The sequence below is a fragment of the Sinobaca sp. TMA16-18 genome, assembly GCF_059510535.1.
Genome location: NZ_JCAKFM010000003.1, coordinates 1 through 57,671 on the forward strand (window position 1 = coordinate 1; position 57,671 = coordinate 57,671).

General features: G+C 44.2%; 53 protein-coding genes and 1 riboswitch (1 of these 54 running past the window's edge). Of the genes, 17 read left to right on the forward strand and 36 right to left on the reverse strand.

The genetic code is table 11. The annotated features are described in order from the left end of the window. Positions 1 to 215: hypothetical protein (locus AC5W14_RS06240; protein ID WP_496193946.1), on the forward strand; the 215-nt coding region annotated here is incomplete at its 5' end. Here the strand turns inward: AC5W14_RS06240 and AC5W14_RS06245 are convergent. From AC5W14_RS06245 to AC5W14_RS06265, 5 genes are all read right to left on the reverse strand, one after another. Further along, positions 166 to 1,428: an L-lactate MFS transporter gene (locus AC5W14_RS06245; RefSeq protein WP_496058482.1), complete on the reverse strand. Its 1,263-nt coding sequence runs from the start codon at positions 1,426 to 1,428 to the stop codon at positions 166 to 168. The genes AC5W14_RS06240 and AC5W14_RS06245 overlap by 50 nt on opposite strands. A gap of 260 nt (positions 1,429 to 1,688) precedes the next feature. Next, positions 1,689 to 3,254 carry a BCCT family transporter gene (locus AC5W14_RS06250; protein WP_496058483.1) on the reverse strand — a complete coding sequence of 522 codons (1,566 nt, stop codon included), beginning with the start codon at positions 3,252 to 3,254 and terminating at the stop codon, positions 1,689 to 1,691. 415 nt (positions 3,255 to 3,669) lie between these two features. Beyond that, positions 3,670 to 4,332 carry a FusB/FusC family EF-G-binding protein gene (locus AC5W14_RS06255; RefSeq protein ID WP_496058484.1) on the reverse strand — a complete coding sequence of 221 codons (663 nt, stop codon included), beginning with the start codon at positions 4,330 to 4,332 and terminating at the stop codon, positions 3,670 to 3,672. Between the two features lie 91 nt (positions 4,333 to 4,423). After that, positions 4,424 to 5,272, reverse strand: a complete 849-nt coding sequence (locus AC5W14_RS06260) for a carbonic anhydrase (RefSeq protein ID WP_496193947.1) — start codon at positions 5,270 to 5,272, stop codon at positions 4,424 to 4,426. A gap of 200 nt (positions 5,273 to 5,472) precedes the next feature. Then, positions 5,473 to 6,966, reverse strand: a complete 1,494-nt coding sequence (locus AC5W14_RS06265; protein WP_496058486.1) for a BCCT family transporter — start codon at positions 6,964 to 6,966, stop codon at positions 5,473 to 5,475. A 285-nt stretch (positions 6,967 to 7,251) separates the two neighbouring features. Here AC5W14_RS06265 and yxiS point away from each other — a divergent pair, with 285 nt between their 5' ends. Continuing rightward, the gene (yxiS, locus tag AC5W14_RS06270; protein ID WP_496193948.1) at positions 7,252 to 7,563 is read left to right on the forward strand and encodes a protein YxiS; all 312 of its coding nucleotides are present in this window, start codon (positions 7,252 to 7,254) and stop codon (positions 7,561 to 7,563) included. After that, on the forward strand, positions 7,560 to 8,039 hold the full coding sequence (locus AC5W14_RS06275; RefSeq protein WP_496058488.1) for a VOC family protein: 480 nt from the start codon (positions 7,560 to 7,562) through the stop codon (positions 8,037 to 8,039). The genes yxiS and AC5W14_RS06275 overlap by 4 nt, the downstream gene beginning before the upstream one ends. Positions 8,040 to 8,077: 38 nt before the next feature. Here AC5W14_RS06275 and AC5W14_RS06280 read toward each other — a convergent pair whose 3' ends face one another. The 6 genes from AC5W14_RS06280 to AC5W14_RS06305 form a co-directional block, all read right to left on the reverse strand. After that, on the reverse strand, positions 8,078 to 8,386 hold the full coding sequence (locus AC5W14_RS06280; protein ID WP_496058489.1) for an ArsR/SmtB family transcription factor: 309 nt from the start codon (positions 8,384 to 8,386) through the stop codon (positions 8,078 to 8,080). A gap of 15 nt (positions 8,387 to 8,401) precedes the next feature. Further along, positions 8,402 to 9,322, reverse strand: a complete 921-nt coding sequence (locus tag AC5W14_RS06285) for a cation diffusion facilitator family transporter (RefSeq protein ID WP_496193949.1) — start codon at positions 9,320 to 9,322, stop codon at positions 8,402 to 8,404. 82 nt (positions 9,323 to 9,404) lie between these two features. Beyond that, positions 9,405 to 10,280, reverse strand: a complete 876-nt coding sequence (locus AC5W14_RS06290; protein ID WP_496058491.1) for a CvfB family protein — start codon at positions 10,278 to 10,280, stop codon at positions 9,405 to 9,407. 1 nt (position 10,281) lies between these two features. Continuing rightward, entirely contained in the window at positions 10,282 to 11,160 is an 879-nt protein-coding gene (locus AC5W14_RS06295) for a 5'-3' exonuclease (RefSeq protein WP_496058492.1), read from the reverse strand. Positions 11,161 to 11,193: 33 nt separating this feature from the next. Next, positions 11,194 to 12,177 (reverse strand): acyltransferase family protein, encoded by a 984-nt coding sequence (locus AC5W14_RS06300; RefSeq protein ID WP_496058493.1) that lies wholly within the window; start codon positions 12,175 to 12,177, stop codon positions 11,194 to 11,196. Positions 12,178 to 12,255: 78 nt separating this feature from the next. Next, positions 12,256 to 13,188: a CorA family divalent cation transporter gene (locus tag AC5W14_RS06305; RefSeq protein ID WP_496058494.1), complete on the reverse strand. Its 933-nt coding sequence runs from the start codon at positions 13,186 to 13,188 to the stop codon at positions 12,256 to 12,258. Between the two features lie 146 nt (positions 13,189 to 13,334). Between AC5W14_RS06305 and AC5W14_RS06310 the strand changes: the two genes are divergently transcribed. Then, positions 13,335 to 14,042 (forward strand): metallophosphoesterase family protein, encoded by a 708-nt coding sequence (locus AC5W14_RS06310; RefSeq protein WP_496193950.1) that lies wholly within the window; start codon positions 13,335 to 13,337, stop codon positions 14,040 to 14,042. Here the strand turns inward: AC5W14_RS06310 and AC5W14_RS06315 are convergent. Next, positions 14,035 to 14,850 carry a uroporphyrinogen-III synthase gene (locus AC5W14_RS06315; protein ID WP_496193951.1) on the reverse strand — a complete coding sequence of 272 codons (816 nt, stop codon included), beginning with the start codon at positions 14,848 to 14,850 and terminating at the stop codon, positions 14,035 to 14,037. The genes AC5W14_RS06310 and AC5W14_RS06315 overlap by 8 nt on opposite strands. A 289-nt stretch (positions 14,851 to 15,139) precedes the next feature. Between AC5W14_RS06315 and AC5W14_RS06320 the strand changes: the two genes are divergently transcribed. Then, complete coding sequence (locus AC5W14_RS06320) at positions 15,140 to 16,753, forward strand: ABC-F family ATP-binding cassette domain-containing protein (protein WP_496058497.1); 1,614 nt, start codon at positions 15,140 to 15,142, stop codon at positions 16,751 to 16,753. A 69-nt stretch (positions 16,754 to 16,822) separates the two neighbouring features. Here the strand turns inward: AC5W14_RS06320 and AC5W14_RS06325 are convergent, their stop codons facing one another. Further along, positions 16,823 to 17,626: a S1C family serine protease gene (locus tag AC5W14_RS06325; protein ID WP_496058498.1), complete on the reverse strand. Its 804-nt coding sequence runs from the start codon at positions 17,624 to 17,626 to the stop codon at positions 16,823 to 16,825. Positions 17,627 to 17,760: 134 nt separating this feature from the next. Between AC5W14_RS06325 and AC5W14_RS06330 the strand changes: the two genes are divergently transcribed. Both AC5W14_RS06330 and AC5W14_RS06335 read left to right on the forward strand, forming a co-directional pair. Then, positions 17,761 to 18,537, forward strand: coding sequence for an alpha/beta hydrolase (locus AC5W14_RS06330; RefSeq protein WP_496193952.1), 777 nt, complete (start codon positions 17,761 to 17,763; stop codon positions 18,535 to 18,537). Between the two features lie 48 nt (positions 18,538 to 18,585). Further along, positions 18,586 to 19,257 (forward strand): haloacid dehalogenase type II, encoded by a 672-nt coding sequence (locus tag AC5W14_RS06335; protein ID WP_496058500.1) that lies wholly within the window; start codon positions 18,586 to 18,588, stop codon positions 19,255 to 19,257. Between the two features lie 79 nt (positions 19,258 to 19,336). On the opposite strand, the gene AC5W14_RS06340 is transcribed toward AC5W14_RS06335, so the two are convergent. The 6 genes from AC5W14_RS06340 to AC5W14_RS06365 form a co-directional block, all read right to left on the reverse strand. Continuing rightward, positions 19,337 to 19,552 carry a DUF6501 family protein gene (locus tag AC5W14_RS06340; RefSeq protein ID WP_496058501.1) on the reverse strand — a complete coding sequence of 72 codons (216 nt, stop codon included), beginning with the start codon at positions 19,550 to 19,552 and terminating at the stop codon, positions 19,337 to 19,339. Between the two features lie 82 nt (positions 19,553 to 19,634). After that, positions 19,635 to 20,840 (reverse strand): NupC/NupG family nucleoside CNT transporter, encoded by a 1,206-nt coding sequence (locus AC5W14_RS06345; protein WP_496058502.1) that lies wholly within the window; start codon positions 20,838 to 20,840, stop codon positions 19,635 to 19,637. 237 nt (positions 20,841 to 21,077) lie between these two features. After that, positions 21,078 to 21,566: a hypothetical protein gene (locus AC5W14_RS06350; RefSeq protein WP_496058503.1), complete on the reverse strand. Its 489-nt coding sequence runs from the start codon at positions 21,564 to 21,566 to the stop codon at positions 21,078 to 21,080. 81 nt (positions 21,567 to 21,647) lie between these two features. Beyond that, positions 21,648 to 22,100 carry a hypothetical protein gene (locus AC5W14_RS06355; RefSeq protein WP_496058504.1) on the reverse strand — a complete coding sequence of 151 codons (453 nt, stop codon included), beginning with the start codon at positions 22,098 to 22,100 and terminating at the stop codon, positions 21,648 to 21,650. A gap of 17 nt (positions 22,101 to 22,117) precedes the next feature. Then, the gene (locus tag AC5W14_RS06360) at positions 22,118 to 23,167 is read right to left on the reverse strand and encodes a C45 family autoproteolytic acyltransferase/hydrolase (RefSeq protein WP_496058505.1); all 1,050 of its coding nucleotides are present in this window, start codon (positions 23,165 to 23,167) and stop codon (positions 22,118 to 22,120) included. A 19-nt stretch (positions 23,168 to 23,186) separates the two neighbouring features. Then, entirely contained in the window at positions 23,187 to 24,818 is a 1,632-nt protein-coding gene (locus tag AC5W14_RS06365) for an ABC1 kinase family protein (protein WP_496193953.1), read from the reverse strand. 128 nt (positions 24,819 to 24,946) lie between these two features. On the opposite strand from AC5W14_RS06365, the gene AC5W14_RS06370 reads away from it, so the two are divergent. Next, entirely contained in the window at positions 24,947 to 25,273 is a 327-nt protein-coding gene (locus tag AC5W14_RS06370; protein WP_496193954.1) for a hypothetical protein, read from the forward strand. A gap of 53 nt (positions 25,274 to 25,326) precedes the next feature. Here AC5W14_RS06370 and AC5W14_RS06375 read toward each other — a convergent pair whose 3' ends face one another. Continuing rightward, positions 25,327 to 25,761 carry a hypothetical protein gene (locus AC5W14_RS06375; RefSeq protein ID WP_496193955.1) on the reverse strand — a complete coding sequence of 145 codons (435 nt, stop codon included), beginning with the start codon at positions 25,759 to 25,761 and terminating at the stop codon, positions 25,327 to 25,329. Positions 25,762 to 26,200: 439 nt separating this feature from the next. On the opposite strand from AC5W14_RS06375, the gene AC5W14_RS06380 reads away from it, so the two are divergent. The 5 genes from AC5W14_RS06380 to AC5W14_RS06400 all read left to right on the forward strand — a co-directional run bounded on the left by AC5W14_RS06380 (position 26,201) and on the right by AC5W14_RS06400 (position 31,076). Further along, positions 26,201 to 27,856: a gamma-glutamyltransferase family protein gene (locus AC5W14_RS06380; RefSeq protein ID WP_496193956.1), complete on the forward strand. Its 1,656-nt coding sequence runs from the start codon at positions 26,201 to 26,203 to the stop codon at positions 27,854 to 27,856. A 20-nt stretch (positions 27,857 to 27,876) separates the two neighbouring features. Further along, positions 27,877 to 28,056 (forward strand): hypothetical protein, encoded by a 180-nt coding sequence (locus AC5W14_RS06385; protein ID WP_496193957.1) that lies wholly within the window; start codon positions 27,877 to 27,879, stop codon positions 28,054 to 28,056. A gap of 192 nt (positions 28,057 to 28,248) precedes the next feature. Beyond that, positions 28,249 to 29,448 carry a poly-gamma-glutamate synthase PgsB gene (gene pgsB / locus AC5W14_RS06390; protein ID WP_496058510.1) on the forward strand — a complete coding sequence of 400 codons (1,200 nt, stop codon included), beginning with the start codon at positions 28,249 to 28,251 and terminating at the stop codon, positions 29,446 to 29,448. Then, positions 29,449 to 29,898: a poly-gamma-glutamate biosynthesis protein PgsC gene (pgsC, locus tag AC5W14_RS06395; protein WP_120194319.1), complete on the forward strand. Its 450-nt coding sequence runs from the start codon at positions 29,449 to 29,451 to the stop codon at positions 29,896 to 29,898. Positions 29,899 to 29,909: 11 nt separating this feature from the next. Further along, a complete protein-coding gene (locus AC5W14_RS06400; protein WP_496058511.1) occupies positions 29,910 to 31,076 on the forward strand; it encodes a CapA family protein in 1,167 nt (388 codons plus the stop codon). Positions 31,077 to 31,126: 50 nt separating this feature from the next. Here AC5W14_RS06400 and AC5W14_RS06405 read toward each other — a convergent pair whose 3' ends face one another. The 5 genes from AC5W14_RS06405 to AC5W14_RS06425 all read right to left on the reverse strand — a co-directional run bounded on the left by AC5W14_RS06405 (position 31,127) and on the right by AC5W14_RS06425 (position 43,735). Further along, entirely contained in the window at positions 31,127 to 31,876 is a 750-nt protein-coding gene (locus AC5W14_RS06405; protein ID WP_496058512.1) for an SDR family oxidoreductase, read from the reverse strand. 357 nt (positions 31,877 to 32,233) lie between these two features. Continuing rightward, positions 32,234 to 35,932: a helicase-exonuclease AddAB subunit AddA gene (gene addA, locus AC5W14_RS06410; RefSeq protein WP_496193958.1), complete on the reverse strand. Its 3,699-nt coding sequence runs from the start codon at positions 35,930 to 35,932 to the stop codon at positions 32,234 to 32,236. After that, the gene (addB, locus tag AC5W14_RS06415; RefSeq protein ID WP_496193959.1) at positions 35,910 to 39,422 is read right to left on the reverse strand and encodes a helicase-exonuclease AddAB subunit AddB; all 3,513 of its coding nucleotides are present in this window, start codon (positions 39,420 to 39,422) and stop codon (positions 35,910 to 35,912) included. The genes addA and addB overlap by 23 nt, the downstream gene beginning before the upstream one ends. A 169-nt stretch (positions 39,423 to 39,591) precedes the next feature. Continuing rightward, positions 39,592 to 40,881, reverse strand: a complete 1,290-nt coding sequence (gene odhB / locus AC5W14_RS06420) for a 2-oxoglutarate dehydrogenase complex dihydrolipoyllysine-residue succinyltransferase (RefSeq protein WP_496058515.1) — start codon at positions 40,879 to 40,881, stop codon at positions 39,592 to 39,594. A 16-nt stretch (positions 40,882 to 40,897) separates the two neighbouring features. Further along, the gene (locus tag AC5W14_RS06425) at positions 40,898 to 43,735 is read right to left on the reverse strand and encodes a 2-oxoglutarate dehydrogenase E1 component (RefSeq protein WP_496193960.1); all 2,838 of its coding nucleotides are present in this window, start codon (positions 43,733 to 43,735) and stop codon (positions 40,898 to 40,900) included. A gap of 491 nt (positions 43,736 to 44,226) precedes the next feature. On the opposite strand from AC5W14_RS06425, the gene AC5W14_RS06430 reads away from it, so the two are divergent. After that, positions 44,227 to 45,024: an HAD family hydrolase gene (locus AC5W14_RS06430; protein WP_496193961.1), complete on the forward strand. Its 798-nt coding sequence runs from the start codon at positions 44,227 to 44,229 to the stop codon at positions 45,022 to 45,024. 34 nt (positions 45,025 to 45,058) lie between these two features. On the opposite strand, the gene AC5W14_RS06435 is transcribed toward AC5W14_RS06430, so the two are convergent. Next, on the reverse strand, positions 45,059 to 45,343 hold the full coding sequence (locus AC5W14_RS06435) for a hypothetical protein (RefSeq protein ID WP_496058518.1): 285 nt from the start codon (positions 45,341 to 45,343) through the stop codon (positions 45,059 to 45,061). 275 nt (positions 45,344 to 45,618) lie between these two features. Here AC5W14_RS06435 and AC5W14_RS06440 point away from each other — a divergent pair, with 275 nt between their 5' ends. Next, positions 45,619 to 46,968 (forward strand): YjiH family protein, encoded by a 1,350-nt coding sequence (locus AC5W14_RS06440; RefSeq protein ID WP_496193962.1) that lies wholly within the window; start codon positions 45,619 to 45,621, stop codon positions 46,966 to 46,968. 44 nt (positions 46,969 to 47,012) lie between these two features. On the opposite strand, the gene AC5W14_RS06445 is transcribed toward AC5W14_RS06440, so the two are convergent. The 5 genes from AC5W14_RS06445 to AC5W14_RS06465 all read right to left on the reverse strand — a co-directional run bounded on the left by AC5W14_RS06445 (position 47,013) and on the right by AC5W14_RS06465 (position 50,032). Continuing rightward, the gene (locus tag AC5W14_RS06445) at positions 47,013 to 47,324 is read right to left on the reverse strand and encodes a hypothetical protein (RefSeq protein ID WP_496058520.1); all 312 of its coding nucleotides are present in this window, start codon (positions 47,322 to 47,324) and stop codon (positions 47,013 to 47,015) included. A gap of 161 nt (positions 47,325 to 47,485) precedes the next feature. After that, entirely contained in the window at positions 47,486 to 48,178 is a 693-nt protein-coding gene (locus AC5W14_RS06450) for a hypothetical protein (RefSeq protein ID WP_496058521.1), read from the reverse strand. 228 nt (positions 48,179 to 48,406) lie between these two features. Continuing rightward, complete coding sequence (gene nfsA, locus AC5W14_RS06455) at positions 48,407 to 49,156, reverse strand: oxygen-insensitive NADPH nitroreductase (RefSeq protein WP_496058522.1); 750 nt, start codon at positions 49,154 to 49,156, stop codon at positions 48,407 to 48,409. 157 nt (positions 49,157 to 49,313) lie between these two features. After that, complete coding sequence (locus AC5W14_RS06460; protein ID WP_120193571.1) at positions 49,314 to 49,661, reverse strand: type II toxin-antitoxin system PemK/MazF family toxin; 348 nt, start codon at positions 49,659 to 49,661, stop codon at positions 49,314 to 49,316. A 107-nt stretch (positions 49,662 to 49,768) separates the two neighbouring features. After that, positions 49,769 to 50,032, reverse strand: coding sequence for a hypothetical protein (locus AC5W14_RS06465; protein WP_496058523.1), 264 nt, complete (start codon positions 50,030 to 50,032; stop codon positions 49,769 to 49,771). A 245-nt stretch (positions 50,033 to 50,277) separates the two neighbouring features. Beyond that, positions 50,278 to 50,460: riboswitch (Lysine riboswitch) on the forward strand. Positions 50,461 to 50,619: 159 nt separating this feature from the next. On the opposite strand from AC5W14_RS06465, the gene dapA reads away from it, so the two are divergent. Beyond that, positions 50,620 to 51,507, forward strand: coding sequence for a 4-hydroxy-tetrahydrodipicolinate synthase (gene dapA / locus AC5W14_RS06470; RefSeq protein WP_496194114.1), 888 nt, complete (start codon positions 50,620 to 50,622; stop codon positions 51,505 to 51,507). Between the two features lie 74 nt (positions 51,508 to 51,581). Beyond that, positions 51,582 to 51,815, forward strand: a complete 234-nt coding sequence (yidD, locus tag AC5W14_RS06475) for a membrane protein insertion efficiency factor YidD (protein ID WP_496058524.1) — start codon at positions 51,582 to 51,584, stop codon at positions 51,813 to 51,815. On the opposite strand, the gene AC5W14_RS06480 is transcribed toward yidD, so the two are convergent. The 5 genes from AC5W14_RS06480 to AC5W14_RS06500 form a co-directional block, all read right to left on the reverse strand. Further along, a complete protein-coding gene (locus AC5W14_RS06480) occupies positions 51,812 to 52,732 on the reverse strand; it encodes a DMT family transporter (RefSeq protein ID WP_496058525.1) in 921 nt (306 codons plus the stop codon). The two genes, yidD and AC5W14_RS06480, sit on opposite strands and share 4 nt — an antisense overlap. Positions 52,733 to 52,745: 13 nt before the next feature. Then, positions 52,746 to 54,131 carry a hypothetical protein gene (locus tag AC5W14_RS06485; RefSeq protein WP_496058526.1) on the reverse strand — a complete coding sequence of 462 codons (1,386 nt, stop codon included), beginning with the start codon at positions 54,129 to 54,131 and terminating at the stop codon, positions 52,746 to 52,748. 153 nt (positions 54,132 to 54,284) lie between these two features. Next, positions 54,285 to 55,481 carry a M24 family metallopeptidase gene (locus AC5W14_RS06490; RefSeq protein ID WP_496058527.1) on the reverse strand — a complete coding sequence of 399 codons (1,197 nt, stop codon included), beginning with the start codon at positions 55,479 to 55,481 and terminating at the stop codon, positions 54,285 to 54,287. A 27-nt stretch (positions 55,482 to 55,508) separates the two neighbouring features. Further along, positions 55,509 to 56,951, reverse strand: a complete 1,443-nt coding sequence (locus tag AC5W14_RS06495) for an aldehyde dehydrogenase family protein (protein WP_496058528.1) — start codon at positions 56,949 to 56,951, stop codon at positions 55,509 to 55,511. A 35-nt stretch (positions 56,952 to 56,986) separates the two neighbouring features. After that, positions 56,987 to 57,671, reverse strand: partial view of a homoserine dehydrogenase gene (locus tag AC5W14_RS06500; protein WP_496058529.1) — the 3' portion only. The gene runs 347 nt beyond the window's last position; only the last 685 of its 1,032 coding nucleotides appear in the window; the start codon falls outside the window, past its right edge; it ends in the stop codon at positions 56,987 to 56,989.

The following is a 57,671-nucleotide window of genomic DNA, read 5'->3' on the forward strand; positions in this document are numbered from 1 at the left end:
CTCTACCTCGCCAAACGGGCGGCTTAGAGGACGATTTTCTTCGGGGAAATCGAAAAAAAACGTGGATCGAACGATCCACGAAAAAAAACAACCTTGTTTCTTTCATTTCTCAACAACCTGAAAAAAATCCCGGCATGCATAGCTGCCGGGATTTTTTTGTTTTTGTTAAGCAATTTCCTCCTGCTGCTGGCTATCCCGTCTCGCCACTCTTTTAATGTCCTTTTTAATAAAAAGGGCCATTACAAGAGCTACAGCCATCAGTGCGGCAAAGAGGTAAAATACGGGAATGTAACTTCCGGACTGTTCTCTGATTTGGTTTACAATCTGCGGTCCGAGTAAACCTCCCATAGACCAGGTCGTCAGAAGGTATCCATGAATCTGCCCAAGCTGCTTTGTTCCAAATAAGTCGCCGATAAAGGCAGGAAGATTTGAAAACCCTCCACCGTAACAGCTGACTACCAGGAAAATAAAGGCCTGGAATATTAATACGTTGGTTATATTAGGAAACAATATAAAGGCAGTAACCTGGAGGACGAAGAAAATCAAAAATACGTTCGGCCTTCCAAGATAATCCGAAGCCGCCGCCCAGACAAGCCTGCCCCCGCCGTTAAATACCCCCATAATACCAACCATGGTTGCAGCCGCTGCTGCGGATAATCCGACCACTTCCTGTGACATAGGGGATGCCACGGATATAATCATAATTCCTGCCGTTGTATTAACGAGCATCATCGTCCACAGCATCCAAAACCGTCTCGTTCTTACAGCTTCTTTAGCATTTAACTGCTGCAGATCACGCTTGACTACTTTTTTGCCGGAAGCAATATCTTTTTTCATTTTTGCCGGCATCCAGTCTTTCGGAGGCGGTGCAATGTAGGAGGCTCCCGCAAGCATTAATACGAAGTAGCTGAAACCAAGAATATAAAACGTCATTTGAACGCCGACTGTATTCATCAGGCTTGCTGCAACTGGTGCGGTAATGAGTGCCCCGGCACCAAAACCCATAACAGCCATCCCGGTAGCCATTCCGCGGCGGTCGGGAAACCATTTAATTAATGTAGATACAGGAGCAATATACCCGATACCCATTCCAAGACCACTGGCCAGTCCATACGTAAGAATGAACATTACCGGCTGATCAAGCGCAACGGAAAGCCCGGCACCTGCCTGTCCTAATCCGAATAGTACAGCAGCCAGTATAGCGGAGCGCCTGGGGCCGTTTTTTTCTACAAAAGGCCCGAAAAAAGCGGCAGCAATACCTGCGAGTACCATCATTAATGTAAAGGCGAGTGTAATTTCAGTTGTAGACCATCCCATTGTGTCTCTAATAGGGTTTGTGTAGACGCTGTATGCGTAAGCAGCGCCTATGGAAAGGTGAATTGCAATTGCTGATAAAGCGATTAACCATCTGTTTTTATTGGTCTGCATTCTTTTGACTTCCCTTCGTGTTGTATAATAGATGCAAAAACAACATATGTTTATAGTACAATTAACCGCTTACATAAATCAAACGAATATGAAAAATAAAATTATTATGAATATTCATACTTTTACTGCATGCCGGTTGTTAAAACCAGCATGTCCCTTTTTCAGGTATATTGCTGTGATTGGAAAAAAGGTCTTTTCTTTGCGCTTTTTTTATAGAGATAAAAAAAGCATCTCTCCCGGCCGGGAGAGATGCTTTTTGATTACCAGTTTTTCATTTCCTGGCGGAGTTTTTCCTGTTTTTCTTCTTCTTCCCTGAGTCGTGTTTCTTTATAGTCCAGCCTGATCGACTTCAACAAGGCAAGACTTGCGACCAGAAGCACAATCGAGAACGGCAGTGCCCCTATGAGCGAGGCCGTCTGCAGCCCTTCCAGACCAGCGCTGATGATCAGAATTGTTGCAACAGATGCAATCAGTGTACCCCAGACTACTTTTAAAACGATAGAGGGGTTCGTGTCTCCCTTGGAAGTCATCATGCCAAGAACAAATGTAGCAGAGTCGGCAGATGTAACAAGGAAGGTAAACAATAGACCAATCGACAGAACGGATAAAATACTGCCGAGAGGCAGATTTTCCAGCATGGCGAATAACGCATTGGTTACGTCATTTTCAACCGCCGTCGTGATATCTGTTCCCTGGAATAAATCCATGTTAATCGCTGTTCCGCCGAAAATACCGATCCATAAAATACCGATAGCCGGCGGGGCCACCATAACGCCGAATACGAATTCGCGCACGGTGCGTCCTTTGGATACCCGGGCCACGAACATACCGACAAAAGGAGACCAGGCAATAACCCAGGCCCAGTAATAAACCGGCCATTCCTGCACCCAGGTTCCTTCGTTGTAATGGTCAAGCCGCAGGCTCGCCTGGAAGAAATTCTGAATATAGTCTCCGACACCGGTCGTAATCGTGTTTAATATAAAGCCGGTCGGTCCAATCAATAAAACTGAAACCATTAAAATTAGAGCTAATCCTAAATTCACATTACTTAAGTATTTAATTCCACGGTCGAGACCGGAAACCGTCGATACCATGAAAAAGGCAAACATTGCTATGACGATCCATATCTGTGTTGCATTTCCTGCAGGAATACCAAATACATTATTAAGTCCCCCGCTGATCTGCAGCACACTCAATCCAAGTGTCGTAGCCACTCCCAGTACTGTAGCAATAACAGCAATAATGTCCACCGTGTTACGCAGTGGTTTTTTTCCTGTTTCACCAATAACGGAGTTCATCGTATCACTAATTAAGCTTCTTTCTTTTTGACGGTATAGAAAATAGGATATAGACAAACCAACAAAAGTAAAAGCAGCCCACTGGTGAATCCCGTTATTAAAAAAGGCATTCCACATAGCTTCTCTTGCGGCATCCGCCGTACGCGGTTCTGCATCGGTGCCAGGAGGCACTGTACCGAAGTGAGTCATTGGTTCTGCTACACCCCAGAATACAATACTTACACCGAATCCACAGCTGAACAGCATGGCAATCCATGTAAACATAGAATACTTGGGCCTGACATCGTCCCCGCCCAGCCTGATTTTTCCATACTTACTAAATGCCAAATAGAAATTAAATATAATTAAAAATAATACAAATACAAGATAAAACCATCCGAACGTATTGGATATGAAATTATATGTAACTGTAGCCTGAGATGCAAGCTGGCCTGGCGCTAAAAATCCCCAGATGGCAAAAGCCAGTACAATAATAAACGAGATCCAGAACACGCTGTTAAAACGCCACTTTTGTTCTTTCTTGTCCATTTCTTTTTCCCCCTTTACTATAGTTGGAACCAGCCCATGCCTATAAACGAAGGGAAGTATTTCTACTGGGATATGTATCATTTATAGCCACAATGCTGATTATCTTTCCTTCCCCTCTTTTCCCTGCTTTAAAACGTTATTAAATCAAGGCATCCCAGGGTCATCCATGAAAAAGCGCTTATTTTGAAAGACGCCTTTTCGGCGGTTCGACACGCTTTTTGGCCGGAGTATTGGATCATATTCAGCGAATGTGCAATTGTTTCAGATGAACATCATATCATACATTACGAAGCAGGTTAAATACCCAAACCACGATTAAGTACCGCTCATGGTTGATTATACATAAAAAATAAACATTTGCCTGCTTATTTTTGCAAAAAGAGGATATTGTTTCTTTTTAGTAAGTGGAAAACAGTCAAAATTTATTCAGCGTTTCGACAAAGTCGTTTATATGCTGAAGGGAGCTGATTGTCTCATTACAAGTATCGCTGTCCTGGCAGATGTAGTTCCCTCTGCTTGTATACGTTTCCCGGCTGCTTTTGACAACAGCCATAAACAGCCCTATTCTCGTATGCCCATGACAGATTGCGCATAGTCCTTTACGAGGCATTGGTTTAAACGAGCCGCTCCATCCGGTCGTACCGTGACGATGGGGAAACACAATATATTTACGCTCTGAGCGGACATCATTCCAGCCTAAGTAGGTCATCCGCTTCGCATCAGCTTTTACCAGTTCGGGCATTTTTAATTTTTTTGCTTTCGGAAAAAGGGCACGGATTTCGTTGTCTGTTATATCCGGAAACGGAATAACAAATTCCCTTCCTTCTGCAAGGTACAGCTCGGCCTGCAGGGATTCCCTCATAGCTGCCGCTCTTAAAATAAACTGCTTTTGTTCGTCAGTGAGCGGCGGCAGCATTTCCAGAACTTTTTCAACAGCACTTATCCGGGTTGCATCCAGCACCCCCTGATCCTGAGTGGCTCCATGTGCCTGCACAATAATTTTCACTTGACGCTTTAGAAAATTGTACTGGTCATTGCGCAGAAAAGGCTGTATACCTGTTTTGTTTGATTCAGCCATTCAGATCACTCCTTTGTATCCAAAAGTCTATAAACATTCAGGAAGATCAGCGTTTCTGCTTTTCTCCCGCTCCTCCCTATCATACGATACTTTATTCGTTACTTGAAGAGAGTTCTACTTCTCTATCATTTAAAGGCTGGACAGGACGGTGATTTTCTCCGAAGATGTTCTGAAATTGTTCAATTTGTTCGGAAGACATCGTGATAGGTTCCTCATAAATCATCCATTTTACCTGCTCCGAGCAGGGTGGTGTGGTCAGTGAACCATTGTAATGAAATGAATCAGCATCTTCAGGAAGCAGAGCCTGTATGTCGATTAAATTTTCCACAGGTATACTACTCTCTGTTTCTTCTTCAGGAAGCTTGTTCCAGACAGGCAGCAGTGTTTCGTTCTCGGCCCCTTCTTGTATCATAATACCAGCCACAGCAAGCTCTCCTTCTTCGTTTTCATGTACCAGATGCAGTTCCATCTCATAATATTCCCCGTTAAACTGATGTTCGCTTGGCGTATGAAAATGAAACTGCACGAGCTTATAGTCATCTTCTTCAATAGACAACACGTTCTCCGGCTTGGCTGCATGCACCATAAGAGTATGCCCGTCATTTGAAAGACTGAATTCTCCCGGTTGATAGGTCAACTCTACATTTTCCCGGGCAGAGGATTCAGTAACCTCAGAAAATTCCAGGTCAACTGGCGATTGTTCTGTGCCATCTGCGCACGTTTGATAGGAAGGATCAAGACTTCCCCAGTTTTCCGGTCCTGTATCTTCTTCATACGTCCATTCCTCTTCGTACTGTTCGTTCTGTTCTTCCTGTTCTTCTTGTTCATGCTGTTCTTCCGTCTCTTCCTGTTCTTCCGGCTCCTGCTCTGTCGTTTGTTCCTGGCATCCGCTCAGGCTCACTCCGATAAGGAGGCCTGCAAGCATTAATTGTTTGGTCATTGTTCCCCTCTTTTCCTAGTAATGGTGTGGATTCCTGATGTTTTCTATCTTATTCTAATAGATAGTAAAAAAGGCAGAATAACCCTATTTTATTGTAATTAGTGGAAACTGTGGACACAATATGCCAAATATAACAAAATGCATAAAAAGAGCCCCTCCTATTATAATAGGAAGAGCTTTGTTGATTTTGATTGCTGCTGTTACCTTCTTTTCGGAAGAGAAGGATCTTTGCGTACTGTTTTATAAAAGGAGATTCCCATTAGTAATATGACTACCGAGAAAGGGAGTGCAGCGATAATGAGTATATTCTGCAGTCCCTGTGTCCCTCCGAAATAGACTATTACAGCTGCTACTGCAGACATCGTAAGACCCCACATAATCTTTACTGCGTTCGGCGGATTAATGGAACCTCCCACCGTAAGCATTCCGAGTACGAACGTCGCCGAGTCGGCAGACGTAATAAAGAAAACGGCAATAACGACAATAGTGATAATCGACATTAAGAACCCAAGCGGATATTCCTGTAACACCGCAAAAGTTGCCGTTTCCAGTGAATAATCTGATATTGCAGCAATTCCGAGCTGCTCAATATTTATAGCTGAAACGCCGAATACTGCAAAAAAGATAAAGCAGACAACAGCTGGAACGAATAGAACGCCAAGCATGAATTCTTTAATGGTACGTCCCCGGGATATACGGGCAATAAAGATGCCGACAAACGGTGACCAGGAGATCCACCATGCCCAGTAGAAAATAGTCCAGGCATTAATCCAGGAGCGGTTGTCTTCATTTAAAGGTTCTAAATGAAAGCTCATGTCAAAGAAGTTGGAAATATACCCGCCCATTGTACTCGTAAACATGTTGAAAATATATAAGGTCGGCCCAACGATTAATAGAATCAAAAGAAGGATAAAAGCGAGAATCATATTAAAATTACTTAAATATTTGATTCCTTTGCTGACACCGGACCAGGCCGAAATGATAAATAATACCGTAGCCACCGCCAGAATAACCATCTGCATTGCAAAACTATTTGGTGTGCCAAACAAGAAAGATATTCCTTCGTTCATCTGTGCGGAGCCAAAACCAAGTGTGGAAGCGACACCTACGACCGTAGCGAATACAGCCAGTGTATCGATAAGCGTACCAGGCAGACCCCTCATTGCTTTTTCACCAAAAAGCGGTTCCAGCGTAGCACTTACGAGGCCGGGATATCCTTTGTGGAACTTAAAATAGGCAAGGACCAACGCTACGACTCCATAGACCGCCCAGGCGTGAATACCCCAGTGGAAAAAAGAATATTGAAGCGCTTCTTCAATCGCCTGGTCAGACCCGGGCTCAGCACCCGGCGTGCTGATAAAAGCATGGGAAATCGGCTCGGATGTTGTCCAGAACACCAGACCCATTCCCATGCCGGCGGAAAACAGCATCGCAAACCAGCTGAGAAGGCCAAATTCCGGTTTTTCATTGTCCTTTCCTAATCGTATGCGTCCAATTCTTGAAAAGATAAGATACACGCAGAAAACCAGCATAAACACGACGATGATAAGATAATACCAGCCAAATGCTGTCGAAAATGTCGTGGTCATGGTTGTGGTAACAGCCTCCAGCTGTTCCGGAGCAATACTTCCCCAAACTACCATAATGAGGCAGATTGAGATCGCAAGCCAAAATACTAACGTTGCATTCTTCACTTCTTCACCTCATATGTTCGAATTTTTTCTTATGTACAGCCTGTTTCTCATACCCTTTCTAATCAGATTCAAACAAAACACACAGCTTTGCTTCTCCAGTAGATTATTCTACCATACATTAGTATCGGAATTAATAAAGAATGGCGGTTGTCCAGTTTTCTTCTCTCTTAATACTCATTTTTATATGCGGTTTAAATCCTGTTTCAGCCGACAAAAATCTATTGTTATTTTAACGGTGGTTTTTTTGCGTTATAATGAATAGAATAAAAAAAGGAGTGCCTGAATATGAGTGAACTAGAATACAATGAAGTAGAAAAACGGGTGATTGAACAGTATCAGCAGGATGAGCGGATGATGATTCTTGTCTTTGCCCAATGGTGTGTTAATCAAGATCTTGATCCTGCTGAATTATATAAAAAAGCCTATCCTCTTCAATCTGAGAACGCTGCTCTGCGGGACGGTATCGCATTAACTGTATCCAAGGAAGAATCGGAGCCTATTGCTGATTCTACGCTGCTTAACGTTCTCAGCCTTTTTGGAAATGAAGACCTGTCGATAGTAGTATCAGAGTATATGCATAAAGGAAAATCCGAATGACTATTGTTACCCACGTCGGATTAACCGTTCCCGATCTTTCGGCTGCCGTCTCATGGTACTGCGATATTTTAGGCTTTCAGCTGCTGGCCGGGCCCTTTCATACCACTTTCTCTGAAGACGACAACAGCTCCAATTCCATGACTAAAGATCTGCTCGGTGAAGATATTACCGAAATGGAAAACGCCCACCTGCTGGCCGATAACCAGATTGGACTTGAGCTTTTTTCCTTTCCCAACGCTCCCAAAACGGAGCGTCCCCCTTTATGGCAGCCAGGCTTCTTTCATTTATGTATGACAGCCCAAGATGTACAGGCGATGGCAGATCACATTTCCTCCCATGGTGGAAAACAGCGCAGCAAAGTCTGGAATACATGGCCGGGTAAACCATATTATCTAGTGTACTGCGAAGATCCTTTTGGAAACATTATTGAAATCTACTCACACACGACCGAGCAGATGTATGCCAATAAGGAATAAAACATCCTCCCTCTTGTTATTAGAGGGAGGATGTTATTTTACGTATGTTCACTATGGCTTAGTGCCTGATTCAGCAGCTCAATTACGTGGCTGTCATCGCAGCTGTAGTAAAGCTGATTACCGCTGCGTCTGTATTTCACGAGCTTCATCTGCCGTAGCGTCCGGAGCTGGTGGGAAACGGCCGATTGATTCATCTGCAGAATATCGGCAATATGGTTCACCGGACATTCTTCTTCAGCCAGAAGATGCAGGATTTTTATCCGGGTCGGATCGGCGAGCGCTTTAAATAAATGATACGTATCCTGGGCATGCTGTTCTGACAGGCGCTGATGGGCTTCCTTTTTCATGTACGACACTCCTTTCTATACGTGGGAATGCTCAAGATGGCTTAAATCCTCATATTCTATTTGTATCGTGCTGTGCTTAATACCGAGATTCTCGTAAATCCAGCGGTTTGCTTCTACAAGCACTTCCTGGCCTTTTGCATGGTACTGTTCTTCCACCACAAGGTGACAGGTAAAGCTGTACAGGCCGGATGTAATGGTCCAGACGTGCAGGTCATGTACAGCTGCCACCCCGGAAAGGTTTTCAAGTTCTGCTTTAACTTTCCCACAGTCTACGTGGGCCGGGGCCCCTTCCACAAGAATATGAATGCTTTCTTTGCAGAGGTTCCAGCCGGCGATGCCGATTAGTACAGCGATGCCTGCACTTAAAATCAGGTCCATCGCATACCAGTTAAAAAAGTAAATACTCAGTCCTGCAATAATAGCCCCTACTGATCCAAGGGTGTCCCCGATAACATGAAAGAAAGCTCCTTTCATATTCAGATTTTCTTTTATTTCTCCCCCGGATAGGATATACAAACAAAGTATGTTAGCCAATAATCCTACGACGGCAATTATTATCATCGGCCCTCCCAGAATCCCCTCGTTTGTGCCGACACGCTGGACCGCCTCTGATACGATAAACAAGGAAATAACGAGCAGGGCCGCTCCGTTAAATAAAGCCGCCAGGATTTCATAGCGGTGGTTTCCAAACGTTTTTTTATTCGTTACCGTTTTGCCTGCTGCAATCATCGCCGCCAGACTGATAAACAAATTAAAAAAGTCGCTGAACATATGCCCCGCATCGGCCAGAAGGGCCAGGCTTCCTGTCCATAACCCGCCTATTAATTCTACGACCATCCAGCTTCCAATAACAATCAACGCGAGTATGAGTCGTTTCTTATTTACATTATTTCCGTGAGAATGGCTGTGGGAATGTCCATAATGCTGTGCTCCCATATTCAAAACCACCTTATCTATATGTCTATATACTCATATTTTATCATCCTTATCATATTTGTAAACAAAAAGAAAACCCCGCTTACTCAGCGGAGTTTTCTTTTTCGGTATTGAACCGGATCGATTGTCCAGGGGTCTGAACAATTAACTTCTTCTTTAAAAGCCGTCCTACTGCTCGTTTAAACGCGGCTTTACTGATGCCGAACGCGTCGTAGATATCGTCCGGCCCGCTCTTGTCTGTAAAAGGCATTTCGCCGCCGTTTCTTGTCAGGTAGATAAGAATAGCTTCTGCATCACGGTCCATCCCTTCTACTTTCATAGGACGCAGGCTGACGTTAATCGTGCCGTCTTCTTTCAGGCCGATCACCCGGCACTCTGCTTTTTCACCAAGCCGGAGTTCACGTTCGCTTTCGCTGTGATGAAGAAAAGCACGGTACCTTTCTTCGGTCCATAAAAATGATCCTACTTTGGACGCCCGGTATACGTGCCCTTTTACAGATTGGTTTTGAATATCCTCCGGTGCTTCTTCAGAAGAATCCATAATCACATCTTCATCCGCCGGGACCGCAAACAAACGTCCTCTTGGATCCTGGTGAAGTTTTACAAACAGCTTATCCCCTCGCTTGGGCCATACTTCCTGCATCAGCGGAAGGTTATCTTTGGATACAAGCATGTCTTTTTTGAGGCCGATATGAACAAACACTCCTAATTTGGGAATAATGTCAGCGACTGTACCCCATCCATAAGAAGAAACGGTAACCTGCGGAAGGTAGCTTGTCGCTAAATAACTGCCTTCTTTGTTTTGATAAAGAAACACTTCCGCCTCTTCTCCTACTTCTGTGTCTTCTTCTGCATCCACGTATGGCATAAAGATTTGGTGTTTTCCTCTTTCCAGTACAAACCCCTGGTTTTCTTCTCCAATTACATCACAGAATTGTACAGATCCTAATTCTCTCATTTTATCTACTTCCCATCATTAATTGTTCTATTGAAATATTTATTCCAAGTCGTGCCAGTGTTTCTTCAGCTGTTGTTCCGTCAGCCTGCCATTGGGCGTTTTCCAGTGGAAGTGATACCGGTGCATTGCAGCGTATTGCTGCCAGCGCTCTCGACAGGTGCATCATATCCAGTTCTGCTTCAATTTTTTTCCGCTGTCCTGCCGGAAGGTGCTCCAGGTTTTCCAGTACTCCTTCTATCGTTTCATACTCCTGAATTAATTTTAATGCCGTTTTTTCCCCAATACCTTTTACGCCGGGGTAATTATCGCTCGTATCGCCCATCAATGCTTTAATATCGACCAGCTGATGGGGATGACAGCCTTTTAGTTCCTTTACCGTCTTTTCATCATATACCTGATAATTCCCCTGACCTTTTTTCATAATAACGACACGGACTTTCTCGTTGGCCAGCTGAAGCATATCCTGGTCGCCGGTAAGAATATAAACTTCTGCGTCCTCTGCGTAAGAAACCGCAAGCGTACCCAGGCAGTCATCCGCTTCGTAGTTTACGGCATCTATACTTGGAATCCCAAATCCGTCCGTTATTTCCCGTGCCATTGCAAATTGGGGAACCATCTGTTCTTCCGGTGCAGACCGGTTTCCTTTGTAGGCTGGAAATAGTTCTGTCCGAAACGTCCGGCTTCCAAGGTCCCAGCAGCATACGATATGGGTTGGATTAAAGGACTCTACTGCTTTTATCATATGCTTGGTAAATCCATGAACCCCGTTTGTCGGAATTCCTTCTTTATTATACATGTAATTGCCATGGACAGCTGTAGCAAAATACCCTCTAAAAAGAAGAGCCATTCCGTCTACGAGAAGTACTTTTTTCTCTTTCATTTCTATTGCTGCTCCTTTCTACTTTACAAAGTGTTACGACCATAAACGCTTAGGTTCTATGACCGGCCAGAATATTTTCTTAACCGTATTGGTTGATAAAATAAATGTATAGACTGCGGCAGCGGCAATATAGAGCATAACCTCTAAGTTACCGTTAAATATAGTATAAAAATCCGTTGTGCGCAGGTAGCGTAGAAGAAAGCCGTGCAGTAAATACACATACATTGTATTCAATGCCAACGCTGAATAGGCGGTCGGATGGGATGGAACGAGCGCCAGAAAACAAAGGCTCATAAAAATAGTGACGGCATATAACCCAAGCCGCACAGCCATGCCTGCCGCAGCGCCAGTCCCAAGGGACTCATAGGATTCACTTCCATAAAACCATTCAAACATAATACTGTCTGCAAAAGGATATAAAAGAACGGCAGCTCCTGCAAACACGATAATACCTATTTTTGGCTTAATGATTGCTCTAACCTGGTTCATCCAGCTTTTCTTCATAAAATAACCGAGTAAAAAGAAGGGGAAAAACACAAGCGTTCTGGAAATACTCAGCACCGGCTCGATGTCCCAGACGCCGGCAAGCATGCCAAGCAGCACGGCTGGAATCAGCAGATAAATACTGTATTTAAAAAACACCATTAATAAGTAAAAAGTAAACAGGCTTAATAAAAACCAAAGACTCCAGAGCGGCTCAAGCAGAGGATACACAAGCTCCCTGTCTTCAATAAAATAGTAGAATACCGCATAAATACCCTGAAAAATCATATAAGGCAGCAGAATCGTCTGAACAGGTTTCCAAAACTGCCTGCGGTCAATTGCCTTTTTTGCAAAATATCCGGCAATTAAAAAGAACAGCGGCATATGAAAAGAGTAGATAATCAAGTAGAGTGTACGAACCCCTGTATGTTCCCCAATATATGGAACTACAGCATGCCCCATGACTACTAATACAATAAGAAGAAATTTAGCGTTATCAAAAAAATAATCCCTTGCTCCTGTTTTTTCGGCCACGTTCTTCACCTCGACAGTATTTTGCGTTTCGGATCATAAGCTGTCGTTTCTCTGGTACTTTTCGTTACCTTGTTCACTCTATTTTTTTTTGAATGTTTTTAACGGTTTGGTTTTATTACCGAGCCACCCTTTCCGGCGCAGCCAGAAGTAAATAACAAGCGTGAAAATCAGAATGATCAGCCAGGCAAATCCGTAGCCAAAAGGCATCGAAAGTTCCGGCATCGTCTCAAAATTCATGCCCCATAACGCCCCCAGCACAATAACCGGTGTCGTCATTACAGTAAAAATCGTCAATGCATTGATAATTTCGTTGGCACGGTAGGAAAATAAGTTCATGTTTAAATCCAGAAGAGTGCCGATCTGATTATCATAATGATTCAACAGAGTCATTACCCGTTCCAGGCGTATGTTTGTCCGTTTATAAATCGTCGTATTTATTAACTCATCGAGCAGAGCTTCTTTTAAAGCTACCACGGTTTCTTCAATCGGGATCGCTACAAGCTTTAGAAACAGCAGCTCTTCCCGTCTTTCAAAAATATCTGCAAGAATGGCCTTACTGCTAACAGCGTGGGCTTTCTCCTCCAAATGACTGATTTTTTCCTCGTAATCATCAATACCATTTAACAAATCCCCAAGCATCTCCTGAATAATACATAGAAATGCTTCAAATCCGTTGGAAGCCGCGGGCATAGAATCCATTAAAGAAGCTTTCTGCTTTTCATCCAGAAATGTTTTCCAAGTACCGGACGTAAATAGATCTTTTTTTCGAATGGAAAAATAAAACAACTGGTCTGCATTGACCGCTGACACGTCGTGAAGCATACCATTTATAACGGGTTCACGCGATGTTTTATCATAAATAATTTCTATGTTATTTGCTGCTAGCTGCTGTGCTTTCTTCCACCACATTTCAATAGAAGATGACTGGTCTCCGGTATTCATTGTATCGGGGTCTATTTCCACCCATGACCACTGCCTGTTCTCCAATATAACGGTATACCTTTCGCTCATGTCGTTTCATACTCTCCCTTCTCTCCACTCGTACCGCCTGCTTTCTTTTTATTATAACAGGCAGACAAACCTTTCTCCTTCTTCTATCGTATGATTGTTTAAAATGAAGAAAGAACGGAAACGTGAAAGAAAAAGGGTGTGATGCAATGAGACTGGTGTATATTTCTGATATTCATGGACAGTATTCGGCCTTAGCCGCATTATTAGAAAAAGTAAAGCCGGCATCTGATGATGTACTCATCTTTTTAGGAGATTATGTGGATCGCGGCCCTGATTCCAGAAAAGTTATTGACCTTTTGCTTCAGATAAAAAACGATCCCGGTATTCACGCTTATTTTCTGATGGGAAACCACGAAAGTATGATGATAGAAGCGCTCCAGCATCCAGACGATCAGACCGCCGTCAGCATCTGGCTGCAGAACGGCGGCAGGGAAACGCTGTTAAGTTACATGAATAAAGACCACTCCCTCCCGTATGAGGAAGCGGCCTCACTTTTTAAAAATGAATACCCCGGCCACTACAATTTTATTCAGCATTTATCAATACATCACGAAACCGAAGATCATATTGCTGTTCATGCCGGTGTAAACCCGGGACATGCTAGTTGGAAAGAAACATCCATTCACGATTTCCTGTGGATTAGAGACGCTTTCCATTACGCAGACATTCTTAATACGAACGGCAAAAAAGTGATCTTCGGCCATACGCCTACACTGCGTTTTCAAGAACATGCCGGTGTATGGTTTCAATCCGACAAAATAGGAATCGATGGAGGAGCCGGGTTTAAAAAGCAGCTGAATGCGCTCATTTATGAAGACGGTGCTTATCAGACTGTGCATGAGAAAATTACTTAGCGCTTTCCATATGCTTGGACAAAGCGATAATCATAGCCCCCATCCGCTCATTCTCCGGTGCCACTATGTTCTCAACACCTTCTTCATGAAGCGCTTCTGTAGTTACCTTTCCTACAGATACCGAGGTGGTCTGCTCTGTTAAAATAGAACGGATCTCATCCGCACACTGATTTTTTTCCGCGAATCGAAACAAGGAATGCACCTGTATCGCCGTAGTAAAACAAAGTGCCTGGTAGGTACCGCTTTTTAATTCATTGCACAACAGCTGGACCGTATCACGGTCCGGCTCTACGTGCTGGTATGGGAGCACTTCGAGAATACGTTCCACGCCTTTGTTCTGCAGAAATTGAAAAAGGACGGGCGAGCTTACACCGTGAAGTTGTACCATTACTTTTTTACCTGCCATATCTGTCTCGTCCAGCCCGCGCATCAGCCCTTTGGTTGTTCCATCATCATCACGTACAACAGGCGTTATACCAAGCTCCTTCATGGCGTTGTATGTTTTGTACCCTCTTACTGCGACCTCAGCCGCTTTCAGCAAATTCACGAACATTTCTTTTTTTCCCATCTGCCCGGCTGTGTCCATCATTGACTTCACACCGATACCTGTCGTGAATATGTACCAGTCGGGAGCTGCTGCGAGAACTTCTTCAATGGAAGGTTTTAATGCATCCCCTGCAGGAAAAACCGTTCCCTGCAGCGATCTTACAGTTCCTGTACCACCCTGCCGTTCAATAATTTCAATCATCTCATCCGTTTTTCTGGATGCTGCAACCGCTACGTGTTTATTTGTCAGACCTTTCGCCATCTTGTTATTCTCCTTTTCTACTTTCCAATCTTCTTCTTAATAATAGATTGTACATGATTTTTATTATCCCAGCCAACTGATATTTCATTCATATTATAGTTTGTGAAATTATATTTTCGGACGGGTTAATCTTGTTATTTTGCCTTCTCTCCCTATTTCCCCTATAATAAACTAGTTAAAGAGGTCTTTTCCTTATTTACGGAAATGCATCGAAGTTTCTGTGAATAAGTGTTATCATAGTAAAGATAAAAACTGTAAAGATAAAAACTAAATGTAAGGATGTATGTAAATGATTACTTGCCAAAATATTGGCCTGCGTTATGGTGACAAGAAACTATTTGAAGATGTAAACATTAAATTCACGTCCGGCAACTGTTATGGCCTGATTGGGGCAAATGGCGCCGGAAAGTCGACATTCCTGAAAATTCTTTCCGGAGAAATTGAATCCCAGTCTGGTCACGTTCATATGGAAAAAGGCCAGCGCCTTGCCGTATTGAAACAGGATCACTTTGCTTACGAGGACCATCAGGTGATGGACGTTGTTATTATGGGCCACGAACGCCTCTATTCTGTCATGAAAGAAAAAGATGCGATCTATATGAAACCGGACTTCTCCGACGAAGACGGTATGAAAGCAGCTGAACTCGAAGGCGAATTTGCAGAAATGAACGGTTATGAAGCAGAAACAGAAGCGAGCCAGCTTCTGCGCGGATTGGGTCTGCCGGATTCATTCCACTTTAAGAACATGAGTGAGCTTACAGGTTCAGAGAAAGTGAAAGTTCTGCTTGCTCAAGTACTATTTGGTTCCCCGGACGTCCTTCTAATGGATGAGCCGACCAACCACCTCGATGTTCATGCTAAACAGTGGCTGGAAGAATTTCTGATTCAATTCGAAAATACAGTACTGGTCGTTTCCCACGACCGTCATTTTCTGAATAAAGTCTGTACCCACATTGCCGACCTCGATTTTGGGAAAATTGAGCTTTACGTCGGAAATTACGACTTCTGGTATGAGTCCAGTCAGCTTGCCCAGCGCATGGCGAAAGATTCCAACCGCAAGAAAGAAGAACAGGTAAAAGAATTAAAAGACTTTATCGCCCGATTTAGTGCAAACGCATCGAAATCAAAACAGGCCACGTCCCGTAAGAAAACGCTGGAGAAAATTAGTATAGAAGATATTAAGCCTTCTTCCAGACGCTATCCTTACGTGCACTTTAAACCGGAACGTGAACTTGGAAATGACCTCCTGGTCGTTGAGAACTTGACTAAGTCCATTGACGGCGTGAAAGTCATCGACAACTTAAGCTTTCGTTTAAACAGCAAAGACAAAGTAGCGTTTATTGGCAGCAAAGAAATTGCAAAAACAACGCTGTTTAAAATTCTTGCCGGTGAAATGGAGCCGGACAGCGGAACGTTTAAGTGGGGACTAACCACGTCTACTTCTTATTTCCCGATTGACAACTCCGACTACTTTGAAGGGGTCGACTTAAACCTCGTGGACTGGCTGCGCCAGTATTCGCCAAATGAGCAGACGGAAACCTTTATCCGCGGCTTCCTTGGCCGTATGCTTTTCTCAGGCGAAGAAGTATTTAAAACAGCAGATGTCCTTTCCGGTGGCGAAAAAGTCCGCTGCATGCTCTCTAAGATGATGCTTGCAGAATCAAACGTGCTGATCATGGATGAGCCGACCAACCACCTGGACTTGGAATCCATCACGTCTTTAAACAACGCATTAATTGATTTTGACGGTTCTCTATTGTTTACTTCCCATGACCACGAATTTATCCAGACGATTGCCAACCGTATTATTGAATTTACGGACAACGGCTTCATCGACAAAGAAATGAGTTACGACGAGTATATTGTAGAACAGAACAGTCAGAAAAAAACAGCTTCCAAATAATAGACAAAAAAGCGTTCCTTCATAGTCGAAGGAACGCTTTTTTTAGATTGTAAGGTAATCCTTCTAGTTTTATAACCCATTGTCTTCTAAAAATCCGGTAATCGTTTCTGCCTCCACCGCAATCCCAACTGGTTCATCGGACGCTGTTCCCCTCGCAAAAACAATGCCTTCCACTTCCCCGGCTTCGTTTAAAACCGGACTTCCACTGCTGCCATTAAACACCGATGCCGAGATAATCATCCGCTCTCCTTCGGTGTTTCCCGGTTCAACAATCTCTCCGCTGCTTGCAACCCACGTAAGCCGAAGCGGATTACCGATAACATAAATCGATTCTCCTGATTCAGCCGAAGCTTCCTTTACAGCAAGTCCTGGAATCGCTGGCTCTTCCACCTGCAGAAGAGCCAGATCGTTTTCTTCATCAGCCGCCACTAACGAAGCTTCCTGCCACTCCCCGTCTTCGGTGTATATTCCTATCTGTTCTACTCCTTCAATCACGTGCTGATTGGTTAAAAGGTAGCCTTCTTGCTCGAGAGCAAAGCCCGTACCTCTTTTTTCCTCGCCATCCGCCTGTCCCTGAACCGTTACAATCGAATCTCTCCAGCTTTCTACCTCCTCATCCTGGAAAATTGCATTGGATTCATGCAGCAGCCGCAGCGAGTCCAGACGAAACCCATCAAACAGAAGGTAACTCGATTGAAACACAAGTACCATCGCAATACCGATGGCCACTATTCTCACCCCGGCTTTTTTGCCATTTTTCCGCTTGTGTTTTTTAGGAGGCTCCGGTTCCTCTTCCAAAAAATCCTCGAGCTCTGGATGTTCATACTTTTCGTCGTACAGTTCTTCTATACTGTCTTTTTTCTTATTTGTCATCAACGTTTCTCTCCTATGTAATAAGCTCTCTTCCGCCGATCCTGCTTCAGGCAATTGACAAAACAGGGAAAACTAGCTAGAATAAAGCCTAGTAAATTAATATGAATACTCATATTAAGAAAGGGCGATAGGTCATGAAACCACATTCTGTTCTTCCAGGCGCCGAGTCTTTTTACTACCCGGCTGGAAACAGCGCTGTTCTGCTCTGTCACGGTTTTTCCGGTACCCCGCAAAGCGTAAAAGATGTGGCCGCTGCATTTTATAAACACGGCTACTCTGTGTATGCGCCTCTTCTGAGCGGACATGGGACACATTTTACTGACCTGGACTACGTGACTGCAGCCAAATGGAAACGGGATGTAAAAGATGCGTTTGAATGGCTCGCTTCGAGGCATGAGCACGTATTTGTTATGGGGCAGTCCATGGGTGGTACCCTTGCTTCCTATTTAGCATCTATTGTTAAAGATGCGTCCGGCATGATTCTCATTAATGCTGCCATGGAGGTTCCCGGCTTAGCAGAAATGGCAGAAACAAGCACTGCCTCCTATATCGCAGAAGGAGAGCCGGACATTCATGACAGCTCGCAATACGAAATAGCCTACCGCCGTCTTCCCGTGCATGCGGTCCGGGAGCTGGTCAAGTTAACCGAAGCGGTCAAGCCGCTGCTGCCTTCCATTACAATGCCAGCTCTGCTGTTTAAATCGGCGGTTGATCATGTCGTTCCCCCTGAAAACACAACAGAAATTTATCATGCCATCCGCTCTCCGGATAAAACGTGTATTACGTTACCGCAATCTTACCACGTAGCAACGATGGACTATGATAAACAAATCATTATTGACCAGACGGTTTCTTTTATGAAGCGCATTCTTTCCCCGGATCATGCAGCAGTCCTCCGTGACTATGAGTAGAACCACGCAAAAGCGGGAACAGAGAAAAGAAAGGAGCGATCCATCCAAATGAACTCACCTATAAAAGCTATCGCCTTTGATGTGTATGGCACTCTATTTGATGTGCAGTCTATTTCTTCTACCTGTGAAGTATTTTTTCCGGGTGAAGGAGAAAGCGTCAGCCGCTTATGGAGAGAAAAACAGATCCAGTATACATTTCTCCGCCAGATTATGGGGCGATACGAACCATTTTCCAAAGTAACGATGGATGCTCTTCGTTTTGCTTCAGCAGCGCACGGCAGAAGATTGTCATCCCAGCAGGAACAGCAGCTCATGCAGGCGTATCAAACGCTCGACCTGTTTCCGGAAAGCCGCGAAACGCTGGAACATCTAAAGCAGGAAGGTAAGCAGCTTGTTGTTTTCAGCAACGGTTCTGATGATATGCTGCTTCCTCTTCTGCGTTATGCAGACATCAATCAATATTTGGATTTAGTACTCACTGTGGATGAAGTCATGCAGTATAAACCTTCTCCAGCTGCGTACACATTGATTTTAGATCATACCGAATGTAAAAGACAAGACATAGCGTTTTTATCCAGTAACGGCTGGGATATCAGCGGCGCCCAGTCTTTCGGTTTTCACACGGCCTGGATTAACCGCAGCGGCCAGCCCCAGGAAGAACTTGATGTTCCCCCTGACATTACCTACGACTCACTGGCGCCTCTAAAACAGTGGTTCTGATTCAATCTAAGGGGCGGGCGTCTCTCGCCTGTGCCAATTATGTTAAAAAAGACACGGAGTTTATCTCCGTGTCTTTTTTCTATGCTTCAGAAGAAACCGGCTCAAAATAAACTTTCTTAAATCCGGCCATTTTTTTGCTGTCGTCAATAATAAAGTAAAATTCTTCCGTTTCATTTTTCACATCGTACACACTGCCGGGTGTCAGTACACTATCCACTTTGTATTTGGCCGCATTGGCGTGAATACATTTAATTTGTTTACCGGTTTCTGCGGTTTCCCACGTCTTATGTATCATGCTGCACTCCCTCGTTTCGTTCTTATTTACTCATAAAAGTATAACAAAAAACCGGCTTCCCTTAAAGGAAAGCCGGTTCAGATTAGACGAACATACCTGCAATCGAAGCACTAAGAAGCGATGCAAGAGCACCTGCTGCAACTGCACGAAGGCCAAGCTGAGCAATTTCTCCGCGTCTTTCCGGTACTAGTGCACCAAATCCACCAAGAATAATAGCCATGGAAGATAAGTTGGCAAAACCGCAAAGCGCAAATGTAATAACAATAACCGATTTCTCTGATAGGTTCTCAATTTCCGGTGCGAAAGAAGCATAGGCTACAAATTCATTAATAGCCAGCTTCTGGCCGATGTAGCTTCCGGCCTGCATCGCCTCTGCCCACGGCACACCAATCATAAAGGCGACCGGTGCAAACACATACCCCAGTATTAATTCCAGCGTCAGGTTACCGGCTCCAAAAACGCCGCCGACAGTCCCGAGCAGGAGATTAATCAACGCGATTAGCGCGACAAATGCAATCAGCATCGCCGCAACATTCAAGGCAAGCGTCATCCCTGTGGAAGCGCCACGGGCAGCTGCATCAATTACGTTTTGGGACTCGGTATCTTTTCCAATAACGATGTCATCTGTTGTATTTTCCGCCTCTGTCTCCGGCATCATCATTTTAGCCATGATAAGACCGGCCGGCGCTGCCATGAAACTTGCAGCAAGCAGATAGTTTAATGGAATACCAAGACCTGCATATCCGAATAGTACAGAACCTGCCACGCTGGCAAGTCCTCCTGTCATTACAGTAAACAACTCAGAGCGGGTCATGCTCGGAAGGTACGGTTTAACGACCAACGGGGCTTCTGTCTGCCCGACAAATATGTTTGCGGCGGCTGACATCGATTCGGCTTTGCTTGTACCCAGAATCTTTGAAAGAATACCACCGATGATTTTAATTACGACCTGCATTACACCTAAGTAATATAAAATTCCGATAAGTGAGCTGAAAAAAATGATAACCGGCAGGACGGTAAAAGCAAATATTGCCTCTTCCAGAATAAAATCACCGAACAGGAACTGCACACCTGCATTAGCACTGTTAATAACTTCCTGTACACCAATCGTAAACTGCTCCAGAACACTTCTTCCGAAACTCCACTGCAGAACGATAAAAGCAAAAAATACCTGAAACGCAAGACCACCTAAAATCGGCCGGAATTTTATTGATTTTTTTCCGGTAGACAGCAGAAAAGCCAGAAATAGTATAAAAACAATACCCATTAAACCCCATAAAAAGTTCATTGGCCGTCACTCACTCCTTTTTTGAAAACGCTCTCCTTCCCTTTAAATTAGGAAAGAACATGGATACTTTATCAAATAAATAACGAAAAGTAAACAGCCGTTTGCTGAATCGAACAAATTTTATGTAATATTCCTTTACATCATATACGAATCACAAAAAAATTCGTAATTTCACTGTGAATACCGTAAAAAAACAAAAAAATCCTGCCATTGATGATGGCAGGATTCCAATCGTATTTATTCTACGCTTAACCGAAGATCCGGAAGGTGATTAAGTATAAACTGTGATTTCTCTGAATCCGAACGCGATGAAAACTGGCGGTAGTATTTAAGTGCCGTTTCAAAATGGGCAGGCATATTATTATATTCATCAAGCACCCGGTCAAATGCATCATAAGCAAGCATTAATGCCCCAACCAGATCAGTGATCGGCATAATGTACGTTTTGGAGTCATGGTGGGAGGCTGTGCATAACGTCATGTGCTCCACCTGGTCATCGAAAAAAGCCGCTGCTTCTTCTACGTATGGACGGTAGAGCGGATCTACTGTTTTCGCTTTTTTTTCAAACAGCGAACGCCATTCCCGGCAGAAGCTGATCAAGTACGGGAGATCATCCTTTATAATAGTTATATCAAAACCAGCCTGTCTAATACGATCCATACTCATTGGTTCCATTGTCGTCTGGCTGGTCCCTACATAGTAAAATTTGCGGCGATAAGCTTTCATATGACACCCCGTCTTTCTAAATTAATCAATGTAGTTTATTTTTCTCATTGTAACACTTAACAAGAACGTTTCCTACTATTTTTATTCGGTCTTCTCTATCTGCTCAAGTTCCTCTATGATGCCATACACCGCCGTTATCCCGTGTTCGGCAGTTAAACAGGCCACACCGAGGGGTGTTCTCCAGAAATAATCAGGAATCACAGGTGCTCTTGCTGCGGGGGCCTGATACAGCGCTTTGTATATGCGCTGTACGTGAATCATGACATCCGGTTCCCCGGCAGTAGGATCTCCTCTTGCCGTATTAAAGACGAATTGAACAGACTTCAACAATGTATTTCCCGGCATATAGGCATACTCTTTGTAACGTTTTACTTTTTTCCCTGCTTCTGCTGCCAGCTCTTTTTCCACAGCCAGTTCAGCAGCCTGTTCTTCCAGATGCCGGTATACTACTTTCAGCACCTGCCGCTTTTCATTCATCATTAATTCATTTGTGTACACACTGCGAAGCATATCGTATGCCTGTCTTTCATTCATATTCTGCACTCACCCCTCTACCAATTAAAAGGAAAATCAAGTTCTGTATCCATCTGCCCTTTAATCGTTTTAATATAAACACGCTCTCCATTTAAAAACTCCCGGAAAGGGATTTGAACAGGGGGCCTGTTGCCTCCAATTCCTACATGAATAGAGAGGGTCTGCGGTACATAAACAGCGGTATGGATCGTGCCTGACCAGTTTTTGTAATCGTTTGTGTAAATTCCCTTCCCCTCATGATTAAACAAGTAAAACAGCTCAAGAGCCTGCACCCTGGATAAGTCCATCGATTTGAAAATCTTTTCCCTGCGGTATGAATCTTTTAAAAAATGGCGGTTCTCTTCCTGCAGCCTTTCGGTCACAAAATGATTGGTACACCAAAAGTCATCTTCCTGCCTGACCGCAAGCTTTCGGGGCGATGCTTCTACTACGGCACGCCGTCCGCCCGCATCATACATTGAATAATTAAAAGAATGGCGGTGCGGCACTTCTTTTAAAAACTGAACCGCTTCCTCTGTAGTGCGGCAGTTTTCAAGTACCATCCGGCAGATATTCGAGCAGACAAAACCCTCTTCCGGCTTAATACGGTGCACAAAATGATACCCGATTGCCAGGCCAAACTCGTTCATACCATCTGTACGCCCAACCATACGCTGGGAAAAACCAAATGTAGCAATTCCATCTTCCGGCTGATGCATCATCATCCGGCCTTCATATGTTTTTGGAAAGTAATCGTAATTTCTTGCATAGATGCCATTGACCATTAACGCACTGCAGCCGGCACGCACCCGGTCTCCCTGGTAGCCGCTGTATTCATGCACCACATCGTATAAAGGCCATTTCAGCTCTTCCGAGATTCCTTCCAACTCATCCCAAATACCGCTGGAGTAACGATTTAGAAGCTGTTTCGTATCTTTAAAATCAATGCTGTACCGCCTCGTTGATTTTTCACGCCGTTTCCAGTGTACCTTCTCAATTAATGTATCCTTCCACTCTCTGCCCTGCTCGCGTCCAATATCGTAATAACTGCCCCGATAAGCGCGAAGCGGCATATTTATCATTTTCATGGCAGACTCCTTAAAACTTTTATCTATTCCATTGTTTTGTACGGTATCGAAAAGCATTTCCTGCTCTCCAAATCCAGATCAGGCTGAAAAGAGAAGCTGCAGATGCAGCGGCGGCAGGAATCCAGAGCGTGAAGGATGCAAACAGAATCCCTCCCGCTGCCAGCAGCCAAAAGCTTATAAATAGAAACAGACGATTCTGCAGATGCAGAGAATATTCAAACGTAAATTGTTTCTGTCTTTCTTCTGACACTCTTTTTTTATCAGGTGCCCGTAGATACGCCTGCAGGTCTGACGGAGCGGAAAGCAGCGGCCGGGCATAATCTTTTACAATCCCCTGCCAGCCGTTACCAACGCCTCCCACATCCTCCTGGTTGGCAATAATCCATTCCATTACCGGGGGTTTAGATGCTTCAATTAAATCCAGCTCCGGATCAATAATATATAAAACACCGATTAAAGTAGACACGGCCCGTCCGAGAAAAGCAAATTCGCTCGGCATCTGGATTGGTTCTTTTTTCATTAAGTCCTGGATATCTTCGAGGTACGCTTCCACTTTCTGTTCATCCCACTGCGACATATCTTCTTGAAAATAACGGTCCATCAGTTCTTCAAATTTTTCTTTGAGCCGGTCTTTGTCGGCATGATCAAGCAGAAAGCCCAGCTCTCCCATAGCTTCGATGGAATCCTGATAGCGGTCAAACACAAACCCCGCTACAATTTTACGAAGGGAGACGGCCTGGGCCGGCGTAATCGTTCCTGCCATTCCAAAATCAATCAGCCAGAATGTACCATCTTTGTTTAAAAAAATGTTTCCCGGATGAGGATCGGCGTGAAACTTTCCCGGCTTTAGAGCCTGCTCCAGAAATCCTGTTAATAAACGAAGCGCCAGTTCCTCTTTTGGGAGCCCGTATTTTTCGATAAATGCCGTATCAGTCACTTTCACGCCATCTATCCACTCCATTACGAGAACTTTTTCCGTACAGAGCGACTCTTCATACACCGGGATGAAAAATTGTTCGGAATCTTTGTAGCGTTCACTAAAGTTCATCGCATTTTTATATTCTTTATAAAAGTTCAACTCATCGCCGATTACATCTTCTATTTCTTTATAAAGGCGCTTCATGTCTGTAGAATCCCCGATTTTCGTAAATCGGTCAGCAAGCGCCATTACCATGCGGAGCGCTTTAAAGTCGGCCCTGATAATCTTTTCGATACCTGGACGCCTGACTTTTACTGCCGCTTCCCTCCCATCAGCAAGCACGGCTTTATATACCTGTCCGATTGATGCTGCTGCTACCGGATTGGTATCAATAGATGTAAGGTGGTCATATATATTACTCTGCCACTCTGTCTCTATTATTTCCATACAGTCTTCCCATTTTTCCGGAGGCACACGGTCAATTAAATCAGATAATTCATCTATGAACTCTTTTGGCAGAATATCCGCACGGGTGCTTAAAAACTGGCCCAGTTTAATTAACAAACCTTCCAGTTCCAGCGCTTTGTTCCGGTAAATTGAGGCCTGCCTGCGCAGCAGCTCCCTCCACTTTGCTTCATCCCACTGTTTCGCATGACGTTTTTTAAACCATATTACTTTTAAAAACATAGAAATGCTCATTGTTAAAATAGTAATAATACGATACCAGGACATAAATTTCACGGGAATCCCCTCATTTTCCGGCAGTACACCGTCTAGAGCTTCTGCTTCTGTTATATTATGGTATCATAGAAACATGAATTTTCTTACTAATATGAATGTGTGGGATGGGAGGTCTTTACATGGCCCTTCGTGATCGGTTTATTCTGCTTTTTATATTCGTTGGCGCTTTAGCTGCACTGGTTGTATCTATTGAAGAAATGCGCCTTTACCCATATGCTTCTGCAGTACTTTTCTTCTTTGCTGTAAGTATGGCAGGATTTCTGCTTTTCTATCCTCACGTAAGCTCAGCAGCTGCTGCCGCCGGCACTGTTATTTTAACTATTGGGTTTATTCTGCTCCCTATTATAGAAGGCTCCACTTTTCTATGGCCGGCTGTTATTTTAACTATTTTGACAGCCGCTGCCGCGTCGGCGCGGGTTTACACGCATAATCAGTCTTCTTCCTAACAGCAAAAAACATCAGACCCCGGGGACTGATGTTTTTTATCTATTTGCTTTTATTACAGGCAGGACCAGCGTCTTACATCACTCACAAGTTCTGTGATATCACTATTTTTGAATTCTGTGCCTTTTAATTCCTCGGTAAATAAATAAATAATAATCGTATGCCTGTCGCGATTATCAATTACTTCTACACTGCTTTTTTCAGCTTTTTCATTTACTACAGGAAGCTGGAGCCTCTTGCTGACTTGTTCTGCGTCAATTCGGCCTTTAGGGATATCAAGGACAATTTTCAAGTGATCATCCATATCATCACAAATCATTCCCCAGCGTTTACCAAACCAGGCTCTGCAGCCTGTTGTGCTAATAAGAGTTAGTCCGTAGGGCGGTGTTGGCACAAATTTTGTACTGGCCCACCCTTTAAGTTCCATGGCGCTGCAGAGCTCTTTAGCTTTTTCTACCACCAGCGTATGTTGATTTTCTTTAACTGGCATGTAAATCCCTCCTTCAAACTTACTCTACACCGCATTATGAATTTTCCCTTACTAGAGAAAATTCAGAATATAATGTTGTTACATTAATGTACCACAACCTCAAAGTGGTTGTCGATGATTTTACAAAAACGTAAAGAAAGCGTATTCAAACAGGTGGGAAATATCCCCTTTTTACTTTATAATACGGTATATATATTTCATAACAGCGGCAGTACGTAACAAAACCGAAATAATCAGGAGCACACAAGGTCTCTTTTCCTTCAAATAATCACATTTATATACTCGTTTTCTTCATTATATTGTTTCAGATTATTCAATAATCGTTCCCATCTTAAAAATCCACCTAAAAGACATAAAGTTTAATCAAATTAAAATAGTATTTTAGCAGAAATATTGTTAGTATATAAAATAGTGAATATTTATTGAAGGGAAGACGTATATGACGTGGAATGCTAAAAACATAACAAATATACTTGCTGCTCTCATTGTAATTGGGATCCTCGTATACTTTTTCGGCTTTAACAGTTCAAATGAAAGTGCTGATGATTCAAATAACGAGTCTTCACCTGATCAGGAATACTCGTTGGATGATTATGAAGGGTACGGGGTGAGTTCGTCCAACCAGCAGGCCGTTGATACCGGGATGGCCATACTGGATCAGGGTGGGAATGCTGTTGATGCAGCAGTCGCTGTGTCTTTCGCACTTGGAGTAACAGAACCGTTCGGCTCTGGTATCGGCGGCGGCGGCGGCATGATGTACATGCCGTCAGCTGCAGATGTGCCTACATATTACGATTACCGGGAAACCGCCACAAGCACCAATCCTGCTGATCAAATCGGCGTACCCGGATTCGTAAAAGGCATGCAGACGATTCACGAGCAGCACGGAGAGCTTCCAATGGAAGATCTTCTGCAGCCGGCGATCGATTACGCTGAAAACGGCTTTGAAGTGGATAACACGCTTGCCAACAGGCTTACCTATGCTAAGGATAGGATCATGGTAAATGGACCTCTGCCCGAAAACTTTTTCCCTAACAATGAACCAATTCAGGAAGGTGAAACACTCGTACAGCCTGAACTTGCTCAAACGCTGCGTACGCTTCAGGAAAATGGACTGGATGATTTTTATGAAGGCGAAATTGCCAACCAGATTAGTACGGATGTAGCACATATTGAACCTGCTGACCTGCAGAATTATACGGTAGCTGAAACTGAAGCGGCGGCCGGCGAATTTGAAGGCAGCACCGTTTATTCAGCCGCACCTCCTCTTTCCGGCATTACCATTATCCAAATGCTTGGCATGGCCGAATATTTAAATGCCGGAGATGTCATAGATAACGAAGCGGAATACGTAAGGCTCGTAAGCGAAATTACGAGACAGGCGTACTTTAATCGTTTGAATCGATTAGGTGACCCTGCGTTTGAGGAAGTAGATGTAGAATTACTAACAGGCAGCACTTATATCGAGAACCGTGCAGATTTTGTTCAGGAAAGCAGACTTGACAATGTCACTGCTTTAGACGAACATGATGGAGTTGAGCACACAAGTACCACTCATTTTGTTATTATGGATGAAGAAGGTCAAACGATCTCAGCTACGAATACCCTTGGTAACTTCTTTGGTTCCGGAAACTATATAGACGGGGCCTGGATGAACAGCCAGCTCGGCAACTACAGTGATGATCCCGAGTCACCTAACTTTCTTGAAGAAGGCAAGCGTCCAAGAAGCTTTATGGCTCCGACTATTATTCAAGGGGAAAACAATTCCTCCGTTATGGGACTCGGTTCTCCGGGCGGAGACCGTATTCCAAGCTCAATAGTGGAATTTCTGCTAAGACAGGCCTACACGGATGAAAGTGTTCAGGATTCCGTAGATCACGGAAGGTTCCATCCGGAAGTAGACTTGATTCATATAGAAGAGCGCATGGCAAATGACCAGCTGATTGAAGATCTCGAAGCTTACGGCTACCAGACAGAAGTCCAGTCGGTCGCTACGTACTTTGGGAACATGACCGGCCTTGTCCGAAACAATGAAGAGGAAACAATGGAAGGCATTTCTGACGACAGACGCGGTGGAGCCTACGATATTAATTAATAAGAAAGAAGGAAACAGATGTGTTAATACACTCAAAAAAAGTAATGATGAAAGTATTCCCCTACGTGTTTTTGGTTGCTCTTGTATTCTTTATGTATTTCTTTAAATCTGATGAAGTGTTAACTCACCAGGAACAGGAATACATCGACTCCCAGCTTTACGAAGAAGAAAGCAGCGATTTGTTCAGCGATTCGGAATAAGCCTTTAGGCTGTTCCACGCTGCATACAAGTTTGTTACAAGAGGATAGTCCAGCTAGAACAAGTAAAAGCCTGAAATCGTTTCGCTTCACAGACGTAGGTGTCTCTTCTGTACATACTATAGTAGAGACACTTTCCTTATGTGTAAAAACTTCCTGTAGGGCTCTTCTTGAAATCATGAGGAGGAGAAAAACATGCTTTTAATCATTTTGGCCTGTTTAGTGCTCGTGTTAATAGGCCTGTTGGAAAAACGTAAACACGACCGGGAAATTGATAAAATCCCTCTGCGTATTAACGTAAACGGCATAAGAGGTAAATCAACGGTAACCCGGCTTATTACCGGTATCCTGACCGAAGCAAATTACAAAACGATCGGTAAAACAACCGGTACGGAAGCAAGAATGATATATTGGGACCGCTCGGAAAAACCTATTATCCGAAAACCTGAAGGAGCCAACATTAAAGAACAGAAATTCATGCTTCAAAAAGCTTCTTCCAAAGGAGCCGAAGCTTTTGTTTCTGAATGTATGGCCATCAACCCGGAATACCAGCGGATTCTGCAGCAGGATTTCCTGAAAGCCAACATCGGCGTTATTCTAAATGTATATGAGGATCATATGGATATTATGGGTCCCTCGCTTGATCACGTAGCAGATGGCTTCACTACAACTATTCCGTATAACGGAAAATTGATTATCGGAAAAGGTCCTTATTACGATCTCTTTTCCAAAATAGCTAAAGAGCGCAACACGGAAGTATTTGTTGCGGACGAAGATGAAATCCCGGAAGGATTTCTTCAAAAGTTTTCGTACATGGTTTTCCCTGAAAATATAACTATTCCTCTTGCTGTAGCTAAGGCGGTAGGAATTGATAAAGAAACGGCACTGCGCGGCATGCTTCGTGCCAATCCAGACCCCGGCGCGCTTAGAATTCTTTCGCTCGCCCAGGCCGGAAAAGAGCCATCCTTTATGATTAATGGATTTGCTGCCAACGATGCCCATTCTACTTTATCGATTTGGGACCGCCTTAAAGATTCGGCGTTTATGAAAGACGATACTATGATTATTATGAACTGCCGGGAAGATCGTGTAGACCGCACAAAAGATTTCTGCGAAAACGTGCTTCCCTACCTTCCAGCTAATAAGCTTGTGTTAATTGGACGTAACGTCTACCCTGCTTTGAAAGCAATGGAAAAAGGCCTTCTGCCTTATAACCGTGTCATTAACCTAGAAGCAGAAAACCGTGAAATGATTTTAGAAACAGTAAAAAGAGAAGCCAACGGCTCTACTATTTACGGAGTCGGAAACATCCATGGAATGGGCGAACTATTCATGGAGGAATTAAGAAATTCTCCTGATGTAATAGAGAGAAATGTCGGCGAGGAGGCCATTTAATTGTTTGGAACAGATTTATATATTGCTTTAGTGGTAGGAGTCGTACTTAGTCTCATTTATGCAGAACGCACCGGCATTATGCCGGCCGGCCTTATTGTGCCGGGCTACCTTGCCCTTGTATTCGACCAGCCTGTATTTTTGCTTGTTATCTTCCTAGTCAGCTTGTTCACTTATTTGATTGTTACGTACGGTCTTTCACGCTTTATGGTACTTTACGGCCGCAGAAAATTTGCTGCGATGTTGTGTACAGGAATTGTGCTCAAACTATTATTTGATTACTTTTACCCCATACTCCCCTTTGAAATATATGAATTTAGAGGACTTGGTGTTATTGTTCCCGGACTCATTGCAAATGCTATGCAGCGTCAGGGTGTTATCCCTACGGTAGCAAGCACGATTGTATTAACGGCTGCAACGTTTGTCATTATTACACTCTACTATCTGATTTAGGGGTTATACACATGAGAAAAAAATGGAGTTTTAAAGAGCGTGTACTCGCTTTAACAAAACAAGAAAAAAAGAAAGGATTTCGGCATGCTATTATTGCAATCATCATCTGCATAGTACTAATCACCGTTATCCGAATCGCTGAACCCCCTGCTGAAAGCAGCACGGACCGAGTATCAAATGAATCGGTGTTTTCCGCTGCTATGGTTGGAGACATGATGATGGGCCGCCACGTGGAGGAAGTAGCCACACGGGATGGCTATGAAGCATTATTTCAGTACACCGGAGATTTATTTAATCAGGTGGACTACATGACAGGAAACTTTGAAAATCCAATCGTAGATGAAGGCGATGATGTGCCGGAGGCGGATAAAATTATCCACCTGAGTGCACAATCTGAAGCTATACAAGCGCTCGAAGCATATAATTTCTCAACAGTAAACCTCGCTAATAACCATATGCTCGATTATGGGCAGGAGGGTCTTACAAACACAATGAATGCTTTCGACGACTCTTCTATTACAGCTGTTGGTGCCGGCAGAAACGAAGTCGAGGCATCCGGTTATTCTTTAGGAGAATACAACGGCCTTAACGTCGCCACACTAGGTGTAAACGATATTACCTATTCTGCTATGGAGCAGCCCGGTCCTGATTCCCCCGGTGTATTAACATCGGACCCGGAGGAATTCATTCCGGCGATCCAAGAGGCTCAGGAAGAAGCTGATCTGGTAGTAGTACACCTTCACGCCGGCCAGGAGTATGACAGCTCCCCTACGACCCGTCAGCAGGAACTGGCCCAGGCCATTGCTGATGCCGGTGCGGATATTGTCATAGGCCATCACCCGCACGTGCTTCAATCTGTAGATGTTTACAACGACACCTTAATCATGTATTCAATGGGTAACTTTATTTTTGACCAGGGCTGGACTCGTACACGAGACAGCGCAGTGGCAGAATATGAATTAATGGAAGACGGCACGGCACGCGTTGAGTTTAAACCTTATCGTATTTTTGAGGCACAGCCGCGTCCCGTTGAAGGATTAACTGAATTTGTCCACCGTTTCCGTATTTTCCGTCAGTTGACAAAAGATACAACAAATGAGGAAGCTATCGTAGAAAACGATGAACGACTCATTTTTGAAGTAGATCATTCCCACGTTTTAGAAGACAGCCAGCCATAACAAAAAGGGAAACGCGAAAAATCGCGTCTCCCTTTTTTTACGTTAATTTTTTAGCCTTGGTTTGTCGGGCGGATGATTATTTCATTTACATCAACATGAGGCGGCTGGTTAACAGCGTAAAATACGCCCTCTGCTATATCTTCACTTGCAAGTGGCGTCATGGAACCAAGACCAATACCGTCTTTTAGGAAAGACATGGCATCCTCGTCTGTAATTGTATCAGTTAGCTCTGTCTCCACAATACCCGGGGAAATAGAAGTAGTGCGGATATTGCTTTCCGCAAGTTCCTTGCCCATGCCTTCCATAATGATACGTGCCGCAAATTTAGTACCGCAGTATACGGCTCCGGTCGGCATTACTTCATGACCGGCTACAGAAGACGTCGTCAGGATATGTCCTTCATTGCGCTCTATCATGTGCGGAAGAACGGCTGCTACACCATATAATACTCCTTTGATGTTCACATCGACCATTTGGTCCCATTCATCCACTTTTGTATTCTTCATAAATGAAAGCGGCATCAGGCCTGCATTATTAAACAATACATCAATTTGCCCAAACTCATTTATAGCAAATTCCGCCAGCTCTTTCATTTCTTTTTCAGATGTTACATCTGTGGTTTTGTATACTGCTTTGCCGCTTCCGCCGTTCAGCTTGTTTTGCAGCTCTTTAAGTCTATCTTCTCTTCTGGCAGCTAATACAACGTTAGCTCCTTCTTTTACAAAACGTTCTGCTGTTGCTTCTCCAATACCGCTGCTTGCACCGGTAATAATGATTGTTTTGCCATTCCAATTACTCATCTTTTATCACTCCATTATTTTTGGTTACCTCCCTACCTTTCCCACTTTTTTTCGCTGTTAACCTTAATTGCTTAATTTTTTTATAATGTAATAAAAATGAAAGATTTGCTTCCATTTTTATCGGTTCGTATCATCCACAGGTGCTCGAAAAATTTGTTCTGCATTTCTTAATAAATCAGGACAATGCTGTTCCACTCTGCTGCTTTCCCACGTCTGGTATAGGATTTTATTATCTTTGGTTTAATTAATTGATTCTTTTTCTCCTGTAGGCGATTCAACTGACCGATACGGGAAGAATATGCTGCTATCCATGCAGGTCATGGGATTCGATCATTTACTTGTATGCTGATAGGCAGTTCATAGTCCGTGTGTCGAATCTTCGTATAATGCGCCTTTTTCTTTCATAGGGATGATCAGCTCCTGGTCAAATGCGTAGATATACGATTCCTGCACAGGCTCTCCCCATATGGCAGAAAGGGCTTCTTTATACACATCCAGCTGAAATTGATATTTTTCTTTCATACCTGCCATGTGTTCTTCCCGGGTTTTGTTTTCTACATTGGACAAACGGTCTGTTTTGTAATCGATAAGCACGAGATCACCATGTTCATTTCGAAAAACACAGTCAGCCATCCCCTGGAGAACCGTTATGTCTTCTCCACCAGATTCAGGTATAGGACGCCCGTAAGTAAAGGGTACCTCACGCCAGACGTCTGTGGAGCGGATCAGCGCCTGGCCGAGACGGCTCTCAAAAAAAGGCATAACTTTGCTTTCTTCTATTACTTCCGCCTGTTCTTTCGTGAGCCAGTTTCCTTCCACAAGTTGGGTTTTAAGCTGGGTCAAATCCGCTGTAGTGACAGGCTCTTCCAAAAGCACATGTTCCATTAGTATATGAAAAGCAGTTCCTCTTTCCTGAGGAGTTACTGTTTTTTCCTGAAGAAACCGGGGCCGCTCCGCTCCGGCTGAGCGGAAGCCGGTCTGAACGGCCGGCTGTTCGCTGTAAGGGTCAGAAATAGCCTGCTTCCATTCGCTCACGGTTTGCTTGGAGCGCAGTACTACTGTGTCGGCATACGGATATTCCCAGTTCATTCTTGCGCTGACGCCTTCATTTTCCGCGGTATAGCCCGGTACAGGATCAAGGTGAACGAGCGCTTCTTTTTCCTGCATGTTTAACTGCTCGGGCTCTTCCCTTTCTCCAGTCAATGTATGCTGTTCAATCACTTCTACGTTCCAGCTGGAGGCGTCCATTAGAAAATCCATCCGTGATGATTCCTGCCATTTTGCGTGATCGGCGTGACGAAGAACGGCCGGCATAATCCAGTCAAAAAACGTTTTAGCCTGAAGTCTGTCAAATGCCGAAAGCGTCTCTCCGGCCTGAGCCGCTGTGACAGCCCATTTAGAAAAATCCGATACTGCATCTTTAACTGTACCTACTAAAACAAACTGCTCTTTCGCCCGCGTTAATCCTACATACAGCATTCTCATTTCTTCTGCCAGCAGTTCTTTTTTTTCCCTGATTTTGATGGCTGCCTGGGGAAGGGATGTTTTCACAATTCGTTTGGACGGATTAATATATTTGGTGCCGATTCCTAAATTTTGATGAAGAAGAATATCGTTGTACATATCACGCATATTAAAATCCTTGCTTAATCCGGAGAGAAAGACGATTGGAAATTCAAGCCCTTTGCTTTTATGAATTGTCATCAGCCGGACTACTTCTTCTTTTTCTCCAAGGGTACGAGCGGTTCCCATATCGTCTCCTTTTTCCTGAAGCCGTTCGACAAACCGGAGAAAGCGGAATAATCCTCTAAAAGAAGTCTGCTCATAAGCCCGTGCCCTGTCGTACAGAGCCAGCAGATTCGCCTGTCTTTGTTTTCCGCCGGGGAGTCCTCCCGTAAAGTCATAATAGCCGCTTTCCTGAAGTACCCGCCAAATAAATTCAGGCAGCGACTCCTGACGGGAGTATGTCCGCCATTCTTCCAGCGTCTTTAAAAAAGTATGAATTTTTTCTTTGCAGGAAGCGGTTTCCGCTGCAGCCAGCAGCGCATCATAATAGGTGCCCCCTGTATCAGCCATCCGTATCTCTGCCATCTCTTCTTCGCTGAACTGGCCGATTGGGGAACGGAGCACGCTTGCCAGCGGAATATCCTGAATCGGGTTATCAATCACATGCAGAAGCGACAGCACAATATGAATTTCAACTGCTTTAAAATAACCGGTCCGAAGCTCTGCATACACGGGTATCTGCAGTTCACGGAACTCTTCCATCATCGCTGTGGACCAGGCCATAGAACGCATCAGAATGACAAAATCATTGTAGCGGACCGGGCGCGGTTCTCCTGTCCGGTCATCGATAACCTGTTTTTTCTCTTCCATCATTTGATGGATGCGGCCGGCAATGTAACGTGCTTCCAGTACGGCTTTTTCTGTATCTTCCTCTGATTCTTCCACTTCCATACCGGAAAGAGGGGTACCCCGGTTAATAACAGCAATATCTGCCGTAGGGTCTGCTTCTGTTTTGAACCCTTCATTTCCCTGTTTAAGAGCAGCTTCTGCATCATAGGCAATTCCACCAATATCTTTGTCCATCAGCTGCCGGAAAATAAAATTAGAGGCATCAATAACGTTTTTGCGGCTGCGGAAGTTTTTATCGAGATTAATTTTCCAGCCATTTTCTGAGTCTTCTGTTGTATAGCGTTCGTATTTATCGATAAACAGGCCGGGTTCAGCCAGCCGGAACCGATAAATACTCTGCTTTACATCCCCCACCATAAACAGCCGGTCCGGTGCCGCCACCAGCTGAAGGATTGCTTCCTGTACGTAGTTTGTATCCTGGTACTCATCAACAAGCACTTCCTGGAAATGATTCTGATAATAGGCGGATGCCTGTACACTGCCTGATTGATCCCGTAGAATCTGCAGGGTTAAGTGTTCCAGATCGGAAAAATCAGCCACCCCTTTTTCCCGTTTATTCTCCGTAAAACGGCTGTTCAGCTCCTCGGCAGCAAGCGTCAGTTCCTTCACTGCCGGAACCATAAAATGCATGTCTTCCAGCATTTTTTCCGGAGATTGGTACAGCAGTTCTTTTGTATTTTTCACAATTTCTTTTGCTTTATCCCGCAGCTGCTTTGCTTCCACCTTTAACGATTCATCCACATCATGTTTTTTCGTAATAGGCTTCAGTCCCGCAGGCAGAACCGCATGAACACCGGCATAAAGCTGCTCCAGCGTGTCGTAGTCTTTAATAATTGAAAGCTGTTCAATATCGGAGCGGATCGCCTCAGCATAAGGAAACGGACCGGACGGGGCGTTCGTCAGTTCTTCGGCACGGTGAAGCATTCGAAGTGCCCCTTCAAGCGTAATACGGATTTCCTGGATAATTTCCCGGGACCACGGATGTTCATTTAAATTATCCCCGCTGAGCGTTTCATACTGGCTGCTCATTTCCTGGAGCCAGCGGTCCGGATCCGGATGGGCCCGCGAGAAATCATAAAGCCTTCGGATCAGCTGGCGCAGCCTTTCGTCATTTCGATTGCCGCTGTAAGAATCAGCTGCCTGAATGAAAAAGCTGCTTTCCGGCTGTTCGTATTTTTCTTCCAGAATTTGTTCGAGTATTTCTTCTTTCATCCATTCCCCTTCGGTTTCATCCAATACGCGGAACTTCGGGTCGAGTTCAACCTGAAAGTAATGCCTGCGGATGACGCTCATGCAAAAAGAGTGCAGTGAGGAAATTTGGGCTTTATTTAGTAAAAATAGCTGCCTGCGCAGGTGAAGCGAACCCGGTTTTTCCTGTATTTCTTTTTCCAGCGCTTTACCGATTCTGGTTTTCATCTCGGCGGCAGCGGCATTTGTAAAAGTCACAATAAGCAGGCGGTCAATATCAATGCCGCTTTCTTCGTCGATCACCTTTTGAATAACCCGCTCCACCAGGACAGCCGTTTTTCCACTTCCTGCAGCAGCTGCAACGAGCGTGTCCGCTCCGCTTCCGGAAACAGCTTCCCATTGGCTGTCTGTCCAACGGACATTATCCGGCTTAGCCTTTCTTGTTCTTTTCATCAGATGACTCCCCCTCTCCGAGTAACTCTTTTTTAATCGTCTTATCGTCTGCCTTTAATACTCTGAAATGATTTGCTTCAAACTGCTGGTCAAACTGGCAGACGGCTTTGAAAGAACAGAACGTACAGGCTGTATCGTTTCCAATTTTGTAGGGATTTATCTCTACAGCTCCATGCATAATACGCTCTCCGGCTTCCAGCAGCTTCTTCTGGATAAACTGGTGGACCGCCTGGAAATTCTCCCGGCTGATTGTGGATTTGGTTTTGGAGAGCTCTCCGCTTTTTTTCATTCTGGCAGGAATGGTCGTCGAATGCCCTTCCTTTAAATCCGTGTCCATCAGGCGGACCGATTCTTCATCATCTGCAATAAGACCTTTCATTTTATACTCTTTAAACAACCGTTCTTCGATATCATCTGCTGAATCATCCTCTACGTTTACAAATGGATCATGGATATGAAAATAGAGGATACCGGCCGGATCGGCTTTTTCCCCAATCCACTCTTCTGCGTAGGTCATTACTATATCCAGATAAACGAGCATCTGCAGAGCCAGTCCAAAGTACACCTCGCTCAGGCGGATGTCTTTCACACTCGACTTGTAATCAATGACGCGGAGCAGCACACCGTCCGGCCCCTCCGCTCTGTCCACGCGGTCAATTCTTCCTGCTATCTCCATCTTCGTGCCATTCTCAAGCGTAAACGTCATTGGCGGAAGGTCCTGATGTTCGCCGAACGCTACTTCTAAAGCGATCGGGGAAAACGCAGACTGTATAGACTGTTTTCTCATTACAAGAGACGCTCTTGTGATCGTCTCCTGCAGCTTTTTCTGCACAAAAGCGTGCTTGGCACTGCTGGAAAGAATTTCCCGCTGGACTTTTGGTGCAAGCTGGTCTACTGCATGGGCGGCTTTCTCGATGCATTCCTGTTCTGTTACATCTTTCCATTCTTTTCCTTCGCTTTGAATGGCTTCTGTCATATCTTTTAAGGCTGCATGAAAAAACTGGCCGATATCCGGTGCTTCCAGCGTATACGTATCCCGCTCTTTCAGCCTCAGGCCGTAGGAGGCAAAATGGGCAAAGGCACATTTTTCAAACTGTTCTACTCTGGATACACTTGCTTTCAAAGACGTTCCGTACAGCTGAGTGCTCATCTGTTCAGTAAGTGGGTAAGCTTTATTTTTATAAAAAATGCTTTCCATGCCTTTAACAAAATCAGGATGCGCTGCCGGACTCTGTGCATACCAGTTATACACGCCCCACCATAAATCGGATATCGCTTCTCCCGCCTTCCATCGCTGCAGCTGGTAAATCAGCTGGGACAGTGTTCGTCTGGATGAGTGGACAAACATTGCTTCCTGCTCTTTTGACTGGAATTCCTGCGGCTCTGCATACACAAATTCTTCCTGCAGGCCGGGCATCATATCTTTTATCTGGCTGATGAGAATAGAAGGCTGCTGCGCCTCTCCTTTTTCATTGGCAAGCGGATAGCTGACATACAGCTCCCTGGAGGGCAGGCTCAGAGCCCTGTATACGAGAAAAGATTCATTTAACAGTTTCTGGCTCGACGTATGTGCGAGGGAAACCCCGCTTTCCTGAAACCATCTGCGGTCTTCGTCTCCAAGAATCCCATCCTCTTCCATCGTGGACGGGATAATTCCTTCATTTACGCCAAGTACAAAGAGCAGTTTTACATCTTCGAGGCGCGAGCGCTCCATGTCGGCAGCACTCACCTGATCAACCGCCGGTGGAACCAACCGGAATAACAGGCTTTCCAGCCCTGCTTCCAGCAGTTTCCGGTAGCGGGTCATGCTCATTTTTTCATCGCCTGCTACTTCTACAATTTGATCAAACAGCTCCATCAGTTCACTCCATACCTGCTCGTGTTCCCCCGCTTTTGTCAGATCGTTATGTTCCAGCGCCAAATCCCTTAGTTTTTCCAGTTTTGCCGGAATATCCAGCTCCTCTAGAAAGCGGTACACCGCAGCGGTATAGGCTTCCACCGTTGTTCCTTTTTTTAATCGTTTTTCCAGCGGCATTACCTGGTCTTTAATCATTTCTTTTTGTTCATTAATCAGCTGTTCTATTTCTTCTTCTGCGCGGGATCGTTCATAATATTCTCCGGCCGACGTACGGAACCGGGAAAAAGACCAGTTTTCTTTGCTTTTCCAATGTTTTTCTTTAATTCCATACGCCAGAACATAGTTTTCCAGCCGGTCCATGTCTTTACGGCATGATTCCCAGTCCTTTGAAACCGGGAAAAACATGTCTGTTTTTACGGCACGAAATACGGCTTCATAACGCCAGCTTTCTGTAAGCCATTCCAGTACCGATCGTAAAAATTCAAGCACAGGGTGATGCTCCATTTTTTTCGTCTGGTCTGTAAAAAGCGGAATCCCGTGATCCCGAAAAGAAGTCTGCAGTAAATCATCGTAATCTCCGATGTTACGTGCCATGACGGCAATATCTTTAAAGCGGTATCCGTCTTCTTTTACTTTTTCCAGAATCGTTCTCGCTGTATGATCCACTTCTACCCGTTTATTGGCCGGGCTCCATATGTGCACATGCGGAGCTTGTGCGATCGTATGAACTGGGCGTTTCTCAAAGTATGCTTCCAAATGCCTGAGATCAGGCTTCCGTGCTTCTTTGTCTTCTTCTGCTTCAAATATACTGACCTGCTGCTCTTTATCGGCGGTCATACGCTGAAGCAGATGAAACGTCTCTGCCGGCTCCTTAAAGAGGTCTAAAGCATGGGTGTCCTGTTGTATATGCGCTTTATCCATCGTAAGGGCTATCGTCGTCTGCTCTGCTTTTTCTATCAGCATCGTTAGAATTTCCATTTCCTGCGGGGTAAACGAATGAAAGCCATCTATATAAATCCGGCAGCCTTCCAGCATACGGGAATGGGGCAGCTTGTCACGGAGCATGGGAAGGTAGTCTTCCAACCCTACAAAGCGGCCTTTCATTTCTGCTTCCATTTTCTCCCACAACAGCAGTATATCCGACAGCTTATCAGAAAGGATTTTGTCGTTAGCCGTTTGAATGGGTTTTTGTTCTGCCTGTTCTTTTATATCGTTAATATGACCGGGTTCCACGTTGTAGCGCTGAAACTCTTTAAGCATCATATCCATATTTTCAATAAAGCCGGGGGTATCCGATGATTTAGTGAAAAGTTTAAAATGGGTTTTATGCTCTTCCATGACTTTGCGTAATAGTACATGCATTCCCTGTTTCTGCAGAAAGGTGTGAGTAAGGCCGCCCTGCTCCTGCAGGATGCGGCGGGCCAGTCTTGGAAAGCTGTACACCTGGGCACGCTGAAGGCCAACCGTGTGCTTTTTAATTAATTTTTGTTCGGATATAAATGTCATCTGGTCGGGAACGAGTAAAATAATCGGCTTTCCCGCAGGATTGTCTTTTGACTCTTTAATAATATGATCATGCAGTGTTTCCGTTTTTCCTGTGCCTGTTCTTCCGATAAAGTAATGCACTGTCATATAGATGCTCCCTTCTGTGGATCTTCGTTCAATAGAATCATATGTTCGCCTATGTACTATTTTAATATAAAATATTGGAAAAGGTAAGGATTATTGCCTTTGATTATAACGTTCATGACTTCTTTTTTAATAAAAAAAAGAGCCCTGAAACAGGACTCTTTTTGAACTATTACCCTTCCAATAAAAGGGATTCCGGATCTTCCAAAAGCTGCTTGACTTTTACGAGGAAGCTTACTGCTTCTTTTCCATCAACAATGCGGTGGTCGTAAGAAAGTGCAAGGTACATCATTGGACGATTTTCCATTGTCTCTTTATCTACAGCTACCGGTCTCCACTGGATAGTGTGCATACCGAGAATACCTACCTGCGGGCCATTTAAAATTGGCGTAGACAAGAGGGAGCCGAATACTCCACCATTTGTAATGGTAAAGGAGCCGCCCTGCAGATCCGGCAGGGTTAACTTATTATCGCGCGCTTTTTTGGACAGTCCGATAATTTCCTGTTCAATTTCAGGAAAAGACAGACGATCTGCATTACGAACTACCGGAACGACTAATCCGTCATCTGTGGAAACAGCCATACCAATATCATAAAATTTCTTTTTCACTACTTCTTTGCCTTGAATTTCAGCATTAAGAAGCGGGAACTGCTTTAAAGCTGCAATAACTGCTTTGGTAAAGAAAGACATAAAGCCAAGACGAACTTCATGGGAATCCTGGAAGGAATCCTTTCTTCTGCTTCTTACATCCATAATAGCTGTCATGTCTACTTCATTGAATGTAGTAAGCATAGCTGACGTCTGCTGTACTTCAACCAGGCGGTTTGCAATGGTCTGGCGGCGGCGGGAAAGCTTTTCCCGTTCGACCGGCTTCCCGGCAAACTCATCTTTGCTTTCTTTTGGTTTGCTTTCTTTAGCAGGAGCTTCCGACTTCGCGGCAGCTTTTGTATTGCTTTCGTAGTTCTCTACGTCTTCTTTTCTTACACGGCCAAGTGGATCTCTTGTTGGAATATCATCAAGATTTAATCCCTTTTCACGCGCAAGTTTTCTTGCCGATGGCGAAGCAACAGGAGATTCAGAAGGAGAAGCATCGCTTTCCTCTGCATCTGACTGTTCTTTAGAAGCAGCCGGTGCTTCTTCTTTGGCTTCTTCTTTGGATTCTTCTTTTTTAGGTTCTTCTTTAGACGACGTTTCTTCGGATGCTTCTGTGCTTCCGCCGGCTTCGCCGTTCTGGTCGATCACTGCGATAACGTCTCCGACTTCCACTGTATCGCCGGGCTCTTTAAGAAGTTCTTTAATAACGCCTGCTTCTTCACTTGGAATTTCAACGTTTACTTTATCCGTTTCCAATTCAGCTATATTTTCGCCTTTTTCCACGTAATCGCCTGGTGACTTCAGCCACTCTGCAATCGTTCCTTCTGTAATTGATTCAGCAAGCTCTGGTACTTTTATTTCCGCCATGAGTAAATCCTCCTTGTTATTTTCCTCTCAATGCTTCATCGATAATACGGCTTTGTTCTTTTTTGTGGACTTTAGGATCTCCCTCAGACGGGCTTGAACGCCTGCGGCGTCCGATATATTCTGTTGTGATTTTGCTGCCTGCCACGCTTCTTAGAAGCGGCTGTACGTAATTCCAAGGTCCCATATTGGACGGCTCTTCCTGTACCCATTTGAATTCTTTTACGTTAGGATACTGTTCAAGCAGTTCTGCAATTTTATCGTCCGGGAACGGATATAATTCTTCAATTCTTACAATATGCGTATTGTTTACTTCTTTTTCGTCTTCGATTGCTTCATGAAGATCAATTGCCATTTTTCCTGTAGCAAACAGCATACGTTTTACTTTCTTAGGTTCTTTGCCTGTTTTAGGATCTTCTACGATGGACTGGAACATTCCTTTGCTGAACGCATCCGGTCCAGACGCTACGTTCTGATTTCTTAACAGGCTTTTTGGTGTCATAAGCACAAGCGGTCTCATCTCTTCTTTACCAAGGAAAGAAGCCTGGCGGCGAAGCAGATGGAAATACTGCGCTGAACTGGACAAGTAGGCGACATTCCAGTTGTTCTCAGCAGCAAGCGTTAAGAAACGTTCCAGCCGTGCACTGGAATGCTCGGGCCCCTGTCCTTCATAACCGTGTGGAAGCAGCATAACCATTCCTGATTTCTGCCCCCATTTAGCGCGTCCCGCTGAAATAAACTGGTCAAATATAACCTGGGCGGCGTTGGCAAAATCACCAAACTGTGCTTCCCATAAGACTAGTGTTTCTGGAGCCTGAACGTTATAGCCGTATTCAAATCCTACAATAGCGGCTTCAGACAGCGGGCTGTTATGCACGGCAAAGGACGCTTTTGCTTTGGAAAGTGTGTGCAGCGGAGAATAAATATCGCCGTTCTCGCTGTCATGAAGAACGATATGTCTCTGGGCAAATGTCCCGCGCTCGGAATCCTGGCCTGTCAGACGTACCGGTGTTCCATCGGAAATGATACTTGCAAAAGCAAGTGTTTCTGCATGGGCCCAGTCTACTTTTCCGCCTTCCTGAAGCGCATCTTTTCTTCTTTCCAGAATTTTTTTCAGCTTCGGAAAGACGTTAAATTCTTCCGGCCAGGTAATTAATTCTTCATTCAGCTGCTGCAGATCATCAATATTATAAGAAGTGTTTACCTGCGGCAGGTGCTTTTCGACTTCCTCAGGGATGCTAACATCTTCAGCATCCTCTGATTTATCCCCTGACACCCGGTCATAGTTCTCCTGCAGGTGCTGCAGGCTGTCTTCTTTATATTTCTCAGCTTCCTCATTGGAAAGCAGTTCATCTTTAACAAGCTCGCCGGCATACACTTCGCGAGCCGTTGGATGACTTCTGATGACCTCATACAAATGCGGCTGTGTGGAAGCCGGTTCATCCATCTCGTTATGGCCGAAACGACGGTATCCAATCAGGTCAATGACAAAGTCTTTATTAAATTTGTTACGGTATTCATGTGCTAAGTGAATAGCTGCCAGACAGGAATCTGCATCATCGGCATTTACATGTACAATTGGAATTTCATATCCTTTAGCAGGGTCACTTGCATACGTTGTACTTCTTGAATCATGCGCGTCTGTAGTAAAACCAAGCTGGTTGTTTGCAATAATGTGAAGCGTTCCACCAGTCTGGTATCCTTTTAAACGGCTCATATTGAGGGTTTCTGTAACTACACCTTCGCCGGGGAAAGCTGCATCCCCGTGAATAAGTACTGCGATTGCTTTGTTTGTATCCTGCTGAGGAAAACCTGGTTCGCTGCGGCTGTCCTGAGCGGCTCTGGCGTAGCCTTCCACCACGGGGTTAACAAATTCGAGGTGACTTGGGTTATTCGCAAGCGTGATCGTTGCATCGACGCTTTCTTTTTGAATTTCTTTATTGGCTCCAAGGTGATACTTTACATCCCCGGTCCAGCCATAGTTCAATCCAATTGATCCTTCAGAAGGAACCAGATCTTTGTTAGGTGAATGCTGGAACTCGGAAAATATTAAATCATATGGCTTACCAAGGACGTTGGATAATACGCTTAAACGTCCACGGTGGGACATACCGATCATGACATTTTCTGCACCTTCATGAATGGCATCCTGTACAAATTCGTCCACCATCGGTACCAGCGCGTCTACTCCTTCAATAGAGAAACGCTTCTGACCGACAAATGTTTTATGAAGGAACTGCTCAAATGATTCGACATCTGTCAGCTGCTTTAACAGCGCTCTTCGTCTGTCATCGGAGAGACCTTTATATATTTCACCGGACTCTACTTTTTTATTGAGCCATCTATGTTCTTCCACATCATGAACATGGTTGAATTCGAAAGCAATAGAGCGGGTGTACATGCTTTTCAAATGATTAATGGCTTCAAAGCCGTTCGTTACTCTCTCTGGTGCGTCTTCACAGATAATATACGCTGGAAGCGCCTGCAGATCTTCTTCAGAAAGGTTATATTCATTAATTTTTAAAAAGGACGTTTCCTCGCCCGGCTTGGCAAGAGGATTAATATCTGCAGACAGGTGTCCGTGTATACGGATGTTTTCTGCAAGTTTTACTGCGTTGGCAATTTTGTCTACGTCTATGGAAGAAACATCCGTTACGGTAGTGCTGGAATCTGCACTTACCCCTGCAGTAGGAGCTGTACCATTAACTGGTGCCCCATATTGCTCAAACCATTCTCTCATTTCACTATCAATAGAATCTGGATCTTCCGTGTATTGGTCATAAAGATCCATTAAATACCCCAGGTTGGGGCCATAAAATTCTTGCCATGCTTCTTGCTTGGCTGAATTTTTACTCATCTGTTCCATACCTCCGCTGCTGTGTAATTATGATACAAGACGAAATAGGTTTTCATGTGTTTACCGGCATGTTTTTTTCTTAAATCATAAACCACTTCTTTTCACGTCATTTTAGCGATGTGCTTTGTGATAATGATAAAAAAATAGTAGTTGGACTGTTAAAGGATGCTAAGCCTGCTTTGCTCTTTTATTTTAACACGTTGAAAGCGCGTTCTCAAAAGCTTATATCATAAAAGGGGAAAGTTCACTGGCTATATAACGCTTTTCTTAAATATGAAGGAACACGTTGTTTTGTTCATAAAACTTTTTTTATTTACTTTATGTTCCCATTAGATGGCCTAACATCCTACCCCATTATTGTACACCAATTGTGTTTCAAATAAAGAAAAAATTCAAATTAGGGAGAACAGACCGTTATTCGCACGGGAGAGGGTGCCTTTTTGAACGGGTTCGCTTATAATAGACGGGAAGAAACAAAGGAGGCCTACATAATGAATACATTGATTTTTGATTTAGACGATACACTGTTATGGGATAAAAAAAGTGTGGAAGAATCCATCCGGGCAGCCGCTTTGGAGAGTACGGCTTACGGAGCAGACGCAAAATCGCTCGTACAGTCCGTACGTCAGTGGGCTCCAAAGCTTTATGCCGAGCTTGAAAGCTATACGTTCACTCAAAACATAGGTATTAATCCATTTGAAGGACTTTGGGGAGCTTTCGGAGATATTCACGATCACCGGTTTCGACTGATGGAAAAGCTTATTAAAGAATATCAAACAGCTGTATGGAAAAAAGCACTGATTGATCAGGATATACAAAATGAAGAACTCGCGGTGTACCTTGCCGAACAGTTTGTGTTTCACCGCAGGCATCTGCCCTTTGTATACCCGGATACGTTTGAAGTTCTTGAGGAACTCAGCTCCCGTTATCAGCTTATTCTACTGACAAATGGAGCTCCTTCCCTGCAGCATATTAAACTGCAGATGACCCCGCAGCTGGTGCCTTATTTCTCCCATATTATTATTTCAGGAGCATTTGGAAAGGGCAAGCCGGACCCCTCTATTTTTGAGCACGCTTTAACACTTGCTGATGTAGACAAAGAAAAAGCCTTGATGATTGGCGATAATCTTTATACGGATATTTTAGGCTCCAATCGCGCAGGCATTTCCAACATATGGATTAACCGCGAGAATAAACCGGCTGACGAAAAAGTACCCGCTTCCATTCAAACGACTGATCTTTGGGAAACCACTCATGCCGCAGATGCTTTTTTTCAAAAAAATAAATAGAATATAAAAACCACAGTTACTGGAGAAGAAGGCACTAGTCTTCTTCTGTTAATTCCAGAAAAGGCCGCATTTTTTTTATATACCGCCTTAGTTTAAAAAAAGCTTCTCTTTTTACTTTCTGGTCTTTTACCACTTTCCCTATCGCTTTAATGTCAGGATAAACCCCATAGTAATGATATTCGACCGGTATTGTCATTTCATAAAGAATCGTACCCTCTGAAACATGAATGACTTCTGCTTTAACGACAGCAATTCTCGTGTCCAGTTCATCTTTAGGCTGTTTCTCTGTAATTTTTTCGATCTCAAAAATATACTGCACTGTGCCAGCTCCCGTCCGCTTCTTTGTATAAACTTTTTTTCTATAATAACGTCTAGGCAATTACTGCTTTTTATTGCCTGTCGTTCATGCTAAAATGGCTTCATAGCAATTATCTGAACATTCCATCAACCGTCCAGCTCTTTCTTTTTGTATAAGGAAATGTTATTTTTATAATGAAATTCAAGATTTTATACAGTGCTCTTTGCGTCAAATATGGAGTATAATTAGAAAGTCTTATTATTTTATGCAAAAAATATACATAAAGAGGTGTCGACATGAATTATTCTTCTCCAACTAAGCCCCCGGCGGCCCGGGGCTCTATGCTGCGTTTTCTGGTTCCATCTATTATAGGGATCCTGCTATTTATGGTCCCTGTATCTATTGGAGGAGAAGTGACTATTGTAGTAGCTATTCTCGCCAACTGGCTTCAGGGGGCGATAGGTCCTGCCCTTCCGTATATTGCAGCTGCCTTTATGCTCGCTGCTGTTATTGGGACTGTCACCGTACGCTTTGTACATGTTTCTTCCCCCTTTCTTCAGACTTTATTCAACGTTTCGCTGTTCTGGCTGATTGTAAGGGTGCTGGGATTTATTTTTGCCGTTATGGTCTTGTTTAGTATCGGCCCGGAGCCGATTATTTCAGAGTTTACCGGCGGACTGCTTTTGTATGACCTTATTCCGGTACTTATTTCCGTCTTTCTGTTTGCTGGCTTATTCCTGCCGCTGCTGCTTAACTTCGGCCTGCTTGAATTTGCCGGCGCTCTGCTCACACCTATTATGCGGCCGCTGTTTAAGCTCCCCGGACGGTCTTCGATTGACTGTGCGGCCTCCTGGATGGGAGACGGAACCATCGGCGTACTGCTGACAAACCAACAGTATGAACAGGGCTACTATACTAAACGTGAAGCGGCCGTGATCGGCACGACTTTCTCTGTCGTTTCCATCACTTTCAGTATTGTAATATTAGAGCAGATGGATCTGTTGAGCTATTTTCTCCCTTATTACTTTACAATTATCGCAGCAGGTTTTGTAGCGGCTGTTATTATGCCGAGAATTCCTCCGTTGTCCAGAAAAAAAGATGACTTTTTCAGAACACGCACGAAGCAGTCCTCGGAAGAACGCCCGGCTTCTGTCAGCACGTTTTCCTGGGGTATCCGCCAGGCGGTTTCTAAATCCGGCGAAAATGGCGTTCGTTCTATTTTTACCGGCGGTATCAAAAATGTTCTCGACATGTGGATCGGCGTTCTGCCGATTGTGATGGCGCTTGGTACGCTGGCAGTGATTGTGGCTGAATTTACTAACTTCTTCGCCATCATTGGCGCTCCATTCGTTCCGCTGCTGACACTCATGCAGGTTCCGGAAGCGGCCGCAGCGTCTGAATCCATGCTCATCGGATTTGCCGATATGTTTCTCCCTGCTATCTTGGGATCTGGCATCGAAAGTGATATGACCCGGTTTATTATTGCCAGTTTATCCGTTACCCAGTTAATTTACATGTCTGAAGTCGGCGGACTGCTTCTTGCATCAAAGCTGCCGGTATCGTTTCTTGATCTTGTTATAATCTTTCTGGAACGGACCATTATTACACTGCCTGTTATTGTAGTCTGCGCCCACTTTATCTTTTAATCCAGAAAAAAAAGCATCCGCCCCCGAAAGGGCCGGATGCTTTTTTATACTTCTTTTCTCTCTTTTCCGTACCATTCATCAAGCACTTTAGCATCTAATACTTGTTTATCAATAAAAGCCTGCTGCGAATCATTAAATACATCTTTCCAATTCACGTCCAGGTCCTCGGCATGTTTTACTGTCGTAAGAAGCTCCTGCCATGCCACGTAACGTTTGTACCAGAAAAACTGCGGCTGCTCGTTCATATAAGGATATAAATCATCAAATGCAGTGTGCTTACAGTCGATTGTTCTTTCAAATTGTTCTTTGGATTCTTCAAGCTTATGAATTAGATATTTCCCAGTATCTTTTGACACGATCCATTCACTCCCTATCCCTTACCTTTACCCCATTTTATAACAACTTGTTTCGATAAGTAAACCGAACCGGTCAGGAAACTTTCATTCTGTTGTTTCCGCTTGCAAAAAAATAACAAAAAAGCCCTCCAGCCGGAGAGCTTCTTCAATCAGGATTCTAATCAGCTGATGCCGCGCATCCGCTTTTCCATGTTATTCATCTTAAAATCTTCTTTAAATTCTTTTTCAAAGCTTTTAATTAATTTAATCAGCTTTTTCTTTGTATAGGAAGAGCTTAACAGTCCTTTATTAATCAAATATTTATTAAGAAAGTCCATCCGTCCGCTTTCATATTTACTGCGGTTATCCACGAGTTCTAAATAAGTGTAAATCGCAGCCTCCAATGAATCTTCTGCATCAGCAAAGTCATTGTAGCGATCCAGAAACATCCGGTAATTATTTTCACTCAGCATATTCAATAGTACAGTCATAAACTGCTCTTCTCTACCTTTTATACTGTAGCCTTTTTTCTCCAGAAGCCGGATAAAAATGGAAAGATCCGTATTGTAAAAATCCAACGCCAGGCGCATTTCACTTGTCACATGCAAAGAAATAGAAAATTTACCCTGTGAACGGGCAAGGAGACGATTATGAAGCGCTCTCGCTACCCCTGCATTCAATAAAAAAGATGGATGAATCGTATATAAATATTTTTCCATTTCTGAATAAAGCAGATGGTTCTGCTTTTCTTCGACTGTTTTTTGTTCTTCATACATTACTTGTTCGGACGCAGCATATGCTTCCATTCTTTCAGCGGTCTCGTTGGACCATACCGTTCTTTTCTGGCTGTATTTCTCTCTCAATGCTTTCAACATGTGAAAGCCCCCCTTCATGCTTGGACTCCATATCTATTTTATGTCCCGTTTTTATGATTGTCTGATCGACCAAAGAGTAGTGTATCATACAACAATGAAAAATAAAATAGAGTATATGCAAGTTTATGAACATAAATAAGCGGTGAGGGCTTCTGAATAAGCTAAATCATCATATATTCCGTTTTATTCACATATATGGCCTATAATTTCGTAAATAATAGAAGCAGGCTAATGACGGTCCAGTTGTTTAGATTGAACGAATGTTTTCATATACTGCCTTTTGGAACGACCTAAAAGCTCCTGCATCTGCCCTGCCCATGTGATGGACTTCCTGCCCGACGTCCGGTTTTGATAATACGCCTTAATTACTTCGTCATAAGAGTGATAGGCTTCGCTCAACGCAGCCTTATCTTTTCTATAAGCTTCTTTATGAAAAACAGTTTCCAATGGAAGCCTTGGTTTAATATCTTCTCTTTTTTCAGGATATCCTACCGCCATTCCAAACAATGGGACTACATAATCCGGGGTTTCCACCAGTTCATCCACTCCCTGTAAGTTGTTACGTATGCCGCCTATATAGCATATTCCAAGTCCAGAGGACTCGGCAGCAACTGCCAAATTCTGCGCCGCCAGCGCAGCATCAATGACGGCCACCATAAACCCTTCCGTGCTTTCAGTGGAAACACTTATATCCGTATCACCTGTTTTCAACAGTTCTTCGTGACGGTTATAGTCCGCACAGAATAGAAAAAAGTAACCATTTTGTTCTACGTACTGCTGGCCTCCCGCTAGTTCGGCCAATTTTCTTTTTTTGAGCGGATCTTCTATACCAATAATCGTGTAGGCCTGAACAAAGCTCGAAGTTGAAGCCGCCTGAGCAGCACGTACGAGCAGTTCGACCGTTTCTGTATCAAGCGCTATGTCTTTAAACTGCCTGACCGAACGGTGGTCCAGAAGCGTTTCTATCGTTTTATTCATATTTATTCTCCTTTTTACGTTTATTTCGAAAAAAAAACACGCTGCATCAGCGTGTTTTATTGTGAGTTAGGTTGTAGGCAGTAAAAAAAAGAAATGCAGACTGCAGGCACTGCACGTCTTTTTTTCACTAAAATTATGTAAGGGTTCGTTTAAGCTACTAGACTTCTTTAGTGCCAAGGCTTATTTCCAGGCCTTCTTTGACACGCTCCATCGTTTCGTCGTCCAGATGAGTAATTTTATCTGTAAGGCGCTGCTTATCAATTGTACGCAACTGTTCCAGCAAAATCACGCTGTCCCTATCAAAACGATGTTTCTCGGCATCAATTTCTACATGGGTTGGAAGTTTGGCCTTTTTAATCTGGGCCGTGATTGCAGCTACAATAACGGTGGGACTAAATCTATTCCCAATGTCATTTTGAATGATAAGAACGGGTCTTACCCCTCCCTGTTCCGAACCTACAACTGGAGACAAATCAGCAAAAAAAACGTCGCCTCGTTTTACTATTTTTTTGGATGAATAGTGATCATGACTACGTTCACTCAACTCATCTGTTCACCTCCTTGGTCTTATTTCAGGAAATAAGAAACGCCAAAGAAGGCGGTTTCAGCTGCCTATCTGGCAGCTAAAACCAATTCTCCGACAGTTAGGGCTTCAGATTCCGCTTCTTCAAACTCACGGCAAACCTGTGCATTAAGCTGGGCCATTTCCAAATAGCCATGCTTCATTTTTTCCTGCATGTCTCTAGATTTTCTTTTCTTAATCTGTTCGAGAAGTACATCGTGAAAAAATGAATCTTTTTCCTGTTCCGTTAAATGTTTGATCTCAGAATAAAGATCTTCTCTAAGTTCAAACGCTACTTGGTGAAATGGTGACATATCAAAATGACCCCCTGCATATTTATTCCTTACCCTCAGTATAAAGCAAATATGCGTGTATTGAAAATAATATTTTTCTTTTTTTTGTATTTCCCTATAATAAAGCCTTTTTTATTGATAAATATAGGCTAAAGCTAGTGTCTTATTTTTATTTATCTTATCGAAATAAAAACTATTGCATTATACTATAATATTTGATATGGTGGCGTTACAACAAAATGTAATATCCTACTTCTTTTAGAAGAAGTGAGGTTAGAGGTGCAAATGCTATCAGTAATCTGCCGGAGAAACTTGAGTTTCTGTGAAGGCTGATAAAAGGAGTATTTGCCGAAGCTTCTATTATTCTCAAGAATTAGAAGCTGGTTTCGTATTTAACAGGTGCGGAACTGTCATGCAGCCACCCGGCTGTATGGAGGGCTATCTCACGCTTTAACGGTTCTTATAATCCCGGAAACGTTAAACAGCAATGAGGTCTCTCCTGTTGCTGTTTTTTTGTATGGAAAAACGCTTCGGGAAAGTACCTTGCCCTCACTCTATTCGTTTTGTGATTTTGAAACATAAATCTCAAGAAAAGGGTGATTGTAATGATGAATTTTGGAAGAATCAGTACAGCAATGGCCACGCCATTTGATAAAGATGGGGAGATTGATTTCCGCTCCCTTACGAGACTTGTAAACCATTTAATCAGCACTGGAAGCGAAAGTCTTGTCGTAGCAGGTACAACCGGTGAGTCACCTACGCTCAGCCGCGAAGAAAAGCTGATGCTTTTTGAACATGTTGTATACGTAGCCAACGGCCGGGTACCGGTTATTGCGGGTACCGGCTGTAACAACACGCACGCTTCTATGGAATTAACAAAACTTGCCGAAAAAACTGGCGTAGATGCCGTCATGCTCGTTACTCCTTATTATAATAAGCCTTCCCAGGAAGGTATGTACCAGCATTTCAAGGCCGTTGCCGAGGCAACGACCCTTCCGGTTATGCTTTATAATATTCCGGGCCGCAGTGCAGCAGGAATGATACCGGAAACGGTTATCCGCCTTTCTGAAGTCGAAAATATTATGAGCGTGAAAGAAGCGACCGGCAATTTGGACTGGGCATCACAGATCATTTCCAGCACTCCTGACTCCTTTCTCGTTTACAGCGGCGATGACAGCTTAACGCTGCCTATGCTCTCTATTGGAGGCACTGGTATTGTATCTGTCTCTTCTCACATTATTGGAAATGAAATGCAGGATATGGTGCAGAGCTTTTTAAATGGAAATATCGCTTATGCTTCCAAGCTTCACCGGGAGCTGCTTCCAGTCATGAAGTCTATGTTCTCCGCACCAAATCCAGTTCCTGTAAAAGCCGCTCTTGAAATGCAGGGCATTGTTTCCGGGGACGTTAGACTGCCTATGGTACGCTTGACAGAAGAAGAAGCTGCGCTGGTTTTTACCGCCATTGAACCGAAAAAATCGCTTTATGTTGGATAACACGTTATACTCATTATAAAAAACAGCCCCGCATCCAGCGGAGGCTGCTTTTTTTCGAAAAGAGGCACGAGGCTGTGAAACACCTTTTTTTATGGATTATACGGGGCTATCAGCGGTTTATTTCACCCTATACCCCACCTACCTGTCGTTTTTATCCTACCTGCTCCCAGTATGGATATGAAGCCTTTTCCCGATTTGGAGCCCTCAAAGGCGCCTGGCTCACGATAATACGAATTTGTAAATGCCATCCTTTTCACCCGGGCGGTATTGATTATGTCCCAGAGAAACAAAAAAAAGAAAAGCTTTAATAGGCTTTTCTTTTTTGTATCCACTTTTGTTCAAGATAACCTGTCCCCATTAAGACACCGGCTACAATTAATAAAAAGCCGACCCCCTGCAGCATATAGATAGATTCTCCTAAAAATATAACAGAACTTACCATTCCAAAAAAAGGAACAAAGTTGTTAAAAACGGCAGTTTCCCCTGCTCCTATCTTCTGAATGGATAAGTTAAACACCTGATGACCTAAAGCGGTTGCCAATACGGAGGAGCCAAGGAAAATCAGCCAGACGCCAGCCGGTATCTCTCCAAGCGGCGGCAGCCCTCCCGGTTCAAGCAGCGTACTAAACACGAATAACCCCGCCGAACCAATAACAAACATCATGCCGGTCACCAGCCTTGGAGACAAATCAATCGTCGCTTTTCTAATAAACACAAAGCTCAATGCCTGGGCAAACACTGCAGCAAGCATCAGTATATCCCCGGATGCCACACTCCCCGGCCCGCTCCCGGCACCTGCCGCAATGACCAGACAGACGCCGACAAATGCCGAAACAATCCCGATAAACTTAATTCTCGTAAAAGGGTCTCCTAAAATAAGCAGGGCCAGGATAGAGGTAAAAATGGGAACGAGTGCCACGATTAGCGAGCCGTTTACGGCCGTTGTGTTTGCGAGTCCAAATGCCAGGAACAGATGATGAGCCGTTACTCCTGTTAATGACGCAAAGGTAATGTACACCGCCTGTTTCTTCGTCAAACGCCGCCATTCTCCTTTGAGGGAAATAATAACTGCCAGCACTACGCCGGCTAATAGAATTCTCCATGACTGCATTGCAGCTGGAGGCACGTATTCCACCAGTATCTTAATCGCCACTACATTCATCCCCCAGGCAATCATTACGGCAAATAACAGCATATAATTTATCCACTGTGCTGAACCATTCATAAACAAGACCCCTTTATACTCCTATGCTTTGAAACCAGTGAAGCCCGCTTAATAAAAAGATAAAAACAACATACACCGTTACTAAAAAAGGGGTGTTTTTTTTAATCAGTTTCCAGGCAGGCACATTCATGAGATTAGACGCCATAAGAACCGAACCGGAAAAAGGAGAAAACTGCGTCGCCAGCATCCATGCGGCCAGCATCAGCATCCCCATAAACGAAGGCGTCACGCCAAACAAAGCCGGATCAAGCGAGCCTCCTATCCCAATAACAATAATAACAGGATGAATTCCTATAAAGGCCAATCCCATAGCCATTGCCATTAACAAGGCAGCAAGAACCGGCACCGCTCCCCCCGACCAATCAATTAATACACGGGTCAGCACGTCCCCAGCCGGACTCAAAGATAACGCCTCTCCAAAAAAACCAGCTGTAATAAAAATACCAAGTTCATTATATAATCGTTTAAAACTCCAGCTTACCTGCTCATGGGCACTTATAATATATCTCCGGAACATATGAAGCACCGCTGCCCAGATTAAAGGATAGATCAATCCCAATAAAACAACGACCGTCAGCATCCCGAACGGCAGGATCATTTCCATTGTAAAGGATAGGAGAAGCAAAAGAACAACAAATAGTAAGAACAGCCCAAGCTGCCTTTGCAGAAAAACCGGCTCTTTGTTTTCCGTGCGGTTTACCCGTTCATCCGGATCAGCAAATGCAGAAGACGGGAAAAACAAGGCTACAATCACACTATAAAAGACGGCCATGATCAAGCCGTAGCCTCCAATGTCTGTCCACGATAAATCGTATAGTACCAGAATCAGTGCTACATTAACAAAATAAGGGGACCAGAGCATGCAAAATCCAAAACCCCTAATAATCAGCAGGCCGAAACGTTTATTCTCGAAGGCGGTAAAACTCTCAGAACCAATTTTATGTACAAGCGGCATCGAACCAAGGTTTAATAATGATCCCATTCCGGCTGTTAACACATATCCAAACAGATAGGGCCTGGACCGGTGTTTTTGTTCTCTTTTCTGCAGGGCATGCTGCAGCGCTTTTAAAAAGCCGGCCCTGCTCATAAACACCCCAAAAAGCGGAACGAGGATAAACAAAGCAAGCAGGTTCATGTTTTCTCCTAAACTAAAGAGCATAAGAGAAAACGTTTCCCGATAGAATATAAACATCCAGAACCCGCTGCCGAGCAGCAAAATAATAATACTTCTCGTAAACCGATCCATTTTCGAAAGGGAAAATAAAAGCAGTACCCCGGCAGCCGTGCTGTATGTATACACAGCACCCGGCATGGAAAATATCTCATCAGCTAAATAAAACAAGACCGCCAGAAAGGTAATATAGCCCAGTAACCGTTCCAATATTGATATATGCTGCATGAGTTTTCACATCCCGCCCAATGCTTGTAGTAGAGTCCATTTTAAAACAATATTTTCATCGTACCACCTCCGTCGGGGTTTGCAAAGCACTCCTGCCCAGAGAAAAAGCCTCCGGCTGTATTCAACCGGAGGCTTTCGCTTCGTTTCCTATCGTTAGAAAAGCTGTTTGCTTTTACTCGAATTTGCTTCTTTTACGTAAAGCGGCCTTGGAACGTCTGCGAACGTTTCACATCCATTTTCCGTAATAAGAATAGACTCGGTAATCTCGACGCCGTAATTATCAAGCCAGATGCCCGGCATTAAATGAAACGTCATATTCGGCTGCAAAATCGTTTTGTCACCTTTTCTGAAGCTGACGGTATGCTCGCCCCAGTCCGGTGGATAGCTTAGTCCAATAGAATACCCGAGCCGGGACTCTTTGTAATAGCCGCGCTTTGCAATCGTACGGCTCCAGACCGCTTCTACTTCTTCTGCGGTCATTCCAGGCTGAATGGCATCAAGAGTTGTTTCAATGCCCTCCTGAACGACTTTGGAGAGTTCCGTTACTTTATCCGGTGCATGGCCGATGGCCATCGTTCTCGACATCGGCGTATGATAGCGCTTATAGGCGCCGGCTATTTCAATTGTTAGATAGTCTCCCTCTACGTAACGACGGTCTGTCCACGTTAAATGAGGGCTTGCCGTATTTTCACTCGTTGGGATCATCGGTACAATCGACGTGTAGTCGCCGCCGTATTCAGCTGTACCCCGTATCTGTGCTGCGGTGATGGCCGCTGCTACATCATTTTCCCTTACTCCTACATCTGCCGTTTCATAGGCTGCCGCCATTGCATTTTCCAGAATTCTTGCAGCCCGTCTCATATATTCTATTTCCAGATCTGATTTAATTAAACGCACCCAGTTAACGAGTGTATTATAGTTTCTGAATTCGGCATCGGGGAGCTGGGTTGTAATACGCTCATAGCACATTGCCGTGAAGTAAAACGAGTCCATCTCCAAACCGATCTTCCTGGATCCCTGACCAATCTCAATAAGAATATTTGCTACAAAATCCATTGGATGCTTAATAGAAGACTGCACAAACTCATCCGGATAAGGAATAATATGATTCTCGTCAAGCCAAGTGGTCACTTTTGCGCTGTGCGCATCCATTTCCCTGCCTATCCAGATAGGCTGCTCTTCGTCTATCATAACAACCAGTATTTGGTGTACGTAAAACGACCAGGCGTTATATCCCGTTAAATAGTACATGTTAGACGGGTTGGAAACGAGCAGCACTTCTATTCCATATTCCATCATTTTTTGCTTTGTATGGTTCATCCGAACTTTATATTCATCAAGAGGAAACATTTCTCCACTCCTTCACAGCCGATTTTTTTAAAAATCTTCCAACTTGAAACAAATAATCCGCTTTTCCGACATTTCCTCAATCGCAAAGGCTACTCCTTCACGGCCGAGACCCGAACCTTTCACTCCGCCGAAAGGCATCGCATCGATACGAAAATCACTGCTGTCATTTATCATAACGCCGCCGACGTGCAGCCTGCGCGCAGCCTTCATCGCAGCATCAATATTTTTAGTGAAAATGCCTGCCTGCAGGCCGTAGTTCACCTGATTGGATCGTGTAATCGCCTCATCAAGCGAGTCCACTGGGAAAATCATCACAACCGGACCGAATACTTCTTCTTTTACAATGGTCGCATCTTCCGGCACATTTTCAAGAAGGGTTGGATGATAAAGGGCCCCTTCGCGCTTTCCGCCGGCTAGTATATTTCCTCCGGCATCGAGTGCGTCCTCCACCCATTCCTGCACCCGCTTGGCTTCTTTTTCATTAATCAGCGGGCCCATGTCCGTGTCTTCAGATAGCTTTCTGCCTAATTTCACCGAGCTTACTGCTTTAGTCATGTGCTTTTTAAATTCATCATATACGCTGGATTCGATAAATATCCGCTGCACGCCGAGGCAGTTCTGCCCGGAAGCGGCAAACGCTCCGGATGTAAGAGAAGCCGCTGCTTTTTTCAAATCTGTATCCGCCATAACGATGGCCGGTGAGTTTGAACCAAGTTCCATGGATAATTTTTTAAGACCGGCTTTTTTTGCAATGGCTTCTCCTGTTTCCAGTCCGCCGGTAAAGCTGATCATGTTTACTTTACTGCTCTCTACAAGCGTGTCTCCAATGTCCCTGCCTCTTCCTGTAATAACAGTAAGAACCTTTTTAGGAAGCCCGGCATGCATTAGTGCTTCTGCGAGCTTTAGAGCGCTCAGCGGTGTCTCAGTAGCCGGCTTTACAATGATGGCGTTACCCGCAGCAATACCCGGGCTCACTTTGTGGGCTACAAGGTTTAACGGGTCGTTAAACGGCGTAATTGCAGCAATAATACCTACCGGAAAGTGATAATAATAGCCCATCCGGTTTTCATTTCCGGGCATTTGATCAAAATTAATTGATTCCCCTGTTAAGCGCCTTGCCTCTTCTGCACCAAGTCGAAGCGTTTCAGCGGCACGTTTTGCTTCCCCGCGCGCTTCATTAATTGTTTTACTGCCTTCTTTGGCTATCGTTTCTGCAAATTCTTCCCTGCGCTCATCAATATAAGCTGCTGCTTTATTTAAAATATCCATTCTTTCCCGTACAGTAAGGGATTCTGCAATAGCGGCTCCTTCTTCAGCCACTTGAATAGCATATTCCATGTCTTCCTTTGCAGCCGCCGGCACGGAATCAATCTGCTCTCCATTTTCAGGGTCATATACAGGAATACGATCTTCACGATCCACCCATTCTCCGCCTAAAAGCATTTTTCTTCCAGCTGTTTTCGTCGCCATATTGCTTCTCCACCTTTCTCGTACTGTTAAATAGATTATTTTTTCATGTTCAGCAGGTCTATCAGCAGGGCAAAACCGGTTTCCGGTATACCTGCCCCCGCACCAATCAGCGTCACAGGTCCCGATAAATCGCATTCGTACGTTACCGCATTCAGCGCGCCGTTAATTCCGGCAAGCGGATCATCGAGCTTTAAACGTTCCGGTGCAACGGAGGCAGTTACCCTGCCCTCTTCCTGGACTACTTTGCCTATCAGCTTCCAGGTTTCCCCGTTTTCTTTCGCTTCTTTCATATCAGCAGGTGTAAGGCTGGTAATGCCGCTTCTGGACACTTCTTCTTTTGTAATAGAGGCTCCCATTACGACATTAGCCATAATCACCATCTTGTACATGACGTCGTATCCTTCGATGTCATTCGTCGGATCTGCTTCCGCAAAGCCTTTATCCTGCGCTTCTTTTAACGCTTCCTCGAACTCAAGCCCCTGGTCCATCCTCATCAGCATATAGTTTGTAGTGCCGTTAAAGATGCCCTTGATTTCCCTGATATCGTTGCCTGCCAGAGAAGTCAGCGGCATGCGTATAGCCGGTGTCCCGCTCATCACCGTTCCCTCAAAAAGGAACGCTACGCCTTTTTCAGAAGCCAGTGCCTGCAGTTCTTTTACCGCAAGGGCTACAGGTCCTTTGTTGGTCAATACAGCATTTTTCCCGGCTTCGAACGCTTTT

Excerpts from the sequence above, each read along its gene's own strand:
- AC5W14_RS06245 (WP_496058482.1), bottom strand. The coding sequence starts at position 1,428 with ATGCAGACCAATAAAAACAGATGGTTAATCGCTTTATCAGCAATTGCA.
- AC5W14_RS06250 (WP_496058483.1), bottom strand. The coding sequence starts at position 3,254 with ATGGACAAGAAAGAACAAAAGTGGCGTTTTAACAGCGTGTTCTGGATC.
- AC5W14_RS06255 (WP_496058484.1), bottom strand. The coding sequence starts at position 4,332 with ATGGCTGAATCAAACAAAACAGGTATACAGCCTTTTCTGCGCAATGAC.
- AC5W14_RS06260 (WP_496193947.1), bottom strand. The coding sequence starts at position 5,272 with ATGACCAAACAATTAATGCTTGCAGGCCTCCTTATCGGAGTGAGCCTG.
- yxiS (WP_496193948.1), top strand. The coding sequence starts at position 7,252 with ATGAGTGAACTAGAATACAATGAAGTAGAAAAACGGGTGATTGAACAG.
- AC5W14_RS06275 (WP_496058488.1), top strand. The coding sequence starts at position 7,560 with ATGACTATTGTTACCCACGTCGGATTAACCGTTCCCGATCTTTCGGCT.
- AC5W14_RS06280 (WP_496058489.1), bottom strand. The coding sequence starts at position 8,386 with ATGAAAAAGGAAGCCCATCAGCGCCTGTCAGAACAGCATGCCCAGGAT.
- AC5W14_RS06285 (WP_496193949.1), bottom strand. The coding sequence starts at position 9,322 with ATGGGAGCACAGCATTATGGACATTCCCACAGCCATTCTCACGGAAAT.
- AC5W14_RS06290 (WP_496058491.1), bottom strand. The coding sequence starts at position 10,280 with ATGAGAGAATTAGGATCTGTACAATTCTGTGATGTAATTGGAGAAGAA.
- AC5W14_RS06295 (WP_496058492.1), bottom strand. The coding sequence starts at position 11,160 with ATGAAAGAGAAAAAAGTACTTCTCGTAGACGGAATGGCTCTTCTTTTT.
- AC5W14_RS06305 (WP_496058494.1), bottom strand. The coding sequence starts at position 13,188 with ATGAGCGAAAGGTATACCGTTATATTGGAGAACAGGCAGTGGTCATGG.
- AC5W14_RS06310 (WP_496193950.1), top strand. The coding sequence starts at position 13,335 with ATGAGACTGGTGTATATTTCTGATATTCATGGACAGTATTCGGCCTTA.
- AC5W14_RS06315 (WP_496193951.1), bottom strand. The coding sequence starts at position 14,850 with ATGGCGAAAGGTCTGACAAATAAACACGTAGCGGTTGCAGCATCCAGA.
- AC5W14_RS06320 (WP_496058497.1), top strand. The coding sequence starts at position 15,140 with ATGATTACTTGCCAAAATATTGGCCTGCGTTATGGTGACAAGAAACTA.
- AC5W14_RS06325 (WP_496058498.1), bottom strand. The coding sequence starts at position 17,626 with ATGACAAATAAGAAAAAAGACAGTATAGAAGAACTGTACGACGAAAAG.
- AC5W14_RS06330 (WP_496193952.1), top strand. The coding sequence starts at position 17,761 with ATGAAACCACATTCTGTTCTTCCAGGCGCCGAGTCTTTTTACTACCCG.
- AC5W14_RS06335 (WP_496058500.1), top strand. The coding sequence starts at position 18,586 with ATGAACTCACCTATAAAAGCTATCGCCTTTGATGTGTATGGCACTCTA.
- AC5W14_RS06340 (WP_496058501.1), bottom strand. The coding sequence starts at position 19,552 with ATGATACATAAGACGTGGGAAACCGCAGAAACCGGTAAACAAATTAAA.
- AC5W14_RS06345 (WP_496058502.1), bottom strand. The coding sequence starts at position 20,840 with ATGAACTTTTTATGGGGTTTAATGGGTATTGTTTTTATACTATTTCTG.
- AC5W14_RS06350 (WP_496058503.1), bottom strand. The coding sequence starts at position 21,566 with ATGAAAGCTTATCGCCGCAAATTTTACTATGTAGGGACCAGCCAGACG.
- AC5W14_RS06355 (WP_496058504.1), bottom strand. The coding sequence starts at position 22,100 with ATGAATGAAAGACAGGCATACGATATGCTTCGCAGTGTGTACACAAAT.
- AC5W14_RS06360 (WP_496058505.1), bottom strand. The coding sequence starts at position 23,167 with ATGAAAATGATAAATATGCCGCTTCGCGCTTATCGGGGCAGTTATTAC.
- AC5W14_RS06365 (WP_496193953.1), bottom strand. The coding sequence starts at position 24,818 with ATGTCCTGGTATCGTATTATTACTATTTTAACAATGAGCATTTCTATG.
- AC5W14_RS06370 (WP_496193954.1), top strand. The coding sequence starts at position 24,947 with ATGGCCCTTCGTGATCGGTTTATTCTGCTTTTTATATTCGTTGGCGCT.
- AC5W14_RS06375 (WP_496193955.1), bottom strand. The coding sequence starts at position 25,761 with ATGCCAGTTAAAGAAAATCAACATACGCTGGTGGTAGAAAAAGCTAAA.
- AC5W14_RS06380 (WP_496193956.1), top strand. The coding sequence starts at position 26,201 with ATGACGTGGAATGCTAAAAACATAACAAATATACTTGCTGCTCTCATT.
- pgsB (WP_496058510.1), top strand. The coding sequence starts at position 28,249 with ATGCTTTTAATCATTTTGGCCTGTTTAGTGCTCGTGTTAATAGGCCTG.
- AC5W14_RS06400 (WP_496058511.1), top strand. The coding sequence starts at position 29,910 with ATGAGAAAAAAATGGAGTTTTAAAGAGCGTGTACTCGCTTTAACAAAA.
- AC5W14_RS06405 (WP_496058512.1), bottom strand. The coding sequence starts at position 31,876 with ATGAGTAATTGGAATGGCAAAACAATCATTATTACCGGTGCAAGCAGC.
- addA (WP_496193958.1), bottom strand. The coding sequence starts at position 35,932 with ATGAAAAGAACAAGAAAGGCTAAGCCGGATAATGTCCGTTGGACAGAC.
- addB (WP_496193959.1), bottom strand. The coding sequence starts at position 39,422 with ATGACAGTGCATTACTTTATCGGAAGAACAGGCACAGGAAAAACGGAA.
- odhB (WP_496058515.1), bottom strand. The coding sequence starts at position 40,881 with ATGGCGGAAATAAAAGTACCAGAGCTTGCTGAATCAATTACAGAAGGA.
- AC5W14_RS06425 (WP_496193960.1), bottom strand. The coding sequence starts at position 43,735 with ATGAGTAAAAATTCAGCCAAGCAAGAAGCATGGCAAGAATTTTATGGC.
- AC5W14_RS06430 (WP_496193961.1), top strand. The coding sequence starts at position 44,227 with ATGAATACATTGATTTTTGATTTAGACGATACACTGTTATGGGATAAA.
- AC5W14_RS06440 (WP_496193962.1), top strand. The coding sequence starts at position 45,619 with ATGAATTATTCTTCTCCAACTAAGCCCCCGGCGGCCCGGGGCTCTATG.
- AC5W14_RS06450 (WP_496058521.1), bottom strand. The coding sequence starts at position 48,178 with ATGTTGAAAGCATTGAGAGAGAAATACAGCCAGAAAAGAACGGTATGG.
- nfsA (WP_496058522.1), bottom strand. The coding sequence starts at position 49,156 with ATGAATAAAACGATAGAAACGCTTCTGGACCACCGTTCGGTCAGGCAG.
- AC5W14_RS06465 (WP_496058523.1), bottom strand. The coding sequence starts at position 50,032 with ATGTCACCATTTCACCAAGTAGCGTTTGAACTTAGAGAAGATCTTTAT.
- dapA (WP_496194114.1), top strand. The coding sequence starts at position 50,620 with ATGAATTTTGGAAGAATCAGTACAGCAATGGCCACGCCATTTGATAAA.
- AC5W14_RS06480 (WP_496058525.1), bottom strand. The coding sequence starts at position 52,732 with ATGAATGGTTCAGCACAGTGGATAAATTATATGCTGTTATTTGCCGTA.
- AC5W14_RS06485 (WP_496058526.1), bottom strand. The coding sequence starts at position 54,131 with ATGCAGCATATATCAATATTGGAACGGTTACTGGGCTATATTACCTTT.
- AC5W14_RS06490 (WP_496058527.1), bottom strand. The coding sequence starts at position 55,481 with ATGTTTCCTCTTGATGAATATAAAGTTCGGATGAACCATACAAAGCAA.
- AC5W14_RS06495 (WP_496058528.1), bottom strand. The coding sequence starts at position 56,951 with ATGGCGACGAAAACAGCTGGAAGAAAAATGCTTTTAGGCGGAGAATGG.